The organism is Prevotella sp. P3-122, from assembly GCF_002251365.1.
Classification (GTDB): Bacteria; Bacteroidota; Bacteroidia; order Bacteroidales; family Bacteroidaceae; genus Prevotella.
Genome location: NZ_NPJH01000015.1, coordinates 1 through 57671 on the forward strand (window position 1 = coordinate 1; position 57671 = coordinate 57671).

General features: G+C 48.8%; 40 protein-coding genes and 1 pseudogene (1 of these 41 running past the window's edge). 18 read left to right on the forward strand and 23 right to left on the reverse strand.

The genetic code is table 11. The features are described from left to right. Positions 1-184 precede the first annotated feature (184 nt). Together CIL02_RS02845 and CIL02_RS16225 are read left to right on the forward strand one after the other, a co-directional pair. Complete coding sequence (locus tag CIL02_RS02845) at positions 185-3196, forward strand: BspA family leucine-rich repeat surface protein (RefSeq protein WP_094398975.1); 3012 nt, start codon at positions 185-187, stop codon at positions 3194-3196. Positions 3197-3272: 76 nt separating this feature from the next. Further along, positions 3273-3446: a hypothetical protein gene (locus CIL02_RS16225; protein ID WP_170934989.1), complete on the forward strand. Its 174-nt coding sequence runs from the start codon at positions 3273-3275 to the stop codon at positions 3444-3446. Between the two features lie 338 nt (positions 3447-3784). Here the strand turns inward: CIL02_RS16225 and CIL02_RS02850 are convergent, their stop codons facing one another. Next, positions 3785-5185, reverse strand: coding sequence for a family 43 glycosylhydrolase (locus CIL02_RS02850; RefSeq protein ID WP_094398976.1), 1401 nt, complete (start codon positions 5183-5185; stop codon positions 3785-3787). Between the two features lie 165 nt (positions 5186-5350). After that, positions 5351-5623 (reverse strand): DKNYY domain-containing protein, encoded by a 273-nt coding sequence (locus tag CIL02_RS16925; protein WP_094398977.1) that lies wholly within the window; start codon positions 5621-5623, stop codon positions 5351-5353. Positions 5624-5709: 86 nt separating this feature from the next. Here CIL02_RS16925 and CIL02_RS02860 point away from each other — a divergent pair. Continuing rightward, a pseudogene (locus tag CIL02_RS02860) lies at positions 5710-5859 on the forward strand (helix-turn-helix domain-containing protein); the annotation flags it as partial. A 462-nt stretch (positions 5860-6321) separates the two neighbouring features. Here the strand turns inward: CIL02_RS02860 and CIL02_RS02865 are convergent. From CIL02_RS02865 to ppdK, 7 genes are all read right to left on the reverse strand, one after another. After that, a complete protein-coding gene (locus CIL02_RS02865; protein WP_094398979.1) occupies positions 6322-8058 on the reverse strand; it encodes an alpha-galactosidase in 1737 nt (578 codons plus the stop codon). A gap of 25 nt (positions 8059-8083) precedes the next feature. Continuing rightward, positions 8084-8398, reverse strand: coding sequence for a hypothetical protein (locus tag CIL02_RS02870; protein WP_094398980.1), 315 nt, complete (start codon positions 8396-8398; stop codon positions 8084-8086). A 58-nt stretch (positions 8399-8456) separates the two neighbouring features. Continuing rightward, entirely contained in the window at positions 8457-9323 is an 867-nt protein-coding gene (locus CIL02_RS02875) for an AraC family transcriptional regulator (RefSeq protein ID WP_094398981.1), read from the reverse strand. Positions 9324-9376: 53 nt separating this feature from the next. Further along, a complete protein-coding gene (locus CIL02_RS02880) occupies positions 9377-9760 on the reverse strand; it encodes a nuclear transport factor 2 family protein (protein WP_094398982.1) in 384 nt (127 codons plus the stop codon). Positions 9761-10209: 449 nt separating this feature from the next. Further along, positions 10210-11595, reverse strand: coding sequence for a DKNYY domain-containing protein (locus tag CIL02_RS02885; RefSeq protein ID WP_094398983.1), 1386 nt, complete (start codon positions 11593-11595; stop codon positions 10210-10212). Positions 11596-11614: 19 nt separating this feature from the next. Next, positions 11615-12937, reverse strand: coding sequence for a Fic family protein (locus tag CIL02_RS02890; RefSeq protein ID WP_094398984.1), 1323 nt, complete (start codon positions 12935-12937; stop codon positions 11615-11617). A gap of 214 nt (positions 12938-13151) precedes the next feature. Continuing rightward, positions 13152-15872 carry a pyruvate, phosphate dikinase gene (gene ppdK / locus CIL02_RS02895; RefSeq protein ID WP_094398985.1) on the reverse strand — a complete coding sequence of 907 codons (2721 nt, stop codon included), beginning with the start codon at positions 15870-15872 and terminating at the stop codon, positions 13152-13154. A gap of 221 nt (positions 15873-16093) precedes the next feature. Between ppdK and rlmD the strand changes: the two genes are divergently transcribed. Beyond that, positions 16094-17548 carry a 23S rRNA (uracil(1939)-C(5))-methyltransferase RlmD gene (gene rlmD, locus CIL02_RS02900; RefSeq protein ID WP_094398986.1) on the forward strand — a complete coding sequence of 485 codons (1455 nt, stop codon included), beginning with the start codon at positions 16094-16096 and terminating at the stop codon, positions 17546-17548. Between the two features lie 344 nt (positions 17549-17892). Here the strand turns inward: rlmD and CIL02_RS02905 are convergent, their stop codons facing one another. Beyond that, a complete protein-coding gene (locus tag CIL02_RS02905) occupies positions 17893-19080 on the reverse strand; it encodes a transglycosylase SLT domain-containing protein (RefSeq protein WP_094398987.1) in 1188 nt (395 codons plus the stop codon). An 88-nt stretch (positions 19081-19168) separates the two neighbouring features. On the opposite strand from CIL02_RS02905, the gene hisG reads away from it, so the two are divergent. Genes hisG through hisC form a run of 3 tightly spaced genes read left to right on the forward strand, consistent with a single transcriptional unit; the run spans position 19169 to position 22424 of the window. After that, entirely contained in the window at positions 19169-20020 is an 852-nt protein-coding gene (gene hisG, locus CIL02_RS02910) for an ATP phosphoribosyltransferase (RefSeq protein WP_094398988.1), read from the forward strand. A 33-nt stretch (positions 20021-20053) separates the two neighbouring features. Then, positions 20054-21334, forward strand: a complete 1281-nt coding sequence (gene hisD / locus CIL02_RS02915) for a histidinol dehydrogenase (RefSeq protein ID WP_094398989.1) — start codon at positions 20054-20056, stop codon at positions 21332-21334. Between the two features lie 46 nt (positions 21335-21380). After that, entirely contained in the window at positions 21381-22424 is a 1044-nt protein-coding gene (hisC, locus tag CIL02_RS02920) for a histidinol-phosphate transaminase (RefSeq protein ID WP_094398990.1), read from the forward strand. A 45-nt stretch (positions 22425-22469) separates the two neighbouring features. Here the strand turns inward: hisC and CIL02_RS02925 are convergent, their stop codons facing one another. Both CIL02_RS02925 and CIL02_RS02930 read right to left on the reverse strand, forming a co-directional pair. Then, entirely contained in the window at positions 22470-23348 is an 879-nt protein-coding gene (locus CIL02_RS02925; protein ID WP_094398991.1) for a glycoside hydrolase family 25 protein, read from the reverse strand. 185 nt (positions 23349-23533) lie between these two features. Next, positions 23534-25180: a diphosphate--fructose-6-phosphate 1-phosphotransferase gene (locus CIL02_RS02930; RefSeq protein WP_094398992.1), complete on the reverse strand. Its 1647-nt coding sequence runs from the start codon at positions 25178-25180 to the stop codon at positions 23534-23536. 170 nt (positions 25181-25350) lie between these two features. Here CIL02_RS02930 and CIL02_RS02935 point away from each other — a divergent pair, with 170 nt between their 5' ends. The 5 genes from CIL02_RS02935 to CIL02_RS02955 all read left to right on the forward strand — a co-directional run bounded on the left by CIL02_RS02935 (position 25351) and on the right by CIL02_RS02955 (position 31658). Continuing rightward, positions 25351-25623 (forward strand): hypothetical protein, encoded by a 273-nt coding sequence (locus CIL02_RS02935; protein WP_094398993.1) that lies wholly within the window; start codon positions 25351-25353, stop codon positions 25621-25623. 5 nt (positions 25624-25628) lie between these two features. Continuing rightward, complete coding sequence (locus CIL02_RS02940; protein WP_094398994.1) at positions 25629-26183, forward strand: 1-acyl-sn-glycerol-3-phosphate acyltransferase; 555 nt, start codon at positions 25629-25631, stop codon at positions 26181-26183. Between the two features lie 4 nt (positions 26184-26187). Further along, entirely contained in the window at positions 26188-29070 is a 2883-nt protein-coding gene (locus CIL02_RS02945; protein WP_240513505.1) for a fibronectin type III domain-containing protein, read from the forward strand. A 77-nt stretch (positions 29071-29147) separates the two neighbouring features. Beyond that, positions 29148-29468 carry a hypothetical protein gene (locus tag CIL02_RS02950; RefSeq protein WP_094398995.1) on the forward strand — a complete coding sequence of 107 codons (321 nt, stop codon included), beginning with the start codon at positions 29148-29150 and terminating at the stop codon, positions 29466-29468. Between the two features lie 192 nt (positions 29469-29660). Then, positions 29661-31658, forward strand: a complete 1998-nt coding sequence (locus CIL02_RS02955; RefSeq protein ID WP_094398996.1) for a YgiQ family radical SAM protein — start codon at positions 29661-29663, stop codon at positions 31656-31658. A gap of 345 nt (positions 31659-32003) precedes the next feature. Here CIL02_RS02955 and CIL02_RS02960 read toward each other — a convergent pair whose 3' ends face one another. From CIL02_RS02960 to ald, 5 genes are all read right to left on the reverse strand, one after another. Next, positions 32004-32384 carry a four helix bundle protein gene (locus CIL02_RS02960; protein WP_094398997.1) on the reverse strand — a complete coding sequence of 127 codons (381 nt, stop codon included), beginning with the start codon at positions 32382-32384 and terminating at the stop codon, positions 32004-32006. A 59-nt stretch (positions 32385-32443) separates the two neighbouring features. Next, positions 32444-32743 carry a type II toxin-antitoxin system RelB/DinJ family antitoxin gene (locus CIL02_RS02965; protein WP_094398998.1) on the reverse strand — a complete coding sequence of 100 codons (300 nt, stop codon included), beginning with the start codon at positions 32741-32743 and terminating at the stop codon, positions 32444-32446. A gap of 239 nt (positions 32744-32982) precedes the next feature. Further along, positions 32983-33921, reverse strand: a complete 939-nt coding sequence (locus CIL02_RS02970) for an esterase-like activity of phytase family protein (protein WP_170934992.1) — start codon at positions 33919-33921, stop codon at positions 32983-32985. 4 nt (positions 33922-33925) lie between these two features. Continuing rightward, positions 33926-34432, reverse strand: coding sequence for a nitroreductase family protein (locus CIL02_RS02975; RefSeq protein WP_094399000.1), 507 nt, complete (start codon positions 34430-34432; stop codon positions 33926-33928). A 17-nt stretch (positions 34433-34449) separates the two neighbouring features. Further along, on the reverse strand, positions 34450-35556 hold the full coding sequence (gene ald, locus CIL02_RS02980; protein ID WP_094399001.1) for an alanine dehydrogenase: 1107 nt from the start codon (positions 35554-35556) through the stop codon (positions 34450-34452). 529 nt (positions 35557-36085) lie between these two features. Between ald and CIL02_RS02985 the strand changes: the two genes are divergently transcribed. From CIL02_RS02985 to groL, 3 genes are all read left to right on the forward strand, one after another. Further along, positions 36086-39055, forward strand: coding sequence for a DUF4450 domain-containing protein (locus CIL02_RS02985; protein WP_094399002.1), 2970 nt, complete (start codon positions 36086-36088; stop codon positions 39053-39055). A 117-nt stretch (positions 39056-39172) separates the two neighbouring features. Continuing rightward, positions 39173-39442 carry a co-chaperone GroES gene (locus CIL02_RS02990; protein WP_094399003.1) on the forward strand — a complete coding sequence of 90 codons (270 nt, stop codon included), beginning with the start codon at positions 39173-39175 and terminating at the stop codon, positions 39440-39442. A gap of 49 nt (positions 39443-39491) precedes the next feature. After that, entirely contained in the window at positions 39492-41120 is a 1629-nt protein-coding gene (gene groL, locus CIL02_RS02995; RefSeq protein ID WP_094399004.1) for a chaperonin GroEL, read from the forward strand. 403 nt (positions 41121-41523) lie between these two features. Here groL and CIL02_RS03000 read toward each other — a convergent pair whose 3' ends face one another. From CIL02_RS03000 to CIL02_RS03010, 3 genes are all read right to left on the reverse strand, one after another. After that, positions 41524-44340, reverse strand: a complete 2817-nt coding sequence (locus CIL02_RS03000; RefSeq protein ID WP_240513506.1) for a hypothetical protein — start codon at positions 44338-44340, stop codon at positions 41524-41526. 364 nt (positions 44341-44704) lie between these two features. Continuing rightward, positions 44705-47878: a hypothetical protein gene (locus CIL02_RS03005; protein WP_094399005.1), complete on the reverse strand. Its 3174-nt coding sequence runs from the start codon at positions 47876-47878 to the stop codon at positions 44705-44707. A 47-nt stretch (positions 47879-47925) separates the two neighbouring features. Continuing rightward, positions 47926-50484 carry a T9SS type A sorting domain-containing protein gene (locus CIL02_RS03010; RefSeq protein WP_141210096.1) on the reverse strand — a complete coding sequence of 853 codons (2559 nt, stop codon included), beginning with the start codon at positions 50482-50484 and terminating at the stop codon, positions 47926-47928. Between the two features lie 197 nt (positions 50485-50681). On the opposite strand from CIL02_RS03010, the gene CIL02_RS03015 reads away from it, so the two are divergent. The 3 genes from CIL02_RS03015 to CIL02_RS03025 are packed head-to-tail and all read left to right on the forward strand — an operon-like array spanning position 50682 to position 55390. Then, a complete protein-coding gene (locus tag CIL02_RS03015; protein ID WP_094399007.1) occupies positions 50682-52592 on the forward strand; it encodes an Omp28-related outer membrane protein in 1911 nt (636 codons plus the stop codon). Between the two features lie 20 nt (positions 52593-52612). After that, entirely contained in the window at positions 52613-54772 is a 2160-nt protein-coding gene (locus CIL02_RS03020) for a S8 family peptidase (RefSeq protein ID WP_094399008.1), read from the forward strand. A gap of 18 nt (positions 54773-54790) precedes the next feature. Continuing rightward, positions 54791-55390, forward strand: a complete 600-nt coding sequence (locus tag CIL02_RS03025; protein ID WP_094399009.1) for a UpxY family transcription antiterminator — start codon at positions 54791-54793, stop codon at positions 55388-55390. Between the two features lie 14 nt (positions 55391-55404). On the opposite strand, the gene CIL02_RS03030 is transcribed toward CIL02_RS03025, so the two are convergent. The 3 genes in view from CIL02_RS03030 to trpB are tightly spaced (at most 22 nt apart) and all read right to left on the reverse strand, a layout consistent with a single transcriptional unit that may run on beyond the window. Beyond that, positions 55405-55995, reverse strand: coding sequence for an aminodeoxychorismate/anthranilate synthase component II (locus CIL02_RS03030; protein WP_094399010.1), 591 nt, complete (start codon positions 55993-55995; stop codon positions 55405-55407). 22 nt (positions 55996-56017) lie between these two features. Continuing rightward, entirely contained in the window at positions 56018-57448 is a 1431-nt protein-coding gene (locus CIL02_RS03035) for an anthranilate synthase component I family protein (protein ID WP_094399011.1), read from the reverse strand. Next, positions 57435-57671: the final stretch of a tryptophan synthase subunit beta gene (gene trpB, locus CIL02_RS03040; RefSeq protein ID WP_094399030.1), read on the reverse strand. Its footprint extends 972 nt past the window's final position; 237 of the gene's 1209 nt are visible here — the last part of the coding sequence; its start codon lies beyond the right edge, outside the window; it ends in the stop codon at positions 57435-57437. The genes CIL02_RS03035 and trpB overlap by 14 nt, the downstream gene beginning before the upstream one ends.

Genomic DNA, 57671 nt, shown 5'->3' on the forward strand with positions numbered 1-57671 from the left:
TTTGCCGCCGGCTTCCTTCAGATTCCACCTCGCGATGGACACCCTTGCCCTTGGCTATGTGATTCCCGCTATTAGGGCTCACTCGGGACTCGCACCCGTTAGCTAATGCTCATGCTGAGCGTACCAAAAGAATGTTTCGAAGGTTGTCTTCGACCCATCGTTTAAAACCGTCAGGCCCACTAATATGGGGCATTGGTTCGATGGATTTGAAAACCTTACTACCATTGAGGGCATGGAGAACTTGTGTACCGACTCGGTGGAAAGTATGCTATCTACGTTCTATGGATGCTCATCCCTGACCTCGATAGACTTATCGCATTTCAATACCAAGAATGTGAATGTTATGCAAGGTATGTTTGACGGTTGCAGCGCCCTAACAACGCTTGACGTATCGAATTTTGATATGTCGAAGATGATAAATATAAATACCATGTTCCGTAATTGCACAGCCTTGACCACCATATACAGCAGTGACGACTGGAAAAACAGCCCTGTGGTAAACAGTCCCCTCATGTTCAAAAACTGTACAAAACTCAAAGGTGCTGTTGCATACAACGAGAATGAAACCGACGCTTCGATGGCTAACCCCACCACGGGCTACTTTACCGCTAAAACATACGTAGAATATAAAGACAATACGCTTACCTTCTATTGCGACAACCTAAAGGCGACTCGCTCCGGCACAGTTTACGTCCTCGATGAAAATCTGCCTGACGCTAAGGCTCCCGCCTGGTTGAAGGAACAAAAGAATGTTACGAAGGTTGTCTTCGACTCATCGTTTAAGGACAGCAGACCCACTACTATGATGAATTGGTTCTATGGATTTGAAAATCTTACTACCATTGAGGGCATGGAGAACTTGTGCACCGACTCGGTGGTAAATATGGCATATACGTTCTCTGGATGCTCATCCCTGACCTCGATAGACTTATCGCATTTCAATACCGAGAATGTGATTGTTATGGCATTTATGTTTGAATGTTGCCGCGCCCTAACAACGATTGACGTATCGAATTTCGATATGTCGAAGATGATAAATATGGAGAGTATGTTCCATGAATGCACAGCCTTGACCACCATATACGGCAATGAAGACTGGGATATTTGCAGCAGCACATGGGAAGATGGTACCGGCATGTTCTTATCCTGTACAAATCTCAAAGGTGCTGTGGAATACAACTCGTTTTATACCGGATCTTCGATGGCTAACCCCACCACGGGCTATTTTACCAAGACGGCATATGTGGTAGAGAATAATGGTACGCTGACATTCTATTGCGACACCAAACGGGCATCACGCACCGGCACCAGTTACAGCATTTATGATCGTAATGACTTTAACTATCCTGCATGGGCCGGTGATGATAGCGATGTGAATGAACGCATCACAAAGGTGGTATTCGATAGCTCATTCAAAAACTACAAGCCTACTTCTACAGAAAAATGGTTCAATTATTGCACTAAGATTAAAACTATTGAGGGCATAGAGAACCTGATTACAGACGAAGTGACTACCATGAAGGAGATGTTCTCCGGTTGCTCTGCTCTGACATCAATCAATATGTCAAACTTCAATACCGAGAATGTGACTACCATGGAGGAGATGTTCTTCGGTTGCTCTGCTCTGACATCAATCAATGTGTCAAACTTCAATACCGAGAATGTGACTACCATGAAGGGGATGTTCAATGATTGCAAAGCCTTGGCTTCACTAGACCTCAGCAGCTTCAACACAGCAAACGTGACCGATATGTGCGCTATGTTCTTGGGGTGCGCAGCCCTGACGACATTAGATGTATCGACTGTCAACACGGCGAAAGTTACCGATATGGAATATATGTTCTCGGGATGCGAAGCCTTGACCACCATATACTGCGATAACGACTGGAATAGCGGCACTGTGAAATACAGTAACGAAATGTTTATTGGCTGTACAAGCCTCACGGGTGCTGTGGCATATGGTGCGAGCAATGTAAATGTATCGATGGCTAACCCCACCACGGGCTACTTCACCAGTAAGGTATACGCAGTTCGAGACGGTAGCACGCTCACATTCTACTATGATGAGAATAGGAAGAGTCGCACCGGCACCAAGTTCTATACGATTACTGCAGATTATGACGAATATCCTGCTTGGGCGGATAATAGGGAAATCAAGACGGTTGTGTTCGACAGTTCGTTCAAGGACTACAAGCCGACTACTACTAAAGGCTGGTTCTATACATTAGAGGAACTCGAAACCATTGAGGGCATTGAGAATCTGAACACAGAACAGGTGACCAGCATGGAATATATGTTCTATTACACCCCAACGCTGGAAACAATAGACTTAACGCATTTCAATACAGCAAACGTGACTAATATGTATGGTATGTTCCAGGATTCGCGAAAGCTGCGTACATTAGACTTATCGAGTTTCAACACGGAGAAAGTGACTGATATGGCGAGTATGTTCAGCGGTTGCTATGACTTGACCACCATATACTGCAATGATGATTGGAATAGTGGTGTAGTGAAAAATTCATCAGGTATGTTCACCGCCTGTGAAAACCTCAAGGGTGCAGTGACATACGATGTGAAGAAGTTGGATGTATCGATGGCGAACCCCACCACGGGCTACTTCACGATAAGATTAAGAGGTAAGATAGGTAAGGGCGGCTATGCGACCTTCGCCGTGGGCGATGTGCAGGGTACGATGAGTGACAATGTGGAGATATTTACAGCTACGAGAAACGACGGTAAGGTTGTTCTCACATCACGTACGGACTACAATCTGCCTGTTGATGGCTGTGTGATGCTCAAGGGTACACCAGGTGAGACCTTTACCTTCACCGGGAATGCCAGCGCTGTGCCAGAGGCTATGCCCGAGGGACAAGTTCTCACTGGTGGCAGCAACCCCCACACTGTAAAAGCGAGCGATGATATCTTTGCTCTCGCCACCATCGATGGCACCTCCGCTTTCTATCGCGTGAATACAGGTGTGGTGATACCTGCTCACAAGGCTTACCTCCTCCTCAACGAGGCTGGCGCGAAGAGCCTCACCATGGTGGAGATGGGTGATGAGACCACTGCCATTGACAACGTAACCGATAGCCAAGAGCAATCCTCTGCCATCTACAACCTGGCTGGTCAGCGTGTGGAGAAGATGCAGCGCGGCATCTACATCGTCAATGGCAAGAAGGTTCTCAAGAAGTAATTAACATACTCAACATGCAGGGGCAGCCTCTGAAAGCATCTGCCCCTGCATATACAACTATTAATAAACAGAAATAATGAAAAAGATTTACAAGACGCCAGTTATCGTGGTGACAAAGATAGAATCGGAGATAATGCTTGCAGCATCACAAAAGTTTGACATTGAAGATGGACCATCGTCACCCACCATCGGTGATGGAGGCGAGATTGAATCAAAGCCAAACTCCAAATGGGGTGACTGCTGGAATTGATTGCCACCCCATGTTCCACCTCACATAAGGTTGACTGCCTGCAGTAGCCCAACAGGGTACTTAATACCCATGGGTAAGAGGATTCTACATCCTTCTGACGCAGGCTGGAAGTAATCGAAAATAAAAACCTCATATAATATTGTTTCCGTCCGATTACATTTGACGGACATGAGAAGATCTGACCCAGCTACCGATTTATTTCGGCTGCTGGGTCAGTCTTTTTACCATCCCTCCCCCTAAGAACTCCCTGTTAGGAATAAAACAACGAGAGTGTAAACAACATCAGTTTTAACAAACAAAACTGTCAACCAAAATCAGTACACATCACCTTCCATTGATCACTCAATCATCACATGGGTAATCTCTACCTTGTGACCTGTACTGCCGTACTGATTGCGACGCTTGTCAGTCCAGTTTGGTTTCATTTCTGCAATACGAAGTTCCAGCGTATATTTGCCTTTAGCCAACATGGGCGACAGGAAACGTATACCTGTGGCAGGAATAAGGCTGTAAAAATCGACAATACCGCCAAACACCTTGTGTCCTCTTTGGTCGCGGATAGTGATATCGGCATAGCCACTCATACTGTCAGTCGTCCCATAGAGCGCTATACGATGCCCCGTGTAGGGAATAGAAAGGCAGTCACCAACGACCTGCGATTGCCATTTCCTCTCATGTAGCTTTGTGCTATCTACAATTTCCTGTTGCATTGTCAACGGGTCCCAAGCTTCAAAATATTGTGGAATAGTCAGTTTGCCGTCAGCAATAGTAAGAGGTTGCCAAACATAAGTGGCAGCACTACACTGACGGGGGAAGGACCATCGGTCACCCATATACATAAAGGAGCCATTCTCCAGAGGCAGGACGAACGAGCATTGACTATTCCATGTAAGCGAGCCCTTGGGGCAGAATTCACCGCGATACTCCCAAGGTCCGGAAAGAGACTTAGAAGTCCAGTACATATTGTCGTTGCGCTCCCACGATGTGGTTTGACTCGACAGCCAGTAGTATGTTCCATCTTTCTTCAGCATGGCAGGACTTTCGCCAGCACCTTTCAGGCCGTTCATCAAACATGAGTCGAGCGAATGGAAGTCGGAGGCAAGACGGTAGATGATGCCATGATGAACCAAGAGATACGCATGCCCATCATCATCAGCAAACGAGCCAATATCCCATTTCCTGACAGGCTCTCCTTTGTAGAGCAACGGTCCCTGGAATTTATAAGGGCCAGTAATAGCTTGGCTCGTAGCATAACAGGTACAGGGGTCTTTGTACTGCAGATTATCAGTATGCATGAGCATTACATATTCACCTGTAGCAGGGCAACGGAGCACTTTCGGACGTTCGCCCACGCGATAGGGTCCCATGCGCCCATCGGATTGTTGATTAAAGGCGATACCCTCAAAATGCCAGTCTACCAGATTATCTGAAGAGTAGCAGCTGAAACCTTTAAACACATTGGCCGAGTCAGTTTTGTATTCACCAAACAAATAATACTTCCCGCCGTCGCGGATGATGTTGGCACCATGAGCCGAAACTGTCTTGCCCTGCTGGTCATACCAACTCACACCGCTCACTATGGCCTTTGAAAACTGCAATTGTTCAGGTATGGCTATAGCTGATAGTTGTTCGCGAGAGTCCTGTTTCTCTGCTTGCGCATTGGCTGTCATGGTGAATACAAGCATAGACGCAATCATAAAGCAGCATTTCTTTATAACATACATATCCATCTTTTCCATAAATTCCGATTTATCTGTCTGTATAATTAGTTTTTGTTTGGAAAGTTAGTCATTTCTGTTCATATTACATATTATGAAGCTATATTTTAGGATAGTTTATGAAAATATCTCCCTTTGTTCACAATTACCTCATGAGAAACAAGCAAAAGACGCTGGGTCTGCCCTCTAAATAATATTATCGTTGAACCATACATGGTGCATATCGGTTGTATAATCTTCGTTCAGTACTTTGAATGTACTTGGGTCGGTCCCTTCTAATATCTCGTAACCACAATATACATTATTAATGTCTATTGCGTACGTTTCGTTTAGGCGTTTGTGAGTTGAAAAATCATAACCTTCAGGTTTTCTTTCGGCGTATGCACTTGAACCGAGGGTTACAAATAGGAAGAAAACAGCCATGGGTACCAATGGGCACAAATAGAACAACCATGACATTACCACTTTTTTAGAAAGTTTAAACCACAACCTTATTAATGGGAATAGATAGATAGGGTAAAGCCAGATGGTCAGTGTATCGCCACATCATCCAGCAGGCCAAACTACAACTGAAATACAGCGACCTGCCCGTCTGGCAGATCGCTGAGTCGCTGAACTTCCCTAATCCCTCGTTCTTCTCCAAGTTCTTCAAGCGCGAGACGGGGATGACACCAGCCGAATATCGAAATGGATAAATATTTCTAAATAATTAATCGTTTCCTCAACTGATTCAGATTTTCCCTATCTGCATACGCTTGAAGAATTCCTTTACGGCATTGCGCTGATACATCCCCTTGACATAGACCAGCGAGGCATGCATGGTTTCCCTGGCTTTCTTAATTGGAATAGCTATCCAAGTATTTCCTCTTTGTGCGTTAAAAGTGCAAAAAGACGGGCGGAAGTGTTGCAAATCGTCACTTCAACCCGCTAAATATCTTTCGTTACAATTATGGTAGGTTCTATTAATTACAATTCTCTATGGAATTACCTTTGTGGTCTTTCACTCTCTCCCCGGCATCTTTCTTCGTAAGGTCTTGCACCATAGCTCGCTATGCTGCTTCACCCTTACAAGGAAATCTGCTCGGAGATAGAGTAAAATCCCATCAAAGCTAATTTATAGAACCTACCTTATAGATTATGCTTTTCCAGCCATCCCTTCATTTTACAAGCATTTTCTTTCCGTTCATAATGCGGAGTCGTGTTGCCTGTGTGGCGGGACGGCCAGCTATGTCGAACTCGTATGAATCCTGGTGCTTGTCTGCGTTGACCGCTCCGATGTCGTCGGGTGTTGCCACAGGCACAAGGTCGATGTAGTCGATGTCGGGCATCCAGTTGGTGCTGTTTGATAGGCGGATGGTGTTGCGCCCTTTCTCCAGGTGTATGGGGATGGTTTTTCTTGCCACTGTACTCCAACCGCCAGAGTTGACATTGACTGTATTGACGCGCTTCCCGTTGATGTCAATGCGGATGTTTCGGTTCTCACCTGAGATATATGCGATGGTAAGTTTGTAGTCACCTCCGTCGTTGCTATATACATCGCGCCAAACAAGGTCGTTCTTTTCGTTGTAGCCAAGCCACCCTGCCTTCAGTCCTGATGAGCAGAAGTCGGCATATTCATATATGCCTGTATGTTCTGTCTGATTGTTTTTCAGTTCCTGATAGTTGCTGATGTAGGCAGTCTCGGCTTCGTAGCGGGTGCGCTCCAGCCGCTGCTCGCCTTCAGCGATGTAGATACGGGTGCCGTGGGCAGGGATGGTTACGCTGTAACTGTCGGAAAACTCGCCCAGGTCTTTCTTCTGGAACAGGTCGCGGAGCTTCACCTTTCCGCCGAGGCACAGGTCGGCAAATCGTACGGTTGCCTGTTTGGAAGCATCGCCGGGATTGTAGATGGCGAAGGCGCGTTTGGTGACGTTCAGTTCTTCAATGTCTCGCACCAGAATGTAACAGCTGTTGGAAAGTGCTACGATGTATGCCTGCTGATAGAGCGTATCCTGATTGAGGGCTATCAGTTCTTCGTTTTTCAGCAGATTGAGTGTTGTGGTCTTGATGTTTTCGAGGTCGCAGCCTATAAGCAGTGGAGAATTCATGATACACCACATGCCGAAGTGGGTCTTGTCTTCCTCGGTAGTCATGGAGCGTCCCACCTCGAGCATGTCCATGTCGTTGAAGCGGCCGTCGTAGCTGTAGGCACTCATGTATAGGTTTTCAGCAAGAATACCCTTCACTGATGGCCAGCCGTCCCAAATGTCGTGGGTGGTGCGCCAGGAGAATGCCACGTCGTGAACCCATGTGCCGGGATAGTCCCAGCGGCATACGTTCAGTCGCACATCGTTTCGACCGGTAGCTTTGATGGCGTTGCTGATGGCGGTGTAGCGTTTTTGCGGGTCGAGAGCCAGATGCTGTGTGTTCTGTGGAGCGTCACCGCCGCAGAAGTCCACCTTGATGAAGTCGAAACCGCACTCCTTGAAGTAGAAGTCGGCATCGTGCTGGTCGTAGTTGTAGAGTCCGACATTCACGCTGAGCACATCGCCATTGTACATATTACCACATGTGTTTGCACCGGCATCGCTGTAGATTCCGGCTTTAAGACCCTTTGAATGGATGTAGTCGGCTACGGGTTTGAGTCCGTTGGGGAAACGTGTGGGATGGATGATAAGTTCGCCAGTTTCCGTATTGCGTCCACCAAAAAAGCCATCGTCGATATTGATGTGATTGTAGCCCACATCTTTCAATCCTTTTGATACCATCGCGTCTGCCTGCCGACGGATGAGCGCGTCGCTGATGTTCACACCGTAGGTATTCCACGAACTCCAGCCCATCGTGGGACCGCCCTGTGCCATCAGGCTAACTGTCGCCGTCAGGCACGTTGCTGCTATAAACAGTCTTTTTTTCATAGTTCTTTATTTTATATATAATCTGCTATCTGCTGAGAATTTTCTTGATGCTGCCGCCGGCTGTTACCACGATATTCAATCCACGCTGAACGTCGTTACGGTGAATGCCGTCAAGTCCGTAGATGACATTCTGCTGATTTCTTGAATAATGCAAATCTGTGATCGATGCCTCCACGTTACACTCAAACGAAATGCTCCGGAGTGTGAAGCGGTAGGCTGTGAGTTGTCCGGGGTATGCCTGTTGGAAGAAGTAATAGACATGGTTTGCATCGACCTCATACGTCCATGCTGACATCGCTGATATTGACAGGAGCAGAATGGTAAATATTGTCTTTCTCATATATATATTGTAATTGTCAGCACAAGGGCTGTAGTTTTCTTGTTAGGTTTACTGATAGCTATTGGCGATTGCCAAACGTGGATGGCGATGCACCATATTGCTGCTTGAAGATTCGGCTGAAATGTGTCGGATTCTCAAAACCAAGACTATATGCGACATCAGCTACGGACATCTGAGAGGACAGAAGCATCTGACGGGCTTTCGACAGTCGTTTTTCACGAATCCATTTGGCTGGGGACACACCATAGATGCTCTGGAAGTCGCGCTTGAAACTGGAGAGTGAACGACCTGAGAGATAAGCCAGTTCTTCGATGGAGATGGGTGATGTGTAGTTTTCCTCCACCACGCGACGAACGTCCACCTTGACGGGCTGACGCAACTGGAGCATCTGGCGGAAGATGTTCTTCGAGCAGTCCATCACATTGTAAAGCAGTTCCATCACCTTCAGACGTAGCAGTCCTGGGCTGACCTGCAACGAGTCGTTAAAGTATGGTGCCAACGACCAACAATAGGCCACGAGGCGATTGCTCATGGGCGACACCTGCGCTCCAAATTCTTCGGTCATTGGAGGCACGTTGACTTGCTGTGTGGTGAGGAAGTCCTTCAACAGTTCGTCGTTGATAGCAAATAGCTGACTCTCGAAGAGTCCCGTCTCCGTCGAGCCTTTCTTCTCGTAGCTGACGCTGTGCGCCTTGCGCAGCAGAATCATCTCGTTTTTGCCCACCGTCCACGACTGTCGTCCGCAGGTCAGCTTCACGCTGCCTCCCAGCACCACATAGAGAAGATGCTGTTCCAGAAAAAAAATCCCGATTTCGCCAGCAGTTACGATGCACTGGTCTATGATGCTGCCACCGTCGAGCCGTAGCGACGACGTGGTACAGTCGCCGCTAATCAGAGCTGAGGGGAATTTTGTTGTCTTATACATACAAACAATATGGTCTGCAAAATTAGTAAAAATCTTGCAGACCAAAGAAGTATTTACTTGGAAATAGTGTTAGAGTTCTGGTTGTAAGCTTTTGCCACGCACTTCCACTGTCCGTCAATCTTGAGCAGAAGCAATACGTCTGTGAAATCGATGCTGCCGCCCCAGCCTTCTTCCAGCACACGGACAACAGCCAATGTCTCTTCCAATTCCAGCACGTCGATACGGGTCTTGAACTCTTTGCCAGCACCTACGGTGTCAACATTGTGATAGAACTGCTCGATGCTGCCACGCTCGAAATTGCCGTTCAGGAATCCGAACAGGCAGGCATCTTCGGTAAACAACTCCTTTGCATACTTGCTGTTGCCTTCGGCAACGCTCTTTGTGAACTTGCTTGCAGCTTCTACTACTGCATTGTAGTCTTCAATGTTACTTCTCATTTTACTTTTGAGTTAAAATTGACGATGTTTGAATCTGGGTGCAAAGGTACGACGATTTAGTTAAATGCACTTTTCTATTTAGTCCAACATTTATGACTATTACGTCCAATTTTAGCCAGTCATTATCCTTGGCAGGTCAATACCCTTGTGCTATACACGTGCAGAAAAGAAGCGAGGCAAGTACCTGTTTTTCAAGTCCTTGCCTCGTATCTCACTAATTATCAGCATCTAAGGATTATTCCTCGACGGCTGCCTGGGCGGCGGCCAACAGATGTTGATAATCAGCTACTTACAAAGTTATTGTAAACTACTGGCGACACTTTTACGACACATTCTGCAAGTTTTTACACGCTCATGGCAACGAAAACGTGTTTTTACGGCAGAATAATCTCATTCTATGTCATATTTATGTATTTTGCTAAATTGAAATTTAGTTATTTGCTAACTTGCTATTTGCGTTGACGCAATTTTTCGATTCGTGAATTTGGGGCTCCCTGATAATAGCGGTTCTTGTCGAAAGCAAATGATTGTCCTGCTACAAAATCATAGCCACAAATGAAAGATGCAATATCAACGCCAGACATTAGCGAATCACGATAATACACGTGGCTGCCATCGTGCGAATAATCGGTATCCTTGTTATTGTCTGATACATAATCCTCATCTACATAATGGGCTGGAAATATCACAAATGTCTTCGGATTGGCTCCCGGCAACAGGCGATTTTCATAGTAAACATGCTTGCTGTCGGCATACCAGTCACGATAACATTCTACTTTATGGATGGTAGCAAAGTCTGTACCTTCAGGCATGGCCATCAACTTTGGATTATATACCATCTTGCCATCCGTATGAAAAGCATTCCATAATCCATCCTCCATATTCTTGTGCTTTAATGTGTTGAGTTCTCGTATTGCCGAACCGTAAGCCTTGTAATATACACAATGCCTGTCTTGACCATAGTGATATTGTCCTTTCAATACGGCGAAAGATGCTGGGTCTGCTCCCTCTACTATGTTGTTTCTGTAATAGACACACTTGGCATCAATTGCATAAAAACCATTTAAAGCCTTAAAAGTGCGATAATCACCTACAGGTACAGAATTTATATCTGCATCGAGATAATAGACATGAAGGCTATCTAAAGCCCAATTGTTATCTATCTGTCTGAAACTACCCATATCTGCTACATGAAGAGGTCGATTCCTCATGTAGTAATCGTGTGCGTCATGAGCAAGACGTGAAATATCTCCATTTGGTACGGCAAAAGTAGCAGGTTCTGCTCCTTCTATAATAGAGTCTTCATACCATACATGGTGCATATCGGTTGCATAATCATCGCTCAGAACTTTGAATGAACTTGGGTCAGCCATTTCCAATACCTCATACCAATAATAAACATGATTAACATCCAATGCGTACGCTTCGTTTAGGCGTTTATAAGTCGAAGAATCATAACCTTCTGGTTTCCTTTCCGCGTATGCACTTGAGGCGAGTGTTATAAATAGGTAGAAAACAGCTACGGGTATCAATGGGCACAAATAGAACAGCCATATAAATCCCATTTTTTGAGAGAGTTTAAACCACAACCTTATTAATGGGAATAAATATATTGGGTAAAGCCAAATAGTCAGAGTTACACCCCAACGACAAATCTCGTCAATCGAGGATCGGATTGGTGCATCCCAAAAGAATATGGACACAAAGAAGCCTATTGGCCACAACAACAACGTTAGAAGCATAAACCACACAAAGTTTTTTTGGAGTGTCGTAGGTTGTTCTCCCAAAATACGGGCTGCCAATCCTTTTGAGTTAGTTTTCTGTTCCATCTTCATTTCGTTTTATCATTTAGAGTCAAAATTCTGATTTTGGTGTCATGCTATTTTCCCTATTACTTGCAACGATATACGAGCAGTATTTACTGAGCAGATTGGATAATGGCAAATCGCCTTTTTGGTATCTGTCAGCATCGAGTTTCAGGACTCTTTCGCAGACAGGCTTCTTTCCCTTGAACAATGCCTTTAGATATGGAATGCCATTTTCCTCTGTGATGCTCACCTCGTTGAAGAACTGCGTCAAGTCTTCTGCATCATAGACGATGGAATAACTTGGGCGCTTTGCCCCAGGAATGTCCTCTATGAGTATATTCTTATCGACAAGATCCTGTATGTCACGTATGGCTGTGTCCTTCGAGCACTTTGCCAATGTCGCCCAAGTCTTTGACGTAATCTTTGCTTCATATCCGTCAAGAAAGAGATTGAGCATCTGAGTCTGACGCTCGGTCATTGGTACTGCCGATGCCTTCTGCCAGAAAAAGCTCTTGTTCAGTATTGTGGTGACGATGGTGTCTGCCTCGTCAAGTGCATCTACCAATTTCTGCATGTACCACACCAACCACTCCGTTATATCGCCATCGCCATGCTGCATCCGCTCCAGAATGTCATAGTAGTGATTCTTGTCCTTGTTAATCTGTGATGAGACATTGTAGAAACGGAAATCGCTCTTTTCTCCACGAGCAAGAAGCATGTCTGAAAGGATGCGAGCCAACCGCCCATTACCGTCCTCGAAGGGATGTATGCTCACAAACCAGAAATGGGAAATGGCAGAACGGATGACGCTACTTACAGGCTCCTCTCCGTCAAACCAGGCAAGAAACTTTTCCATCTCCTCTTCTACGCGGTCTGGCGAAGGAGCAATATAGTGAATCTTCTCACGTCCAAACATTCCGCTGACAATATGCTCCTCGTTTGTGCGGTACTGACCAATTTCGATCTGACTTCCTTCACTGTAGCCTGTTGGAAAGAAAGCTGCTTGCCAAGCACACAGCTTCTCTTTACTGAGGTTCATGTCATAGTGCTGAACCGCTTCAAGCATTACACCAACAACAGAATCGACATAGTGTGAAGGCGCAGTATCTTTCACGTTCTCAATACCAAGTTTTCGGGCAATGGAAGAACGAACCTGCTCAACGTTCAGTCGTATGCCTTCTATTTCCGAAGAATATACTACATCATATGTCAGGTTCTCTGCCATTGCACGGAGTTTGCTGTCAAATCCCAATGAACTTAACCTGCCATAAAGTAACCCCTGCTTACGGAATACTTTCTCCTGAAGGAGTGACACTTGGGACATGTCCCAACGAAAGTCCGTCCAATTGTCTCTTTCGTGTATATACATAACACATTCCTACTTTGTGCGACATAAAACAGTGATTAACGTCGCAAATTCTGCGACAAAGATACTAAATTAATGTCGAATAGCCAAACATATCTGCAAATTACCACATATTATGCGACGTTTTTAGTCAATAATCGTCGGAAGCTTTCTTCCGAAGACTAAAAAAGGACCTGCCCAAACGGACAAGTCCCTTTCATTATATAAGTGTGCTAATTTACTCTTCTACGGCTGCCTGCGCAGCGGCCAACCTGGCTATAGGTACTCTGAATGGAGAGCAGCTGGCGTAGTTCATGCCTATCTTGGCGCAGAACTTCACTGAGCTGGGCTCACCACCATGTTCACCGCAGATACCGCAGCGGAGAGACGGACGAACACCACGACCCTTCTCGACAGCCATCTTGATGAGCTGGCCAACACCGTTCTGGTCGAGAACCTGGAATGGGTCAACCTTCAAGATCTTCTTCTCAAGGTATGCAGGCAAGAAGCTGGCGATGTCATCACGAGAGTAACCGAAGGTCATCTGTGTGAGGTCGTTTGTACCGAATGAGAAGTACTCAGCCTCAGTAGCGATACGGTCGGCAGTGAGGGCTGCACGTGGAATCTCAATCATGGTACCGATCTCGAACTCAATCTCCACGCCATACTCAGCAAATACCTCCTTGGCAGTCTTCTGGATAATCTCCTTCTGCTGCTTCAACTCATAGAGGATACCAATCAGTGGAACCATTATCTCAGGCTTCGGATCCTTGCCTTCCTTCTTCAACTCACAAGCAGCAGAGAGGATAGCACGTGTCTGCATAGCTGTGATTTCAGGGAATGTGATACCAAGACGGCAACCACGGTGACCGAGCATCGGGTTGTTCTCGGCGAGAGAAGCCACACGGCGCTGGATTGTGGCGATATCAACACCCATCTCGTCAGCCATTACCTGCTGGCCAGCAAGATCGTGGGGAACGAACTCGTGGAGAGGAGGATCGAGCAAGCGGATGTTAACAGGACAACCGTCCATAGCCTCGAGGATACCCTTGAAGTCAGCCTTCTGATAAGGCAGCAACTTGGCAAGAGCCTTTTCGCGTCCTTCAACGGTCTCAGAAAGGATCATCTCACGCATGGCGACAATCTTCTTGTCCTCGAAGAACATGTGCTCTGTTCGTGTAAGACCGATACCCTTGGCGCCGAAGTCGCGTGCAACCTGTGCGTCGTGAGGAGTATCAGCATTGGTGCGAACCTGCAGTTTGGTATATTTGTCGCAGAGGTCCATCAACTCCTTGAAATCGCCGCTAAGCTCAGCAGCCTTAGTTGGAACCTCACCTGCATAAACCTGTCCGGTTGAACCGTTCAGAGAGATATAGTCACCTTCCTTATATACTGTGCCGTCAATCTCAACGGTCTTAGCCTTATAGTCAACATTGATGCCACCAGCACCAGAAACGCAGCACTTACCCATACCACGTGCCACAACGGCAGCGTGAGAGGTCATACCGCCACGTGCGGTGAGAATACCCTCAGCAGAAGCCATACCGGCGAGGTCCTCTGGAGAAGTCTCAATGCGGACCATGATAACCTTATGTCCGTCAGCATGCCAAGCCTGAGCATCGTCAGCATGGAACACAATCTGACCGCAGGCAGCACCTGGAGAAGCAGGCAGACCCTGAGTGATAACCTTGGCGTTCAGGAGAGCCTTCTTGTCGAATACAGGGTGGAGCAACTCGTCGAGTTTCTGAGGCTCGCAGCGCATGATGGCGGTCTTCTCGTCAATCATACCCTCGTGCAGGAGGTCGATGGCAATCTTCACCATAGCGGTACCAGTACGCTTACCGTTACGTGTCTGGAGGAACCAGAGCTTGCCTTCCTGTACGGTGAACTCCATATCCTGCATGTCGTGATAGTGCTTCTCGAGCTTGTCCTGCAGGTCATTGAGCTGTGCGTAAATCTCTGGCATAGCCTCCTCCATGGAAGGATAGTTTGCCACACGCTCTTCCTCGCTGATGCCTGCGCGCTCAGCCCAACGCTGTGAACCAATCTTTGTAATCTGCTGTGGTGTGCGAATACCAGCCACAACGTCCTCACCCTGAGCATTAACAAGGTACTCACCATTGAAGAGGTTCTCACCATTACCGGCATCACGGCTGAAGCATACACCAGTAGCAGATGTATCGCCCATGTTACCGAATACCATAGCCATCACGCTAACGGCAGTACCCCACTCGTCAGGAATACCCTCCATCTTACGGTATAGGATAGCACGCTCGTTCATCCAACTGCGGAATACGGCGCAGATGGCACCCCAAAGCTGCTCAATCGGGTCGTTGGGGAAGTCCTTGCCTGTACGTTCCTTGATGGCAGTCTTGAAAAGGCTCACGAGCTTCTTCAGTTCCTCGACAGAGAGGTCCTTGTCGAGTTTCACTCCACGCTCAGCCTTTACCTTCTCTATAATCTCCTCGAACGGGTCGATATCCTCCTTGTTTACAGGTTTCATCTCGAGAACCACGTCACCATACATCTGTACGAAGCGGCGGTATGAGTCGTAAACGAAATGTGGATTGTTGGTCTTGCGCACCATACCCTCGGCAACCTCATCGTTGAGACCGAGGTTAAGGATAGTGTCCATCATACCCGGCATGGAAGCGCGGGCACCAGAACGTACGCTGACAAGAAGAGGATTCTGTACATCACCGAACTTGGAGTTCATGAGGGTTTCAATGTGCTTTACGGCAGCACTAACCTCATCTTTGAGCAGTTCCTTGATACGGTCCTGTCCAACCTCATAATATTCGTTGCAGCAATCAGTAGTGATGGTAAAGCCTGGAGGCACAGGAACACCGATTAGGTTCATCTCCGCAAGGTTTGCGCCCTTGCCACCCAAAGCCTCTCTCATTTTTGCATTACCTTCAGCCTTACCATTGCCGAAGGTATAAACTCTCTTTTCACTCATAGTTGATTAGGTATCCAATTGATTTTTTAAAGAATTACTATCTTTTGATGCAAATTTAATATATTTCGGTCAACCTACAAAATATTTGATGGAAAATTTGGAAACTCGACATTACATTATCAAATGTTTGCGCAAACAGAAGCATAAAAACAACGGCAGAGTAGCAGGATTGAGAATTAATTTGTACCTTTGCAGGCAAATACATAACCTATTTATATAATATGTCACGAAAGAAACCTCTCCCCATACTTGAGAACGTAACCATGACGGATGTTGCAGCCGAAGGCAAATGCCTGGCAAGAATAGACGACATGGTTGTATTTGCGCCATTCTGTGTACCTGGTGATGTCGTTGACCTGCAGGTAACAAAGAAACGGAAAAGCTACTGCGAGGCAAAAGTTATAAAGACTCACAAATACAGCGACATCAGGACTGAGCCTGTCTGCAAGCATTTTGGTGTTTGCGGTGGCTGCAAATGGCAGAACCTGCCATACGAAGAGCAGCTGAAAGCCAAACAGAAGCAGGTGTATGACCAGTTGTCAAGGATAGGAAAGATAGAACTGCCCGAGTTCAGCCCCATCATGGGTTCGGTAAAGACACAGGAATACAGGAACAAGATTGAATACGGATGTTCCAACAAACGATGGTTCACACCAGACGAGTTGAAGAACATGCCAAAATCGGATGCACCGGAAGACTCCGTGTTCAGGAAAGCAGACAACAGCCTGAACGCCATTGGCTTCCATATTCCGGGTGCCTTCGACAAGATATACCCCATCACAAAATGCTGGCTCATGGATGACCTACACAATGACATACGCAACGAGATTGACCGCTACGCCAAGGCTACGGGTATGACCTACTTCGACCTAAGAGAACAGCACGGCCTGTTACGCGACATCATGATAAGGAACTCCAATACTGGCGAGTGGATGGTCCTGATACAGTTCCACTACGATGCCGATGGCGATGAGGAACGCGCCTTGGCACTCCTTGAACACGTGGCGGCAACATTCCCGCAGATAACATCGCTCATGTATGTTGACAACCAGAAATGCAACGACACATTTGCCGACCTTGAACTGAAAGTGTACAGAGGGAACGACCACATATTCGAGACAATGGAAGACCTGAGGTTCAAAGTGGGGCCGAAGAGCTTCTACCAGACCAACACCCTACAGGCATACCATCTGTACAGCGTGGCAAGGGAGTTCGCACAGCTTACAGGCGGAGAACTGGTGTACGACCTATATACAGGCACGGGAACAATTGCCAACTTCGTGGCAAGGAAAGCAAAGAAGGTTATCGGTATAGAGTATGTGCCCGAAGCCATCGAGGACGCCAAGGTGAACAGCCAGATTAACGGTATCGGCAACACCTTATTCTATGCTGGAGACATGAAGGACATTCTAACCGATGACTTCATCAAGGAGCACGGACAGCCCGACGTGATAATCACCGACCCTCCACGTGCAGGCATGCACCCCGACGTGGTAAAGACAATTCTTCGTGCAAAGCCGAAACGAATAGTATATGTCAGCTGCAACCCTGCCACTCAGGCACGCGACCTAAGTGACCTTGACGCAGAGTACAAGGTTGTTGCCGTACAGCCCGTCGACATGTTTCCGCACACTCCGCACGTAGAGAACGTAGTGCTAATGGAAAGAAGAAGCTAATCCCGCAACACTATTATTGGCAAAAAACAACAAAAGACGAAGATACCCATCCGCCTCCAAAGATGGATCAGTGAAAAAATGGGAAGGGGAGTCCTAAATGAAGGCACCTTATCCGGTTCACTGAGAAAATCCTATACCGCCAAAGCTTTGCGATAGCACATGCAAAGCTTTGCGATAGCACATGCAAAGCTTTGCGTTGGCACTTGTAAAGCTTTGCGTTGGCACTTGCAATGCTTTGCGTTGGCGGATGCAAAGCTTTGCGTCTGAGATGGGCAAAACTGTCACAGAAATCGTCAGTCCTACTCTGGACAAGAGAATAGGGAGGAAAGGAACGACAGGAGAAGTCAAACCTCGAAGCGATTTTTCCTTTCCGACTTACGGGGCGACTGCGAGCCTCCTCCAAAAGGTGTGAAACCGCTATTGCCACGCGCCACGCCACGATACTCATCGTAACGCGCATTAATTCTTTGCACGTAATCTACAGTTTCCGCCCCTCGCATATACCCGTATTTAACAACAGGGTCATTATAATATTGTGGCTTTGCGAGTCCAAGCACATACTGAGAGACATCTGCCCACCTGTGTTTGTTCTTTCCATTCTTTTCGGCAAGAGCCATGGCATCACGTATATGCAGTATGCCGCCATTATACGAGGCGAGAACAAAGTTTACACGCTCCTGCCTGTCCCTGACATCAGATAACTTGCCGTTCAGTTCTGCCAGGTAGCGACATGCAGCCTCGATGTTTTTCTCCGGATTGAAGATATCACCCATAGGCAGTCCAAGATACTCTGCCGTCTTCGGCATAATCTGCATCAACCCACAGGCACCGGCCCACGAGCGTGCCTGCGGGTCGAATGTAGACTCCTGATAGCATTGTGCTGCCACCAGGCGCCAGTCCCACCGGGCCAAGGGTGCATATTGCTGGAAATACCGGTCGTAATGGCTTATTACTCCGCCAGCCCTGTTGAGCATAGGAGAATACACCCTACGGGTAACAGCCTTCTTTGAGAAAAGCATATCTTCCTCTTTCCTGACCATGGCTACGAGTTTACGGTCGAACCACTTGTTTAGTGCAGTTGCCAACTCACCATTTTCCTCATCCACATACCAGCTGCATGACTTTGCCTCGTTGCAGACTCCTGCTGCCGTCATCCCTTTCATGCCCTTGGGAAGCAAACATGCAATAATGTCGCCATCGCCTGCTTGAAGTCTCGACACCATCTCGGCAGTATCTCTGCACAGCTCCACCCTCAACGATACTCCAAGGCTTTGGGCGAACTTCTCCGCAAGCAGATACTGTGTGCCAAGGCCACGTCCATGGTAATCGTAATAGTTATCAGGGCCCGTCATCGTCAGCACAATCAGCTCACCATTTGCCTGAATGTCATCAAGGGTAAAACTATTGCCATTAAGCATGACACTATCACTGGAGACCACAGAACCCCAGGGTGTGGTCTCCACATTACGCTGCCGGTCACACGCCATGAGTGCCAGCAGCGCCATTATAACGTATATATTTCTTATATTCATGGAAAGCGGTTACAAAAGTAGCACTTTATTTGCTAATTCGGGTATTTTTACGTAATTTTGCCACATAATTTTTAAAAAATTAGATTATATGTTACGTATAGCAGTTCAGTCTAAAGGCAGGCTCTTCGATGACACGATGAATCTGCTAGCAGAGGCAGACATCAAAGTTAGCTCCAGCAAAAGGACATTATTGGTACAAAGTTCCAATTTTCCATTGGAGGTATTGTATCTTAGAGACGATGACATTCCACAAAGTGTAGCTAACGGAGTTGCCGACATAGGCATCGTTGGCGAGAATGAGTTTATAGAAAAAGGTGAGGACGCTCAGATAATCTCTCATTTGGGGTTCAGCAAATGCAGGCTCTCCCTGGCTATACCTAAGGAAATACATTACACGGGGCTTCAGTGGTTCAACAACAAGAAAATAGCCACCAGCTACCCCAACATCCTGCGCTCGTTCATGAACAAGAATGGCATCAGGGCCGACATCCATGAAATAACGGGCAGCGTAGAGATAAGCCCGGGTATAGGTCTCGCCGATGGCATCTTCGACATTGTCAGCTCCGGCTCCACGCTAGCGAGCAACAATCTGCGCGAGGTGGAAGTGGTAATGAAAAGCGAGGCATTGCTCATAGGCAACTGGAAGATGGATGACGAGAAGCACAACATCCTCAATGACATGCTCTTCCGTTTTGAGGCCGTAAGGTCAGCACAGGACAAGAAATACGTAATGATGAATGCGCCAAAGGATAAGATTGCAGACATCACCAATGTTCTGCCTGGCATCAAGAGTCCTACCATCATACCTTTGGCCGACGAGGAATGGTGCTCCATTCATACTGTTCTCGACGAGAAGCGCTTCTGGGAAATCATCGGCAAGCTCAAGGAGCTGGGAGCTCAAGGCATCCTTGTGACCCCAATCGAAAAGATGATACTCTGAAAACAAACAATAACAGACACACAACGCGGCAAGATGAATATTATCAGATACCCCAAAAGGGAAGACTGGGCAAGTATAACAGAACGGCCACAACTTGATACGTCAACGCTAAATGCCACCGTAAGCAACATTCTCGGAGACATAAAGGCAAACGGCGATGAGGCAGTGAGGAAATACGAGGAGATGTTCGACCACGTGCGTCTCGACAGTCTTGCTGTCAGCGAGAACGAGATAGAGGAAGCCTGGAACAGCGTTCCTGCAGAATTACGACAGGCCATAGAGCTTGCCCATGCCAACATAAGCTCTTTCCACGAGGCACAGCATTTCAACGGCGTGAAGGTAGAGACTGCTCCTGGAGTGACCTGCTGGCAGAAGAGCGTACCAATAGAGAAAGTTGGGCTTTACATCCCCGGCGGGACAGCACCGCTGTTCTCTACCGTCCTCATGCTTGCCACCCCAGCCAGGATTGCCGGCTGTAGCGAAATCGTGTTGTGTACCCCACCCGACCGCAATGGGAACGTTAACCCAGCCATACTGGTAGCAGCCAGAGTTGCAGGTGTGAGCAAGATTTTCAAAACCGGTGGAGTACAGGCTATAGGAGCCATGGCGTATGGTACGGAATCCGTGCCAAAGGTATACAAGATATTCGGACCGGGCAACCAGTATGTCATGGCGGCAAAACAGCAGGTAAGCCTGCATGACGCAGCCATAGACATGCCTGCAGGGCCAAGTGAGGTGTGCGTAGTGGCAGACAACAGCTGCGATGCTGCATTCGTTGCAGCCGACTTGCTGTCACAGGCCGAACATGGTATAGACTCCCAAGTACTGCTTATCTCGACATCAGAGGAGTTCATACAGAAGGTGGAAAGGGAAATCGAAAGACAGCTTGCACTACTTCCCAGAAAGGACATGGCAGCTAAGGCACTTGAAAACAGCAAGTTTGTATTGGTGGCAGACGATGACGAGGCGATGGACCTTGCCAACACTTATGCACCAGAACATCTTATTCTGCCATCAGACAACTTTGATACCTTGGCAGCAAAAGTCATAAACGCAGGAAGCGTATTCCTTGGCAGATACGCTTGCGAGAGTGCAGGCGACTATGCCAGCGGAACAAACCACACTCTGCCCACCCATGGATATGCTCTGGCCTATAACGGGGTAAACCTGGACAGCTACAACAGAAAGATTACATTCCAGCATCTCACCCGCGAGGGAGTACAGTCCATTGGCAAAGCCGTGGTTGTGATGGCAGAGAACGAATTACTTGAAGCACATGCCAATGCCATGAGAGTAAGGATGAATGAACAATAGATTTTAACTGTAGCAAAAAACGCCTACGGCAATAGCAACAAGAAAAATGACAACGTTCGACTTAGATAATATCGTCAGGCCAAACATCAAAGCCCTGTCACCCTATAGTTCTGCACGTAACGAATATAGCGGGCATACTGCCACCGTGTTCCTTGATGCCAACGAGAACCCATACAACAAGCCCTTCAACCGTTACCCCGACCCATTGCAAGCGGAGCTGAAGGAAGAACTTGCGACAATCAAGAGAGTACCGGCTGAGAACATATTCCTTGGCAATGGCAGCGACGAGGCCATAGACCTGCCCTACCGCATCTTCTGCGAGCCGGGAAAGGACAACGTGGTGGCCATAGAGCCTACTTACGGCATGTACAGGGTATGTGCCGACATAAACAATGTGGAATACCGCCCAGTGGAGCTCGGCGAGGGCTATAGCCTAAACGCAGACAAGCTTCTCGCTGCCTGCGACAAGCATACAAAGATTGTTTGGATATGCTCGCCAAACAATCCTACAGGCAACAATCTTGACAGGAAGCAGATTGAGAAGGTGCTCAGCAACTTCAATGGCATAGTGGTAATAGACGAGGCGTACAGCGACTTCTCAAGCGAGAGGCCATTCAGGCTCGACCTTGAGGAATGGCCAAACATAATAGTCCTCAACACCATGAGCAAGGCATGGGGGTGTGCCGCCATAAGGCTCGGTATGGCCTACGCGTCAAAAGACATCATTGCATTGTTCAACAAAGTGAAATACCCATACAACATCAACCTCCTTACACAGCAGAAAGCCAAGGAAGCACTTAGGGCAAAGATTGACGTTGAGAAATGGGTTACCGTATTGCTTCAGGAACGGGGAAGGATGATGGCGGCTTTCACCGAACTGCCTATATGCGAGAAAGTTTATCCGTCAGACTCCAACTTCTTTCTGGCCAAAATGACTGATGCCCAGGGCATATACGACTACCTTGTTGAAAAAGGCATTATAGTTAGAAATCGCACACGTGTCGCTCTCTGCAACAACTGCCTGAGAATAACAATAGGCTCAAAGACGGAGAATCAGGAATTGCTTGCAGCACTAAGGCGACTGATATAGACAGAGCAGGGCATTACGGACGAGGGTGCAACGGCATCCCCTGCCCTACTCCTTGTCTGCCCCGATGGTAAGCATCTTGAGGTCGTAATAGGAGCCGTTGTATATATTGAAATCCACGTACCCCTTGATACCGGGAAGCTTGCCGGCATCGGTATGCTGCCAGAATTTCCACTTGCCCTTATACTCCACCTTGTCAACATAATAGTGGGCTATCCAATAAGGATAGTCATCGAAGACAGGAGCACTGAGATACTGCTCCTTGAATTTATAATAGGTATAGATGATAGGCTTCACGTGGTAACGGTCCTCAACTATATGCAACCAAGTGAGCACGTCTCTCTGGAAGTCCTCAACAGTCTTGTCTTTGGGCATATGCTCAATATCAAGTACAGGGGGCAGGTCGCCATCCTCAAGGTGGACTTGCCGCAAGAAGTGATACGCCTGTGCCCTTGCTGATGATTTGTTGCTCCAGAAATGGTAGGCACCACGTATGAAGCCATACTCCCTTGCCTGATAGAAATTGTCCTTGAATTTCGGGTCTACCCGTGTAGAGCCTTCCGTAGACTTGATAATGATGAAGCGCAATGGACAGCCCTCAATCATAGCATTGCCCTGAAGCATGTCCCAGTCTATCTTTCCCTGATAGTGTGAGATATCAATACCATGTATCTCGTAACCGTCAGGGTACTTGGCGTCTCCATACAACGCACGCCATCTGAATCCTGTTGGACTTACGAAAAAATAATAGAACACCCAGATATATAGCAAAGCTATGCCGATTCCACCTACCCACCATGTCCATCTAGGATAGCGGTTAAGCCATTTGAGAAAAAAAGGGGCGCGATGTGATTGGGCAACATTGCGACGGCGGCCCCTCGGTGTCGAAGTGCTTCTTCTCTTGCCTGTCGTTCGTTTGCCGGTCATTGTCTGTCGTTCTATTTTTAATTTTTAATCAAAATTGGCGTCTTCAGCAATCACTTGTGCAGAAGCCTATATAAATATATGTGTATATGTTAAGTCTTCACACTAACTGCCGAGAGAATAAGGTTTCCTCAGAGAATATTCTGAGGAGCCCCATTCTCCCGGCTTAGAGTATTGCTTAGCAATTATTACTTGTCTTCCTGCTCAAGAGCAAGAGTGCGTGTTGTGCGGTCGCAAACAGATGCAGGTCCCCAGTACTGAATTGGGCCAGGATAAACGAAGCATGTCTCGCGTGCCCATTCATCTCTCTTCTCAACGAACTTCTTGAATGGTTTGCCCTCGAGCTCAACGAGAGCCTTACGGATAACAGGCTTCATCTCACCGTTGCGGCGCTCCATGTTCATCATCATGGTTATTGGCACACCTCCTGCTTTCCAGTCGTCAGTACCAGCGGTAGTGTTCTTAACAATAGCCATGTAACCAGTCTTGCCGTTTGCGATGAGCTGTGCGGCACTAACGCCCAGTGCATAGCAGTAGTCTGCATCGAAGTTAGAAGGAGCAGCGCAGCGTCCCTCGTAGCCGAAGAAGTGATGCAGGGCAGCAAACTTGCCAACGAACTTACCTTCCTTCTTCCATTCAGCAAGCTTGGCATCCACCATGTCAGAGAGGAGTTTCTCTGTCTCGATGAGCGATACCTGAACGTTTCCATGTGGGTCACGGTCAAGAGAGAGCTGACGGGCAACACCCTCTGGCAGAGTGGCGAATGTCTCGGCATTCTCCTTGCTCAGATGGGCAAGGATATACTCGCGCTGTGCAGCCTTGTCAAGGTCCTTATAGTCTGCTCCGTGCTCTGCGAGCAGGTCATTAAGCTCATCAATGAGGCGACCGATAGAAGGAATAAACTCGATAAGTCCCTCTGGGATAAGTACTACACCGAAGTTGTCACCGCGTGTGGCACGGTCAGCCACAGCAGAGGCTATCTGCTCAACAATCTGGTTGAGGGACATATCCTTCTTCTCTACCTCCTCAGAAATAATACAGATGTTTGGCTGGCACTGCAAAGCACACTCAAGTGCGATGTGTGATGCAGAGCGGCCCATAAGCTTGATGAAGTGCCAGTACTTGCGTGCGGAATTGCAGTCGCGCTCGATATTGCCGATAAGCTCTGCATATGTCTTTGTGGCAGTATCAAAACCGAAGCTGGTCTCTATCTGGTCGTTCTTCAAGTCGCCGTCGATTGTCTTCGGGCATCCGATAACCTGCACGCCATAGTTCTTGGCTGCATAGTATTCAGCAAGCACACATGCGTTGGTATTGGAGTCGTCACCACCAATGATTACAACAGCCTGGATGTCAAGCTCACGGATAATTTCAAGACCCTTCTCAAACTGGTCAACCTTCTCAAGCTTGGTACGTCCGGAACCAATCATGTCGAAACCGCCCGTGTTGCGATACTCGTCGATTATATCTGCTGTAAGTTCCATGTAGTTATGGTCTACAAGTCCACCAGGACCAAGGATAAAGCCATACAGCTTATTTGCCGGATTAATCTTCTTTACTGCATCAAAGATACCACAGATGACATTGTGACCACCAGGTGCCTGACCACCAGAAAGGATAACGCCGACATTCATCTTTCTGTCAACATTAGCCTCTCCCGGAACAAACTCTATGAGAGGCATTCCATAGGTGTTAGGGAACATTTTCTTGATTTCTTCCTGATCGCCAACACTCTGTGTTGGTTCGCCTTCCTTAACCTTTACGGCTCCCTGAAGGCCCTTTGGCAGCTTTGGCTGGTAAGCAGCCCTTTCTCTCTGCAAAAGACTCTTTTTCATTTCTTTAAATATATAAATAGTTGAAAACGTGATTTTCTGATGCAAAAATACTGCTTTTCCACGAAATATTAAAGGAAAATCTTCGATTTCGATATTTTTTTTCTCGCAATATGCAAACTTTGCTTTTTTTTTCATATCTTTGGGGTGTTATTTAACCATTTCGTTACATTATGGCAAACAAGAGAAAACTTAAACAGGACATCAACATTGTATGCGCTGACCTCTTCGCCGAGTGTATAGCTGCATCATTGTATGGAAGTGAGAAGGACGAGGATACCGTCAACGGAATACTTACGTCAATAATAGTTGTTCACGACGACTTCATAAGAAGAATTTCGCATCCTGAGCCAGGATTGCCACAGAAGACATATTTCACCAAACTGAAAGTTGATTTCACAAAGCAGGCTACAGAAATCATCGATCAGATCAATGCTATGGGATAACTGCAATGATAGGAAGTTTTTGCCGTTTCATTCTTTACAGGATGATGGGATGGAAGAAAAACATCACTGTCGTTCATCCAGACAAATACATCATCTGCCTTGCTCCACACACCAGCAACTGGGACTTCATCCTGGGACAGCTCTATGCCCACGCTGAAGGCATAAAGACCAACTTCCTTATGAAAAAGGAATGGTTCTTCTGGCCCCTTGGTCCAATCTTCAAGGCTATGGGAGGCATACCTGTGTGGCGCTCGAAACACAGTAGCATGACCGACATCCTCGCAGAACAGGCTAAGGAACGAGACTCCTTCAAGCTCTGCATCACACCCGAGGGTACAAGGTCGCTGAACCCAGAATGGAAGAAGGGATTCTATTTTATTGCCGTCAAGGCACGCATACCCGTTCTGCTTTATGGTGTCGACTATGAAAAAAAACTAATAGAGTGTACTCACAGCTTTATTCCATCAGGAGACCTGGAAAAGGAAATGAGGGAAATAAAGCTCTATTTCAAGGACTACAAGGGTAAGCACCCTGAACTGTTTAGTATAGGAGAAGTATAAGTTGATGACAAACTGCGAGTTTCAGACACAACAAAATTATACTGGCTCATCATTCATCTATACATTGCTGCCGTCATCACTGTTGCGCTGTATGCTGATACTGCTACTTGTGATATCAGCAAAGTCCATGTTTGCCCAAACGGACAATCTTGAATTTACCGTAGACAAGACAAGTCGCACCGTGACCATGGTGGCAGACGAGAACCTTGCACAGCAGGAAATAAATGAGAAGACCGTAAGCAAGACTTACAAGAAGATGAGGAAGAGCCTGCCTAAGCAATACAGCAAATACAAGCTGACCATCATGCTCAATGGCCTGCCGCTTGAGGAGTATATTCCCAGAAAGACCAAAGATTATGCCATTGGAGGGCTTTGGGAGGACATAGACTACAATGGGAAGCCGTGGACATGGAACATCTCACGTCCCAACCGCATCACCCACGGACTGGCCAACAGGCATCTTTCTCTATGGGCAAGCCATGGACGATACTACGACCAGAAAAAAGGGTTCTGGAAATGGCAGCGACCAAACCTCTTCGGCACAACCGAAGACCTTTTCACACAGACCATAGTGGTGCCATTCCTCATACCTATGCTTGAGAATGCCGGTGCCAATGTCTTCACTCCACGCGAGCGCGACTGGCAGTCGGAAGAGATTATCGTAGACAACGACGGATGTCTGCCTAATGGCAAGTCGTTCTACTCCGAGCATAGCGATGGCAAGCCGTGGACAACAACCGGTAAACGGGGATTTGGATGGCAAGGAGGAGTAATGCGCAACGGAGAGAACGCCTTCGCTATGGGTTCCGCCCGGACTATCGCCGCAACACGCAAGGCCGACAAGGCAGCTGCCATTTGGCAACCATTTTTCAAGGAGGAAGGCCGCTACGCAGTATATGTGAGCTATCAGACCATGGAAAATAGCATTGATGATGCACAATATACTGTTCACCACAAAGGACAGCAGACTGTCTTTACCGTAAACCAGAAGATGGGCGGAGGCACATGGGTGTACCTTGGGACTTTTGAATTTGACAAAGGCTCCAGTATATACAACTGTGTGACCCTGTCCAACCAAAGCCGTAAGCGAGGAGTTGTGACCGCAGATGCCGTAAGGTTCGGTGGAGGTATGGGAAATATAGAGCGCGGTGGTACCATTAGCGGATATCCTCGTGCGCTCGAAGGTGCGAGGTACTATGCGCAATGGGCAGGTGCTCCAACATCTGTATACAACGGCAAAAATGGCACCGACGACTATACTGATGACATAAATGCCCGCTCAAAGATGTCGAACTGGATTGCGGGAGGCTCACCATACGTGCCCGCACTGGACGGTCTGAAAGTGCCCATCGAGATGTCCTTGGCCATCCATAGCGATGCGGGCTTCGAACGCGACGGCAAGGGGCTTGTAGGCTCATTGGCTATCTGTACTACCGACTTCAACGACGGCAGGCTCAACTCCGGCATCTCACGACTGTCGTCAAAGGACTTTGCAGAAGAACTGCTCTCTGGACTGATGCGTGACATCTCATTCAAGTACGGCAAGTGGAACAGACGATACCTGTGGGACCGCAACTACAGCGAGACACGCCTGCCTGAAGTGCCATCGGCCATCATCGAGACGCTATCGCATCAGAGTTTTCCCGACATGAAGCTCGGCTGTGACCCGAACTTTCAATTCACCATGGCACGCTCACTGTACAAGACCATTCTGCGCTTCGTCAACAACATGCACGGCACTCCGTATATTGTTCAGCCACTCAAGCCCCATAGCTTCTCCGTAAGAATTGAGGACGGCAGCAAAGCGCGGCTCACATGGGCGCCAGAGAACGACCCTCTTGAACCGACTGCTGTTCCTACATCATATAATATATATGTGTCGGCAGGTACAGGCGGCTTCGATAATGGAACCAATGTCAAGGGAACATCCTACACCCTGGAGCTTGAGCCTGGGGTGACCTATAACTTCCGAGTGACGGCAGTAAACAGGGGTGGCGAAAGTTTCCCGTCAGAAACCCTCTCGGCCAGAGTCGAGCCCGGGGCTGACAAGACCGTTCTTATAGTAAACGGCTTCACGCGCCTCTCTACACCTGCTGTGATAGACAACGCTTCGGCACAGGGATTCGACATTGATGCCGACCCAGGCGTAAGCTACGGACTTACAGCAGGATGGAACGGAAGACAGTTATGTTTTAACAAGTCACGAATGGGCGTCACGGGTCCTGGCGGTCTCGGCTACTGCGGTGACGAGATGGCTGGGAAGTTCGTAGCCGGCAACACATTCAACTATGTCACCACTCATGCGGAAGCAATAGCGGCAGCCAGACGCTACAACATTGCCAGCTCATCTGTGGAGGCTGTACAGACGGGGCGTGTAGACATGCGCAACTACGACTGCGTGGACATCATCATGGGACTACAGAAATATGATGTCTACAATCCCACGTTCTACAAGACATTCCCCTCGACACTTCGCAATGCCATTTCCTCATATCTGCAACATAATGGTCGGCTGTTCGTCAGCGGAGCCTACTGCGGCTCAGACATGACAGCAGAAGACGAAAGGCTGTGGATGGGAAAAACATTCAAGGCAAACATGCAGGGCGCATTGAGGACCGACTCTCTGGCAGGCGTAAACGGCATGGGGCTTTCGTTCGATTTCTTCCGAACCTTAAACGCCTCACACTATGCCTCCACACGTTGCGACGTACTCGCTCCCATGGATGGGGCTATATGCCCTGCCCAATACTCCGATGGCAGCAGCGCAGGAGTAGCATTCAAGGGAGACGGACAAGCAACGTTCTTATTGGGCTTCCCATTCGAGTGCATCACAGAGCCCGATATGCGCGCCGCCATAATGACTGCCATCCTAAGCTATCTGATGTGAGACCGTAAAGGGCCGTACACACATTGCTACCAAAGACATATACCAACAACAAATAAACAAAAAAACACTTCACAACCATGTATAAGATTCAGGCAAACCAATCAGGAACGCGGACAATTGAGGTCAGCGACCAACATCTTGAGACCATCAGGAAGTACTCCCTTCTGCAAGGGCTAATAGACAGTAACGGCATAGTAGACGAAGACGTTCTCGACAAGCTGAAATTCAACATAAGGTCCATGCTCGAATCAGAGAGCGGACAGGACAAAGCTCTACTTGACCTCTGCCTTGACGTCATCTACAATACTAATATGAAAGCATTTGGACTTCACAAGCTCATAATGCTATATATCGACTGGGACAGCAAGAACCTTAATAGGGAGTTAGAAAGGAGTTAAGAGGGAGTTAGAAGGGAGTTAGAAAGGAGTTAGAAGGGAGTTAGAAAGGAGTTAGAAAGGAGTTAGAAAGCCATATGTTCAATCCATAAAAACAGAGCGAAAAGCTATTGGCTCACTATAACTCCTCATCATAACTCCTCATCATAACTCCTCTACATAACTCCTCAACATAAATAATAAACATCATCATTTTTGGAAAAACAATACAGACTATCCGATTTTCTTCCGACAACGAAGAAAGAATGCGAGCTTAGGGGATGGGATGAGCTGGATGTCATTCTGTTCTCTGGCGATGCCTATATCGACCACCCCTCATTCGGAGCTGCCGTTATAGGCCGCACCCTTGAGGCTGCAGGCTACAAAGTGGCCATTGTTCCACAGCCAGACTGGCACGGCGACTACCGTGACTTCCGCAAGCTGGGCAAGCCGCGGCTTTTCTTTGGCATTGCACCAGGATGCATGGACTCTATGGTCAACAAATATACAGCCAACAAGAGACTGCGAAGCGAGGATGCATACAGTCCTGATGGCCGACACGACTGCAGGCCCGAATATCCGACAATAGTATACAGCCAGATACTGAAAAGCCTGTACCCCGACACACCTGTTGTGCTCGGTGGCATTGAGGCATCCATGCGCAGGCTTACGCATTACGACTACTGGCAGGACAAGCTCCGTAAGTGCATACTTTGCGACTCAGGAGCCGACCTTATTATATATGGTATGGGCGAGAAACCGGTACTGGAGCTGAGCAACCGTCTGCAAGACGGCGAGGGCATCAGGGCTGTTACCGACATTCCACAAACTGTATTCCTATGCCGCAAGGAGAACATACCCGGAGGCATTGGCGACGACGATATCGTACTGCATCCACATGAGACATGCTTACACGACCGCAGGGCACAGGCCGAGAACATCAGGCATATAGAGGAGGAGTCGAACAAGATGCACGCACAGAGGTTGCTGCAGGCTGTCGACGGCAAGTACGCCGTGGTAAATCCACCCTATCCGCCGATGACTACCGAGGAGCTGGACGCCTCCTTTGACCTGCCATACACCAGACTCCCCCACCCCAAATACAAGGGGAAGCGCATTCCGGCTTACGACATGATCAAGCACTCGGTGAATATCCACCGCGGATGTTTCGGAGGATGCGCATTCTGCACAATCTCCGCCCATCAGGGAAAGTTCATCACATGCCGCTCGAAGGAGAGCATCCTGCGTGAGGTCAGACAAGTAATTGGGATGGACGACTTCAAGGGCTATCTCTCCGACCTCGGCGGCCCGTCGGCAAACATGTATGGCATGTGCGGACGCAACAAAAAGGCTTGCGAGAAATGCAAACGTCCATCGTGCATACACCCGCAGATATGTCCCAACCTCAATACCGACCACACAAAGCTGCTGGAACTCTATCGCGCAGTAGACTCCCTGCCGGGAATAAAGAAGAGCTTCATAGGCAGCGGCGTTCGCTACGACCTGCTCCTGCATAAGAGCAAGGACGAGAACACCAACCGTGCGGCACGCGAGTATACCAGAGAACTTATCGCACGGCATGTCAGCGGACGGCTGAAGGTGGCACCCGAGCATACGAGCGACAAGGTGCTGAACCTCATGCGCAAGCCGCCATTCAGCCAGTTTGGCGACTTCAAGCGGATTTTCGACAGGATAAACAGCGAGGAAGGGCTAAACCAGCAGATTATTCCATATTTCATCAGCTCACACCCCGGTTGCGCTGAGGAAGACATGGCAGAACTTGCCGTAATAACCAAGAAACTCGACTTCCATCTTGAGCAGGTGCAGGACTTCACTCCCACGCCCATGACCATCAGCACGGAGACTTGGTATACAGGCTACGACCCATATACGCTGGAACCTGTTACGAGCGCGAAGACACCACGTGAGAAGCTGGCACAGAGGCAGTTCTTCTTCTGGTACAAGCCTGAGGAGAGAGCCTCCATAGAGAACGAGCTCAGACGCATAGGCAGAGCCGACCTCATAGAACAACTGTACGAGGGTATGCCCAAGCCTTACGTAAAAGATTACAGGAAGCAGAAGCGACAGGATGGACAATGGCGGCAGCAGCCAACCAAGAGAAAGTCCTTCAATCCCAACTTCAACAACGACAACAAGCGACCGAAAGACAAAGGAGGGAGAAACGCGGCAAATGGCCGCGGACGTAAGCCATAAGACTAACAGTTTACTGTATAGGGTGTTAAGGAGTTATTGCTCCCGTTGGTCGCTGGGAATTAAGCCATTAGTTTGGAGCATTGGATATAAGCGCAACGACATTTGGCTTGACTCCTTAACTACCAACTGTTTTCCTTTCTTGCGAAAGTTGAGCAACTGGTACCCGTGGCATACCGAATGTCATGGGTGGAGTGGAGACGCATTGCGAGGGGTTGTTTCCTCGCATTGCGGATTATCGTTCTTCGATAATGGCAATGATTTGAGACGGTGTCACAACCTTCGGCGTGACGGGGAAATGCTTAAGGTGAAAGGGTGAAAGGGTGAAAGGGTGAAAGGGTGAAAGGGTTAAGGTTTTGAGGATTCTCTTTCATATCTTTTCTTTAGGTTGGATAAAAGAGCGGCAACATGATTGAATAAGGGACGTATGTTTTCGACATCATTTTCTGAAAGATACCCAAGGTCTTGAGCATTTATAAGTTGGGAAAAAGTCTCAGTAAGGCTTCCGAATGATATTTCTATAAAATGTATCTTCTCCTTATATGATTTACGACCGCTTCCTTCTGCAATATTACTGGTTACGGATATAACAGCTCTACGTATTTGGTCACACAATGCATATCTTTCTTCAACGGGAAACCTCTTTTGTAACTCATATACTTCGCAAACCAATCTACGTGCTACTCTATAAGCATCTAAAGATTCAAAGCTGAAAGTTCGTTTATCCATAACCCTTCAATTTAACCCATTAACCTTTTAACCCCTTAAACTTTTAAACTCTTAACCCATTAACCCTTTGCTTCCCTTACGGCATTGATTTCAGCGTTAATTTCTTCAAGAGTCATTTCAGGATCCACGCTCGTTTCTGCTTCTTTTCTCAAGCTTTGGAATGCTTCGATTGCCTTGGCACGAATGTCTTCATCGCTTTCGGTTGCGGAAATGATGAAGGGGATACGGCGGAGGCGGATGACTTGGCGCACGAAGATGTTGATGGCGGTGTTGGCACTCATTCCAAACTGCTCGCAGAGGCTGTCGAACTTTGCTTTCTGCTGGCTATCGATACGGATTGTCATTGGAGTCTGTGGCATAATCGTAGATGTTTAAATGAATAATATGTTATGTATTTGGTTGCAAAGTTATGGCATATTGATGTAAATATGAAAAGAATAGATGGAAAAATTCTTTTGTTTATGAATTATTAATAGAATGTCATTGAAACTGGTGCCTTATGCAAGGATGTTAGGCATGAAGGTGGTGATTATTTTCAAAAGGTAAGGAAAAACTTTTATCTTACAACAATTTTGTAGCTTATTTATTTACATCATATTTACTGTATGACTGCCGTGCGGAACCAGTCTTTCATCACGCCTTTATATTGCCCCTGTGAGTCGGCCACCATAACGACGACTCTTCTGCCATCTGCGAGGCGCGGCCCGAAGCACATGCCCTCGTAGTTGGCAATGTTTCGCTTAAGAAGGTTCAAGCGTGACTTCCATTGCCCCAACAGTTGCTTGCCTCCACCAGAAGGCGAGAACCTGAACAACTTGCAGTTTACTGACGCTCCTATCTTGCGCTTAGGAACAAAGAACTCTCTTTCCATCACAAGTAGTGTACCATCGTCATCAGCGCATATCTCGCTTACGCCATGAGCGTAATGTGCTGCTTTGGCCTCTTCCTTCAGCGGTGCGTCAAGTGGATAATCATAAATTCCCTTGATTGAGAACAGAGTATCGTATTCCGCCATCCTTACAGGTCCCGTCTCGTTGCATGTCCACATTCTTCCGGTAACAGCATTATACGACAGAGACTCCAAACCTCCATTGGCAGGCAGCGCGGAATGGACTGCCGCCTGAGGAATATCTATGTCTACAGCGCCTCCCCCAACAGAGTATGCCCGTATGCGGTTGTCAGCCTCACCACTTATTACCACCATTTGCCGTTGCGGTACCAATGCTATACCTTCAATGTCCCGGTTGTCCCTTGCATACTCCACAAACCCAAGGTTGCGTACATTCTGTATGTCGCCATTAATGGAGTCTATGGCAATAGAGAACACGAAGAATCCCTCAGCATCTGACTTGTCGCTGACCACAGCGTAGCGGTCTTCTCCAAGCCAGGCAATGCCACTATAGTTGCCGGGCGGAACGTTATTGCGAAAAGAACGCTGCCTATGGAGCAGTACCCCATCGGCAGCGTACAACGGCAACAGGCAACCAATGGACAATGCTGTATACAGCACCATCAGCAGTCTTTTTCCTGTCACCATGGCATCATACATATTCTATTATGTCATCGGCACTCTTACGAATCTTCTCGCCATGCGGGCAGTCAGCCGCTATATGTCCCAAGGGTATTATGGCGACAGCCTCATATCCGTCACGGGCGAAAAGCGATTGCACCTTGCTGACATCATAGTTGCACACCCAGCAAGTGCCAAGCCCCTTGTCGGCGGCTGCCAAGCACAAGTGCTCAACAGCTATGGCCACATCTATGTCGCCGTGTTGCTTGCCGTCTCCTCTCACCCAATTACGCTCTTTATCCCTCATGCAGAGTATATACAGTGGAGCAGACATGAACCATTCGCGGTCATAACATTGCTGAATCTTTGCCTTTGCCTCATCGCTCTGAATGACGACAAACTTCCAAGGCTGCCTGTTGCAGGCCGATGGGGCCAGCCTGACAGCCTCAAGCACATATTGCAAATCGTCCGGAGACACGGCCTCAGCAGTAAACTTACGTGCGGAGAACCTCCGCTTGCATAATTCTATAAAATCCATAATACTATATTTGTTTGTTACAGCTCTGGCTCGACATATTCCAAGCCGAACACATCAGCCACGGCCTTATATGCAATCTTGCCTTCCACAACGTTGAGTCCGGCCCTTAGTGCCGCATCCTCACGGCAAGCCCTTTGCCATCCCTTGTCCGCCAGTTCTACGGCATATCGCAACGTAGCATTGGTAAGGGCGATAGTGGAAGTGTTAGGCACAGCTCCCGGTATGTTAGCGACAGCATAATGTACTATGCCGTCAACTTCATATACAGGCTCGCTATGTGTGGTCGGTCTTGATGTCTCGAAGCATCCACCCTGGTCTATGGCAACATCGACCAGCACCGAACCGGGCTGCATAATCTTCAGCATGTCACGCGTAATGAGATGTGGTGTCTTGTCGCCAGGAATAAGCACAGAACCTATTACGATATCCGTATCGGGCAACTCGCGGATAATGTTGTGGGCCGACGAATAGAGCGTGTCGACATTCGAAGGCATAGAGATGGACAGCTCGCGCAGACGCTTCAATGACACATCAGCTATGACAACATTTGCTCCCATGCCGGCAGCCACTCTTGCGGCAGCCTGTCCTACGGTACCGCCACCAAGCACCAGAACCTTTGCGGGTTTCACTCCAGGCACGCCACACAGCAGCTTGCCCATGCCCCCCTTGGTCTTCTGCAAATAATAGGCTCCGTTAATGGTTGCCATTCTTCCTGCCACCTCGCTCATCGGGACGAGCAAAGGCAAGGCCCCGTCGGCTGTCTGCACTGTCTCGTAGGCTATGCACACGGCTCCGCTCTTCAGCATGGCGTCGGTCAGAGGCCGGTCGCAAGCAAGATGGAAATAGGTAAACAGCGTCTGGCCATGGCGTATCAGCTCATACTCCGGCTCGATAGGCTCCTTCACCTTCACTATCATGTCGGCAAAGGCATAGACATCGGCTATGCCGGGCAAGATGGTAGCACCAACAGCCTCGTACTCACTATCAGCAAATCCGCTCCCTATGCCCGCAGTATGCTGAACGGCGACAGTATGCCCGTGACGAACTAATTCTGCTACTCCCGCTGGGGTCATTCCCACGCGGTTCTCGTTGTTCTTGATTTCTTTTGGAATACCGATTTTCATGATTTCCACTTTTTAATTAGCTATTAAGTCAATGGCCGTCTCTTGATATCGTATATCTTGGGATTCCATGATGCAAATATAATATTTTCCCGAATAACAAACAAGTTTTTATGCACTTTTTTAGGCTCATCCAAAATATGGGGTGATGTCTTATAGCTTATTATGTTTAAAGAGGGTCTTAAATGTTTGTCATGGCCTAAGAATATAGATGCACCATTGACAAGGTTAATAACCTTAAGGCTGTAAGGTTAATAACCTTAAGGCCGTAAGGTTATTAACCTTATCAGCAATGCAAACATTATATACAGACCACGCAACAATAAGCGATAAGCACCCGAAACGTATGATGCCCCCTTTTTAATATATTCAAGCTTCGTTTGTGCTCTGTTGCTATGCCACTCTCCTTAGGAGAGAACTCCCCCTCATAACGCAGATATCTGCTATGAGGATTGCAATCGAGAGGTTTTTATCAATTTTCCTTTGTCTTTCAAAAACCATTCATTAACTTTGCAAAAACAAACTACATGAGATGAGACAAACAGTTTTTTTTATCCTCACACTATTGCTTACAGCATCGAGTTGGGCACAGGAAAAGGCGTATAGAACCATGAACTACCATCCCGACAACGGGGAGATAGTATGCGTCAATGGCAACAACAGATATACACGTGCCCTATATGGCACGCACACCCTTTACCGCCTTGAGACAAGCGACCGCCCGGTGTTTGCCACTTACGACAAACGCCACAACCGCAACATATCATTCATGGTTACGGTGAATGGCACAACGACAAGGTTAGACAGCACTTCATGGTGCGAGGCACGTTACAAGGGCGGCATTAGGAGATATAAGATGACCGACCAGAGTTGGAATGGCGGAGAGATAACCATTACGGCCATTGCAGCCCAAGACCGCGAGGCTGGTCTCTTCAGCTTGGCATGCAGCGGCTTCAGCAGCCATCTATCTGTCACCATCCAGACTGTACCAACAAAGCGTATGGGCATGAAGCGAGAGGGAGACCTCGGCATGGAACCACGAGAGAGCTACGACCCGAAGGATAATGCGTCTGCACAAGATTTTGAAAAACAAAGCATAACCCTGAACGGGACTTCCGGACAAGCCACTTTCGTCATAGAGAATGCGGGAAAAATCAAGGCTGAGTGCGGAGAGGGTTCATGCAAGGAGTATTTCGACAGTCAGATGGAGGCAACACTGAGACTGACCTCCACACTGGCTTTCCATACTCCCGATGAGTTCATCAACACCCTCGCCTCTAATCTCGTGGCAGCAGCCGACGGGTTGTGGGATGGCGAGACATGGCTACACGGATGCATAGGCTGGCGCATGCCGCTGGCTGGGTGGCGGGCAGCATACGTTGCTGACGTGCTGGGATGGAACGACAGGGCAGAAAGCCACTTCGACGCATACGCCAAGAGCCAGGTGACAGATGTTCTTCCCATCTACCCCCACCCCACACAGGACACTGCAATGAACATGGCAAGAGCACAGAAGAAATGGGGCACACAAATGTACTCCAACGGATATATTTGCCGCAACCCCAATGACAACAGAAAGATGCACCACTACGACATGAACCTCAACTACATGGACGAGCTGATGACGCACTTTTGCCATAATGCGGACACTGTTTTTATGAGACGCATGTGGAGTGTCGTAAAAAGTCACCTTGCATGGGAAAAGAGGAATTTCGACCCCGACGGCGACCATCTCTACGACGCGTACTGCTGTATATGGGCAAGCGACGCACTATGGTATAACGGCGGTGCCGTGACCCACAGCTCGGCCTACAACTACCGCTGCAATCTGATGGCAGCACGCATGGCAGAGATACTTGGCGAAGACCCAACGCCATTCAGGACTGAGGCCGAGGCCATAAGGGAAGCTATGAATAGCAGATTGTGGATAGACAAGGAAGGGCACTGGGCAGAGTTTGAGGACCTTATGGGGACAGGCAGGCTGCACAGAAGTGCCGCACTGTGGTCAATCTATACTCCGATAGACTGCGGCGTGACTACCGACAGGCAGGCATGGCTGTCTACACAGTATGTCATCGACAAGTTGCCGCATATTCCCGTTAGGGCCGACGGCGGGGCTATAGTCGGACATACCATAGCGACAACCAACTGGATGCCTTACGACTGGAGCACCAACAATGTTGCCCACGAGGAGGTTATGAACATGGCACTGGCCTTCTTCCAGGCAGGCCGCAATGACGAAGGCTTCGCACTGCTGAAAAGCGACATCCTCGACGGTATGTTCCTTGGAGCAAGCCCCGGCAACTTCGGACAGATAAGCTACTACGACAAGGCGAGGTCTGAAGCCTACCGTGACTTCGGTGACAACGTGGGCATATCATCACGTGCCATCGTAAACGGACTGTTTGGCATACGTCCCGACGCCATGAACGGAAGGTGCATCCTTCAGCCGGGATTTCCCAGCCATTGGGACAGCGCCTCCATCTCCACTCCTTATATTACTTATACCTACACCAGGCGGAATGGCAAGCGCATACTTAGCGTAACACAGAAGTTTGCGCAACCTTTGACCATTGTATGGAGAATAAGCCTCGGCGACGGACAGTTTGCCGAGATTAGGGGCAACGGCAAACAGCATCAGGTACTGACAGCAGACGATGACTGGCTGGCAAGCCAATGGAAACCGGTCGAGACGGCACTCAGGACGGCAACTGACACACTGTGCAACGCATACGGCTGGGGCATAGACAACATGGAGCCAACAGCAGGTAAACGGGAGAGACATCTGCCAATAGCATTCAACTCCAACGTTGACGATATATTCAAGAATCAATACTTGTCACCCCGTCCGCCTTACACCACACTGCAGATACCCGTACAGGGCATCGGCGAATGGTGTCTTCCTCAGAAAACGGCTGAGATAAGCGACTCCGCATACAGGGCCACAATAACAGACGGTATCTTCGATACACGCCAGGGTGTCACTTTCGCATCACCAACAACGGGACACAACATCGCATACACCTCACTATGGGACAACTACCCCGACAGCATAGACATCAAGGCCAAGGGTAAGGCATCAAAGGCATGGCTGCTCATGGCTGGCAGCACAAACAACATGCAGAGCCGCATAGACAACGGCATCGTCATGGCCATATACTCCGACGGCACTTGCGACACGCTAAGGCTGCGCAATCCCGACAACTGGTGTCCGATAGAACAGGACTACTACATTGACGGCCTCGCCTTCACGGCAATCTCTCCCCGCCCCTACCGTGTACACCTCGGCAGCGGCACCATAAGCCGCGACTTGTACACCGAACTGCAACGGCAGGGCATAATAGCCACTAAGCTGCGCACGGCAGAGCAGAACACAATCCCCTCGGGGGCGGCCCAGATACTCTGCATGAACCTTAACCCAGAGAAACGCGTGAAAGCCTTCAGGCTGAAAACGCTGTCCTGCGACGTTGTCATAGGCATTATGGCCATCACGCTGCAGTAAGCTCATGTTATTATATGCCATTTTGAACGGGTTGTGACAATATGTCAGTCACAACCCGTTTGGCACAGTTTTGGCAAAAGGGAATGGCAGACAACAAATTCTAAAACTTTAAGAACAATGAACATTAAACCATTAGCAGATAGAGTACTGGTACTCCCTGCACAAGCAGAAGAGAAAGTTGGTGGAATTATTATTCCTGACACAGCTAAAGAGAAGCCACAGCGCGGCAAGATTGTTGCCACAGGAAACGGCACTAAGGACGAGGAGATGATTCTCAAGGAGGGCGATATCGTGCTCTATGGAAAATATTCCGGAACAGAGATCGAGCTTGACGGCGAGAAATATCTCATGATGCGCCAAAGCGATGTGCTCGCTGTAGTAGAGTAATGATTTGTTAATACACATATTTATATAATAATAAAAAGGAATAAGCATTATGGCAAAAGATATAAAGTTTGACGTTGACGCACGCGAATTGCTGAAGAATGGTGTTGACCAGCTTGCCAACGCCGTAAAGGTTACACTCGGTCCTAAAGGACGCAACGTTGTTATAGAGAAGAAGTTTGGCGCACCCCAGATTACCAAGGATGGTGTTACCGTTGCCAAGGAGGTTGAGCTGGAGGACAAGTTCGAGAACACTGGCGCTCAGCTCGTAAAGAGCGTAGCCAGCAAGACTGGCGACGATGCCGGCGATGGCACAACTACTGCCACCATCCTTACACAGGCTATCGTCAACGAGGGTCTTAAGAATGTTACGGCAGGTGCTAACCCAATGGATCTGAAGCGCGGTATCGACAAGGCCGTTGCCAAGGTCGTTGACTATATCAAGGAGCACGCTGAGGTTGTCGGTGACAACTATGACAAGATTGAACAGGTAGCTACGGTATCTGCCAACAACGACCCGGAGATTGGTAAGCTGCTTGCTGATGCCATGCGCAAGGTATCTAAGGACGGTGTCATCACCATTGAGGAGAGCAAGACCCGCGATACAAACATCGGCGTCGTAGAGGGTATGCAGTTCGACCGTGGCTATCTCTCTGGCTATTTCGTTACCGATGCAGAGAAGATGGAGTGCGTAATGGACAATCCATATATCCTCATCTACGATAAGAAGATCAGCAATCTGAAGGACTTCCTGCCTATCCTCCAGCCAGCAGCTGAGAGCGGACGCCCTCTGCTCGTTATCGCTGAGGACGTAGACTCAGAGGCTCTCACCACATTGGTTGTAAACCGTCTGCGTGGTGGCCTGAAGATATGTGCTGTTAAGGCACCAGGCTTTGGCGACCGCCGCAAGGCTATGCTTGAGGATATCGCCGTGCTTACTGGTGGTGTTGTAATCAGCGAGGACAAGGGTCTGAAGCTCGAGCAGGCAACCATCGAGATGCTTGGTACTGCAAAGAAGGTTACCGTTTCCAAGGACAACACCACTATCGTTGATGGTGCGGGTCTGAAGGAGAATATTGCTGACCGTGTAGCCCAGATAAAGAACGAGATTGCCAACACCAAGAGCTCTTACGACAAGGAGAAGCTGCAGGAGCGTCTTGCAAAACTGGCTGGTGGTGTAGCAGTACTCTACGTAGGTGCCAATAGCGAGGTAGAGATGAAAGAGAAGAAAGACCGTGTAGACGATGCTCTCTGCGCTACCCGTGCAGCTATGGAAGAAGGTGTTGTTGCCGGAGGTGGTGTCACATACATCCGTGCCCTTGACGCACTGAAAGACCTGAAGGGCGACAATGCCGACGAGCAGACAGGTATCAACATAGTAGAGCGCGCCATAGAGGCTCCTCTGCGTCAGATTGTTGCAAACGCAGGCGGTGAAGGCTCTGTAGTAGTAAACAAGGTCCGCGAGGGCGAGGGCGACTTCGGCTACAATGCCCGCAAAGATGTTTACGAGGACCTGCGCAAGGCTGGTATCATCGATCCGGCTAAGGTTGCACGTGTAGCTCTTGAGAACGCTGCATCTATAGCAGGACTGTTCCTTACCACAGAGTGCCTTATCTGCGACAAGCCAGAGGACAAGCCAGCTGTTCCAATGGCCCAGCCCGGCATGGGTGGCATGATGTAAGCTGTTTGATTGCAAAGTCAACATAACAAAAAACAGGATGACGATTACCGTCATCCTGTTTTTTGTTGTATTTTTACAACTATTCACGAAATAACATATAAAATGTTTGGTCAGTTAAATAAAACACGCTAACTTTGCACCCACAAAGAAAGAGAAACGCAGAACAACATACGCGATAAGATATTTTTTGATTTGTTTTAGTAGATTAGTTTTTAAGTAGTTTGTTTTTTGAAAATCGGTTGTCGTGAGACATCCGATTTTTTTGTGTGTAAGGGACTCGTCATTCAGGAAGTTGGTCTCAGTTGAAAATTATTGCTGTCCGATAAAACTTTTTTGAGCCGGGCAAAAAGAGTTTTATCGGACAGCAATACAAAAAAAGCTTTTATCTGCCCCAAGTTACCATTCAGAAAGTTGGTAGCATGACCTTTCCGTCGCTTGTTATTCCTTCCGCGTTTACCCTTACCCTGGTTTCCCTGCCGTTGTTGTAGACGGTGACATTGAAATTGCCTTCGTCGTCGGGCATGACATTGGGGTTCCAGTAGAGCGTGCGGCGATAGTCTTCGCCCTGCTGCGGACGGGAGTTGGAGTAGTTGGGTGAATAGAAAGCCGCAGGGCGGGCAAATCCATCGAACAGATAGCGGCGGTCACGATATGTATATCTTGTACCATCGTCAGGCAGCAGCTCATAGACGAGCGTGACATCCTCAAGGTTCAGCGACTCTGTATGCCATGCGTCAGCATTTCGTGGCTCAAAGTCGGTATAGAACCTGAAGTTCTGGATACGGCGAAGATGGAGGTCACGGAAGACAGCCGCATTACTCCTGTTCTTGATATATGCCAGATGTGAGCTGAAGTTCTGGAAGAACACATACGAGCTGTCCAACAGCGCGCGTACGTTGTAGTCACGGTGACGGTTCATGTTGGCATACACCGTGAAGCATGCCACAGGAGGGAAAGTTCCCATGTTCGGCAGTCCCCATGACAGTCCTCTGTCTGTGGCTAAATTATAAAGATCGTATGCGTCTATCACCAAGGCCGGCTTACGGAAGTCTACCGCCCTGCGGCTACGTCGCTTGGCGTCAACCTTGACTGTTGACAGCGTGTGGTCGCCATCGAGCTTGGAGCCATCAGCCATATCGATGCCATTATCAATCATCATGTTTCGCCATTCTGGCTGGTGAGTCTGATACCACGAATAAGGGTGCGGGAAAACAGGGAAGAACAAGTCTTGCTTGACATAGAAATCGGGATAAGCCTCCTCGTTGAGTCTGCCCTTGTCTTTGCCAGCCTCCATCGACTTCTTCAGCGAGTCCTTCTCGTTGTATGCCTTGACAAAAAGTGCGGCCTTGCCGTAGAATGGTGGCAGCTCGAAGACGAAGTGTCCGCCGTCAGTGGTCTTCTGCACAGCCCCGCAGGTGACTCCGTCCTTTACAAGCTCTGCCTCAACAAGCACTTCCTTTTTCAGGTTCCCATGGTTGACACCGAGATAAGTCTGCTCTATCTGCAATGCGGCATCATCGTCCGCAATCGTAGTCTCAGCCTTGGCAGCATCGTCAACAGCCTTGGCATTGGTCTCGTCAACAGAGTTGTCGGTGCTTTGCCCCATCATATCTACTCCTCCCTCGGTCACGGCATCCTCGGCACGGCGTATGGCCTCGTCGGCAACACTCTCGTGGCTGTCGAGACTCTCAATGTCATTGATGTCAAGAATGTCCACTCCCAGCATCTTGTTTACCGTACCCTCGTAAGTAAGTGTATGCTCAGGCTTGTAGCGCAGCATGGGCACACGCTCATAGCGTCTCCATCCCTGCACCATAAGCAGCAGGTCGAGGTCGTGCTTGCGCGAAGGCTCGGATGACGAGAAATAGTATGCCGGAGATGGGATGAAGCCTCTCAGGTCGGAGCAGAGCAACAGCTCGGTAAACATGTTGCCGTCATCATACGAAGTGTCATCCGTGCGCCTGTCACGTACAGACAATGCCAGAGGCATGTGCGGCTGGGCACCTGTAACGCTGATATTGATAGGCTCGAACGGCATGTAGTCGAGTTTGTCAGAACTAACGCTGATATGCCGCACGGCATCGCCTTTATCGACAAAGAACAGTCTCGAAGCCAATATCCTGGCTTCAGAGTCGAGGAGTAGCAGCTCGTTGACACCCGACGAAAGGCTGTCGGCAGGAAGGGAGGCCCCGTTCTGCGATGTCCGTTCGAAATAGCTCAAGCGTCCACGGCATGTCACGGCTACGGCAGCAACCTGCACACCTGCGCTCTCCCATTTCACTTTCCCATCATCATACTGCATTGCCACGCCCACTGGTTGCACCTTGGGCAGTTCAAACTTCCATGTCTTGCCTTTCCACTCGAAGGATGCGCTCTGTCCGGTTGGAACAAAAGTCACGGTGCCACGTCCAAGATAGCCAGCCGTGAGCGGTGTGCCATCAGAGAGCTGTCCTTTAAGTGAGAGAGCCTGTCCGTCACGGTCAGAAATCTCGAATGCCATACGGCATGCCTTTCCCTCCACCAGATTGCCACCCTCGGGATAGAAGCTCACTTGCAGGCTTGGTTTCTCCACGTAATCCATCTCCTGCTTTGGTCTTCCGTACATATACTTGCCGTCGTAGTCGCCCGCTGTTGTGGGCTTGCTGAACACGGGCAGCACCCGGGAATAGAGTCCTTCCCAATCACGGAAATAGTCCTTTGCCATCTGGTTGCTGTAGAACTTGTGCTTGTCATCGCGGGTGTAACTCTTCTGCGACACATTGAAATTAAGCATCCAGCGGGTATATGCCCTAATCTCGTAATAGCCGCTATACAGGCTGTCGGTCAGCACGAACTGCCCGCAAGTCATTCCCTTGGGACTGACTATCACACGCTGGCGCTCTACGAGAACTCCGTCTGGTGACAGCAGTTCCACATAGAGCATCTTGCTCATGTCGGTAGGCCTGTGGTCGTCTGCCCTAAGCACAAACGCCTTGTACCACAGAGTGTCGCCGACAAAGTAGCATGTGTTGTCGGTCTGCACATACACCTTCTCCTGTATCTGCGCATTGTTTCTCATAGCTCTTTCCAAGTTGTCGAGGGCGTCAGCACCTGCCGCGGACACATGCAGTACAAGCACAACCAAGGCAAGTATGGTCTTTCTCCATACACTATGTTTTGAGCTTGAGGGTAATCCTATGGATGAAATGATAGGGTTATCGGGTAAAACATTGTTACTCATATCGATTTGTTATATTGTCGAGGTTTATGAAAATGTTGGTTGTCAAATAATTATGTGCAAATATAGTCATTATGGCTGACTTACCAAAAAGATTTCATCCAAAATTCCTCAACACTAATATATTTTTAACTTATTAAATAGGGTGTACAGTTTGATGTACAAAATGTACCTTTCACTGTTGTCATCTATGCTTTTGTGCCTTCAGTGCGTCAATTACGTACATGCACAAAGCCCAGGGTGTCGCTACGCTCTACCCTGGGCTATGTACTTTTGCGCTTACGGCGCAACAATTACGGACTTGAATTTCAGAATTAGGGTGCCCAATTCTTGCATATCAATTTGGGCACCCTAATAAATAGATTCCTTACTTCACAATCTGAATTTTGCGTGCAACAGTCTTTCCGTCCACAACAGCCTTTACGACATAGATGCCTGCCGAGAGACCATTTATGGCGACTGTATTGCCTGTTGCAGATGCTACCGTAGCACCATTTGCGGCAACAATGTCTACAGATGTCACGTTGTCGCCGGCTACTGTAACCTCATTGTCACCCTGGCGAACCTCCAGACGCGCTATGGTGTTGTCGTCAATGCCAGCAGCACCAATGAAGAAGCGGTTGGTGGTACCCGACACGCTGGTTGGACTTACGTTGTAGTAAACATCCACGTTGATGGTGTGCTGTACGGCATCCTCTGCACCGAAGTCATAGCTGAACTCGGTAGCTGTAATCATGTCGCTGTTCTTCTTGGCACCATCAATTCTGACATCGTAGCCAGCCACGTCAAGCGCCACACCTTCAGCATCCTCTATGTCGAGTCCCATCATCCAGTTGCCATAAACGGCTGCAGTGGAAATAGACTCCCATGACTCTCCGTCGATAGAATACAGGTCAGAGTAGTATGTTACAGGAGAGTTAATGTCTACGGCGATGGCATTGGCATTAGGTGTCACATCGTAACAGTCGATGACAAGACGGTAGTTGGACTTGTCGCTAATGGTGATTTCCTGGTCGAGAGGAACAACATTCCACTTTGCAATGGTGTAGTCGTCTACCGGAATCTCACAGAGCAGTTCGTTGTCCTTGTAGATATAGACAGTGAACATTGCATCACCCATGGGGTAGAACCTTACGGCCTTCACGCGGTAGCCATCGTAGCCCTTAAGCATGGAGGGAGTATAGATTGCGCCTGCCATGAGACCGTAGTTGTTTGACTCTGGTCCTACGACGCCTTTAGATGACGGAATCTTTCCAGCGTATGTTACGGTGTTGGCATCCTTGTCAGTAGGCTGCTGCCAAGTGGCCTTGATAGCCGATGAGCCTTCTACAGCTACGCCCACATTCTCCACGGCAGGCAGAACGCTGCTGTTTGCCGCGATATCGAGAGTAGTCTGACGCTGTGGCGACTCCTTGCCATTGGCATAGACAGCACTGACGGCAAGAGTGTGCGAGCCATCAGCAACAGACTTAATGAGGCATGATGTCTCCGTAGCGGTAGCTGCCTGCTTGCCGTCAACAAAGACGTTGTAGTGGTCGACATTGTCGATGGAGGCATCGGCACCCTCTGCTGCAAGGTTTATATCAATGTTCCATGATGCCGAGTAGAGATAGCCTCCTGCAAGAGACATGCTGTTCAGGGAATAGAAGTCCGGCTCATAGGTGAGGCGCAGCAAGTCAGAGTATTCGTCTACCGACTTGCCGTAGCACATACCCGTGATGTTCTGCGAGGCGCTGCTTACCGATACCTCTACGGCAACAACCAGTTCGCCGTCAGGCACATTCTGCGGAGTGTCGAGCACTACAGTATTCTTCTGTCCGTAGTTGAGTTCCTGGGTGACGTTCTGCGAGTAGAACTTCACCAGTGCCCCATCCTCGCTGTATGTATAGAGGTTGATCTTCCATGAAGCCTGCTTCGACATTGGGCAGAAGCCCACACTTCTAATCTTGAGGTTCTTGTATGCCGACATCTCAGCCTTGCTGAATCTGATGGCATTTTCGTATTCAAATCCCTCTACGTTCACTCCGAAGCCCTGAAGATTGTCAGTATTGGCATCGTAGTAGGTCTTTGTGGGGAAGTTGCTGTCGGGGCGCATCCACTGAGCCACTGCCGAGTTGTAGCCACGCTGCCTTGCGTAGAGTGCCACAGGCGATGATATGGCCTGCGGAGCAACAGTTACCGACACCTGCTCGCTCTTGTCAGACTCCACGTCACCATACAGTGCCGTAACGGTATAGGTATACTGTCCGCTTTCAAGGTTGGTGTCAGCATACGACGGTTCGGTCAATGGCGCATCGTTGACTTTCACGCCATTGCGATAGAGATTATATCCCGTTACTCCATCGGCAGCGACATTTTTCTTCCAAGTCACCAAAGCCGACATGATGCCCGAGAGTTGCTGAGCCTTTACAGCAACAGGAGAAAGGTTGGTGGCGTTCTCGTTGAACTTGATGATCATAGACCTCATAGAGACAGCATAGTTGCCTTCCTCATCCTTGGAGTCGTCATAATAGATAATTCCCAGTATGTCATCGTCCGGTGATATACACTGTACCCTGAAGAGCTGGTAGCGCGCATCATCGGCCACCTCCTCTTCGCCTGTTCCAAGGAGGACTCCGAGCGTGGAAAGGTCAATACCCTTGGCTGCAAGATACTCGTCAACATACTGTGCCTTGCCATCCTGGTAGATATATCCCATCTGGTCCTCAAAGCCAACCACTGTACCCTTGTTGCTGATGTCGAGGACATCCAGTCCCGCCTCTGGTCTTATCGTTGGCAGTTTAGAGCTGGTTTTGGTAGCGATGTCGTAGACGGCATATAGCTGCGGTACCTCACCGTCATCCCATCCGCCCCAGTAGAGTATCTTGGTGCCATCGGGCGAGAACGAGCGTCCCGAGCTCCAAGGCGACTGATAGTCGGAGAGCAGGTTGGTGTTGCCCTCGGCATCCCAGTAGCATGCTGTACGGTTGTACTGCTGTACCCATCCCGTTGCCGACTGTCCGTCGGGAGATATACCATAGGGAATAGCGTGGCGCGTATTGTCAAGTGTCCTGTAGAGCTTGCCGTCCTTCCAGATATAGCCTGCGAAGATGCCGTTTGTCACTACCACACCGGCAATGTACTGTCCATCGGGTGTTACAGCGTATGCCATACCGCTCTCAAGAGTGCCGGCAGGCAACTCAAGGGCATACCATGAGCCATCCTTATAGTAGCCTGGCATCTGGAAGTCAGCCCCATTGGCATTATAGGTGTTGTCGGTGTACATACCGACAACGACACCATCGTTTGTGATAGCGAAAGCCTCGGATGTGGCAGTAGTGCTGAGCATCTCTACCTCATCGCTCTCAAGGTTCCAGCGGAAGCCATAGTTGACATACGAATAGTCATTGAAGCAACCGCATGCCCACTTGCCGTTGGGCGAGATGTCCAGGATTTGGAAATCCGCCGGTGACTTCAATATCACTGGCTTGGCAGCAGAGCTCTGCGCCCACGCTGCCACGCTTGTAAAAAGCATGGCAGCAAAAAACAGAATAGATTTCATTACAGAATAGTTTTACTTATTTCACATTAGTGCAATATAGCTCTTGTTTATTTCAGGCTGTACTTGTATGCGGCAATCTTGCCGTTACTCTCCACGCTTATGACGTAGGTACCGGCAGGCAGGGCATCAAGCTCCAGGGCATCGGTGTTGTCCTTTCTTGCGACAAGCTGTCCGTTGGCTGAGAATACAGACACGTTGGCAGCAGAACTGAGTGTGATTGAGCGGCCATTGACCGTAAGAGCCACGTCGCCATCAATTGTAAGATTGTCAACGCCTGCCGCTATGGCTGCATCGACATTAGTCATCGTCACAGTGATGGTATCAGAGATAGCCTTGCCATATTTGTAGCGTGTTACTACGAAGAAGTCTGTTGATTGCTTCCACACGTTGGAAGGGAGCTCACTTACCTGCGGATCAGACGTTATGCTGTCTGCCATCTGGTATGAGTCGAGATAAAGACCATTGCTGATGAAGCCGAGTTCCTCTGGATATGAGGGGTTGGTCCAGCCGACAACAGCATATTTGTCTACGGTAGAGGTGAAGCCACTGCCTACGACAACCTTATATCCGCTGGCCAAGCGCAGGTCGCTGACGGCCGGAAGCTCAGTGTTCATGTCAAGGGTGACGATGTCGGAGATATAGTAGCCATTCCATACCATGGCCTCTTCATCGAAGTCGCTGCCACTGCCGAATATAGGCTGCACGAAATACTCGTGTGTGCCATTGACAACATTCTTGTCCTGATAATGGCATTCATAAGTGTCGAAGTCAAGAATATCCTGAACGTCACAAGTGTCGATAGCGATACCGTCACGATAGATTACAAACTTACAGGCCATAGAGTATGCAAGCTCAGGAATAGAGAACGAGAGGTTGGCCGTGTTGATTTCTACGGGGTCCAGTTCTGCCCTGATATCCATGCGGGTCATATTGTCCATGCCGTTGAAGTCGGAGTATGTACACAGAGTAGGACGACCGCTGAGCGACCATTTTCCTTCATAATAAGTAGAGTCAGTGCTCATCACCTGGTTCTCGTCACCATTGAGGAGCCAGTAGGAAGTCTTGAGATATGGTTCTGGCTCGTTATTGGAATTATACATTGTTTTCAAGTATTCTACAAGCCTTGTGCCTTCGTAAGTCCATTCCTCTACCTGCTTGTATTTAGGAACATTGCCTGATACAAAGTGAGCCTCAGAAACTTTGTTGCCATTGTCGTCGTACTCAATAGTAGCATTGAACGTGTCGGATTCCCATACTCCTTTCGAAACATAGGAGAGAGGCTTGCCCGGGGCAAGATACTCACCGTATGTAACTGTAACACCCAGCTTGTCAGAAGAGCTGTAGTACTTTTCCGTTTTGGCAATTGTGCCATCCTCGTTGTAGAAATACTTTGTATAATAGGTTGAGGTGCTGTCCTGGATAAGCTGCCCGGCCTCGTTGTACTTATAGTCAACCTCATTAAAGGTCTTCTTCCATGCCATATCGCCAAGGTCATAGACACCCCACTGGTATTCAGTAGTATGGGCAATGTTGCCATTCTGGTCGAAACGGTTCTTGGTGTAATACATTATCTCATAGTCCATAGCGGCATTGGTAGTACCGTATGTTCTACCATAGTTAGCGGTGCGGCTTACGTTGCCGTCGTAGTTGTAGAAGTAATAGGTCTTCTTCATGTCCACATCGTTCGATACATAGCCCATGGCGTCACCATACTGTGTCTTGCAGACAAGGAAGCGGGTGTTTTTCTCCTCCTTCTCCGGAGCCTCGGTAGCCTCGCCGTCGGCAGAAGACTTGGTTGCGGTGAGGCCGGCAACAACCTTGGCGAGAGAACCCTTGTTGACAATGGTCTTGGTGTCGAGGTCTATTTCCATAACGACACTGCCTACAACATAATAGATCTTGTTGCCCTCGGCGGAGAACACTACGCTGCACTGTGAGCCGAAGCCGCATGACACCTCCTCGTTGGAAAGCGTCTGGCTTAGGCCAAACATGCTGTCGAACTCATAAACATTAGGACAAGACTTGGTGCCGTGAACCTCGTTCTCGAAAAGATAGATTTTTCCATTGGCATCACAGGCAATGGCACAGAACTTGTGGCTGTAGCGGGTCACCTCAGTAAGAGTTCCGTTTGTCTGGTCAATGCTGTAGAGAACAGTCTCGTAGCCACCTTCGTCGAGCAGTACGTTCTCAATACCATAGAGTACACCGGTAGCAGCATTGTAGGCCATACCGCAAAGCGAGTAGCCCGGATTGCCGTAGGCATAGGAGTAGTTGTTTACGTATACAACATTGCCTGTGGTGAAATTGACAGTTGCAAATGCCACTACATCATCATAAGTCTCCTCATCATAATATGTAACAAACGCAAAATACTTGTCACCAACAGATGCCGCACATTTAACACCATCGACACCTGTAAGGTCGAGATCGGTAGTTATTGCCAGCTTTTCGTCAGCATTTACAGCATCAATATCGAAAGAGGTTGTCTTACCGCCAAAAGACGATGACGGTACAATACCGTAGACAACGTTCTCCGCAAATGCTGACACGGATGAAGCGATGGCCATTACAAGGGGCAACATCGCTTTAAGTAGAAAATGTCTCATTCCAAAATATGTTTAAAATATGAATAAAAATAATAGTTGAATAGTAAAAATCGTGTGCAAAGTTACTAATTATTACTGAAATGCAACTATAAATTTGCATAAATTTCTGATTAAACTTGCCGTATTGGACAAAAATAAGTACTTTTGCAAACTATTTGTTTTCAATCACATAACTAACATCTAATTATAAATAAGGAATGAAGCATATAATTCTGGGCCTGTCACTCATGGCTCTTTCAACATTCGGAATGAAAGCTAGCACCATAGGCTACACCAACGGCACCATCAGTAGGACAAGTGTTTTCAGAATGGGCTCTACAACCAAGCAGGGACAAGCCATAAGGTTTAGCAGGGAAAAGCTCCAAACGCTAAAGGGAAAGAGCATAAGTGCTGTGAACATTGCCGTAGGCTCAAGGAACACCACGGGGAACAACGCGCACATATTTGTAGCAACGTCACTCGAAGGCACACCTATAGCAGAAGGTGACCTCAGCCTCAGCAAGGCTCTGCAGTGGCTTACCTACACTCTCGACACTCCCTACGTCATCACAGGTGAGGAGACTGAGCTGTACGTTGGCTACACAGCCGAGATTGCCACATCATACAACATGCTGTCGGCAGACTTCGACGCAGACATCCCCAACTGCAATTTCGCTTATAAGGACGGTGAATGGACAGACACCTATGGCATCGGCGCAGGATGTGCCAACATAACAGCAGAGATTGCAGACGCACCCAGCTTCTGCGACATCATCATGGCACACAACAACCTTGACGGTTACTACACAGCAGGAAAAGACTATACGCTAAGCGCAAATGTAAAGAACTTCGGTACTAAAGCGGTAACAAGCTTCAATACAGACATCAACATAGACGGGAAGACTGTAGCACTGAAGGTTGAGAATGTCAACATACAGCCAGGAGCAAGCTACTCAATAACCCTGCCAGAGCTGTCGACGACAACATCGGGCAACACACCTATTTCTATATCGGTAAACAATGTCAATAATGCCGATGACGACGACGACATGAGCGACAACACCTACACCGAGAACATATTCTTCTATCCCGCAGACATGGAGAGGAACATGCTAATCGAGGGATTTACAGGACAGACATGCAGCAACTGCCCATCAGGACACTCCATCATGAACAATGCCATCAGCAAGTATGCCGAGATACCGGCCGTAGTAGTTGAGCACCACTCCGGCTACTATGCCGACATGTTCAGCATGGCCGAGGACATGGACTATCTGTTCTTCTACGACGGCTACGGCACCTCTACTTATGCTCCTGCCATCATGGTGAACCGCACCACAAACCCTCTTATTGGCGCAGCAGCTCCAGTACTCGAATGCACATCTGTCGCTAATGCACAGAACCTCATTACTTATGCCAACAGCAACAAGCCATACGTTTCGATGAAGATGGAAAGCTCATTCGACGAGGCCACACGCGAGGTGACTCTTACCCTGGCCATCAAGCCACATACCAACTTGCCCGGAGCACAGAACGTATTCAACGTTTTCCTGACACAGGACAGCATCTTTGCATTCCAGAACAACGGCGGCGCCAACTACTGCCACCGCCATGTATTCCGCGGAACTGTAACAGGCAATGCATGGGGAATAGCCACCGACTTCACTCCCGGCAAGGAAGTGGTATGGACAAAGACATTCGTACTGCCCGAGGCTATAAGGTCAAGCTACTGGAGCGATGCCTCATTGGAGGACAACGGCACAGACCCCAGCCAGGTGACTTGGGCCACAGAGCTTGACAAGATGCACCTTGTAGCTTTTGTCGCAGGATTCGACCCGGCAAACAACAGCGCAAACAATGTCTACAACTGCATTGAGACAAAGATTGGCGAAAGCTATACACAAAATGGATTCACCACTGGCATCAGCAACAGCGTAAGCAGGGATGATGTTCCTGCAATATATGTCGAGGACGGAATGATACGCGTTAACGGTCAATGTGACAGGGTTAGCGCATACGACCTCTCGGGACGCATGGTTGACGGAACATCAAGGCTCAAGAAAGGAATGTACATCATCTCTGCCGTAGCCAACGGAAAGAAATACACCAAGAAGGTGTTGGTAAGATAAAGCACAACACTAATCACACCATGAAGAGACTATATATATATATAATAGGTGTAGCCATGGCTGCCATGCCCACAGGCCTGACCGCCCAAAACAGCATGTCGCCCAAGACGGCCATTATGGTACACGGGCTTGAGAACACGGGCACCAGGGCAGGCGCACAGGAAGACAAGACGGTTACGGCATACGTGACCATTACTCCCGGAAAGACCAGCTGGCAACAGCTGGGACTGACACCTATAAGCAACTTTGGCAACACGGCAACAGTGAGAGTAGCAATGTCGAAGATTGAAAGCATTGCCGGGGCTGAAGGTGTGGAATACGTGCAGGTAACGGCATCACCACAGACCATGCTCGACGTGGCAAGGGCAGAGACAGGAGTGGACATGGTACACAACGCCACATCGCTTGACCAGCCATATACAGGCAAGGGAGTGATAGTAGGCATTGTCGACGCGGGATTTGACTATACGCACGCCGCATTCAGAAACCCCACTGACGGAAGCCTGAGGATAAGGAAGATATGGGAGCAGAAGAACTCCACTTTCGAGGGTGCCAAGGCTCCTGAGAAGTATGGCTACGGCATTGAGCTTGACACTCCAGAGCTGATAGCCAGGGCCATGGGCGACAACTCCGAGAACTCGCATGGCACGCATGTGGCCGGCATAGCGACTGGCTCTGACCCGTACAAGTCGGGAGCATACAGAGGCAATGCCCCAGGGGCAGACATAGTGCTCGTGGCCGTAGACCTGGAGTCGTGCACAAGTGCCGACATCAGCAATGCCATAGCCTACATCTACGACTATGCCGACGCTATGGATATGCCATGCGTGGTGAACCTTAGCCTTGGCAACCATCAGGGACCGCACGACGGTACATCGACATTCGACACCATGGCTGATGCCATGCAGGGACCGGGAAGGCTCATCGTGGGTGCAGCCGGCAACCACAGGGCAGACAAGTTCCATATTTCCCACAGTTTCTCGTCGGCTGACGACACACCGCTTAAGACTTTCGTGACATACAAGACCGCACCATCGACTGTCAACGTTGGTGGCGACATAGAGATATGGGGCGAGCAGGGAACCGACTTCACGGTGGACATATCCGCATATAGCCTGTTCAACAAGAAGGACGTTGTCTCTGCAACGGCATACCCCAATGACGGGGTCACAGACATAGAGCTGGCACGATACACTACCGGCAAATGGACTGTTGCCTCGGAGACAAGCCCACTCAACGGCAAGCCTCATGTCACGCTCTCATCGGCTCTCACGAGCATTAGGACCAATCATGCCATTGCCATCACGGTGACTCCCAAGACAGCAGGAAGGATTGACATCTGGGCAGACAACACAAGGCTGGGACTGGACTCTAAAGACGAAGAGGGATTTACTGCCCCAGGAGAGTCGTCTACAATAGCTGAGATTGCAGGTACGGCAAAGCGTATTCTTACGGTTGGTGCCTATACCACACGCAACGATTATACTGCAAACGGAACCCACGGCACGCTCAACGAGACTATAGGCGACATAAGCTCGTTCTCGAGCTATGGGCCTACCGCTGACGGGAGAATGAAACCGGAGATTAGCGCACCTGGATGCTTCATCATATCTGCCGTATCGTCTAACGACGCTTCGGGAACCATCATACAGGCCGACAGCAACGACAGCTGGGAACGCAACAACATGTATGGCTACATGCAGGGCACTTCCATGTCGGCACCATTTGTGGCAGGTATCGTAGCCACATGGCTACAGGCATACCCACAGCTCACACCCGAGCAATTGAGAGAGGTGATGAAGAGTACGGCAAGAAAGGACACCTTTACAGGAACTCTCGAAGAGGGAGACAACAACTGGGGCTACGGCAAGGTCGATGCCCTCAACGGTCTGAAACAATGTATCAATATTGCTACCGCTGGCTGCGAGAGCCTGGAAACGCCATTTGACGGAACCATCACTATCGAAGGCGACATCATGCGCATTGCGTTCAATCGTGCCACCCACGCCAGCATGACCGTCTCTACCCTATCCGGGCACAAGGTACTTGGCAAGACGCTTGGACTATGTAACGCAGGAGCAACAGAGAACATTTCGCTTGCCGGAATACCCCGTGGCATATACATCGTGAGCGTGACAACTGACGGAGGCAACAAGGCTATGAAATTCGCCAGACAATAATAAACAAAGGTGGATTCCATGATTGACAATCTATCCTTCTATAATACACAACTAAGCCCATCCGAGCGGACGGCCGACGGTAAGCCATGGCTTGCCGTCAGGCTGTTTGTCCCAAGGATTGAAGATATAGCGCATCTACTTGCTGACAACGGTATCGAGATGTTCATTCCCATTGAAAACACCACTGTTGAGGACTCAGAGCATCATCGGAGACACATACAAAGACCTGTGCTTAGAAACTACCTTTTCGTCAAAAAGGACAGATCTCTCATGGAGATACAAAAAACGATGTCGGACATTCCGTTCCCGACGGCACTTATGAAGCGCACAAACATTCCCGGTGATAAATTTGCAGAGATTGAAGCAAACGAAATGAAGGAATTCATGATAATGTGCAATCCTGACATCACCATGAAATACTTCCTTACCCAGGAGCAGGCGCAACTGAAGAAAGGTACGGAAGTGTTAGTAAAATACGGCCCGCTCAAGGGACTCTCTGGCAAGTTGGTTAGGCAGAGCAAAAGATACTTCTTGCTGAAGGAGGTACCTGGCATTGCCGTAATGCTGAAAGTGGGGCGCTGGTGCTGCAAGCCATTGATGGAGACCAAAGCACCATAGCCCAGACTCTCATCCTACATTTCCAGCCAATTAGCTATTATTTGCCGCCCCTCGGGGGTGAGCACGCTTTCTGGATGGAACTGTATTCCCCATATAGCATAGTTTCGATGGCGCAAGGCCATGATGTTACCATCTTCGGAGAGGGCTGTTATCTGCAGAGCCTCCGGGAAGTCTTCTTTTGATACGACCCAGCTGTGGTAACGGCCTATTGTGAAGCGTGTGCCAAGACCTGCAAAGAGCGCATCGTGGCCCACCAGCTCACATGGAGTAGCCACACCATGGTACACCTCGGGAAGATTGGACAGCCTTGCTCCGAAGACCTCACCTATGGCCTGATGGCCAAGACACACCCCAAGCATAGGCTTGCGGCCTGCATACGTCCTGATAACATCCGTTAGCAGGCCTGCCTCTGTGGGTATGCCAGGCCCGGGACTTAGGAGTATCTTGTCGAAAGGCTCCAGCTGGTTAAGACTGAACTGGTCGTTGCGATATACGGTAACACTTGCACCAAGCTCTTTGACGAGGTGCGCAAGATTATATGTGAAGGAGTCATAGTTGTCTATGATGACTACCTTGCATGGTTTGCTTATGATTGTTTGTGACATATCCTAAAATGAAGAGCGAAAACTATTCTTCTGCCATTTTGATGGCCTTGACAAGTGCTCCGAGCTTATTGTTGCATTCCTCCAGCTCGTACTGGTCGTTGCTCATTGCCACCACCCCACTGCCTGCCTGGAACCACAGTTCCCCATTTCGGCTGACGAATGTCCTGATGACAATGGCCTGATTGAGATCTCCGTTAAGTCCTATGAAGCCTATGCACCCTCCGTATACACCACGGTTGTGTGGCTCAAGCTGACTGATTATCTGCATGGCACGTACCTTTGGCGCGCCACTGAGTGTTCCGGCAGGGAAGGTATCGATAAACGCTCCTATCTTGTCAGCACCCTCATCAAGGGTTCCGCTCACACGGCTGACAAGGTGTATGACATGGCTGTAGAACTGCATATCCTTGAAGAAGTCCACATGCACGTCGTGGCAGTTGCGGCTGAGGTCGTTGCGCGCAAGGTCAACAAGCATCACATGCTCGGCATTCTCTTTGGCATCGTTGCGCAAGAACTCGGCATTCCTCCTGTCCTGCTCCATATTGCCCGTGCGGCGTGTCGTTCCTGCAATGGGGTCGATGAACGCCTTGTTGCCAACAATACGATTATGGGTCTCGGGACTGGAACCGAAGATGCGGAAACCTCCAAAGTCGAAATAGAACAGATATGGACTGGGGTTGATACTTCGCAATGACCGGTACAGACGGAAATCATCACCCTCATATCTCTGCACAAAACGACGGCTGATGACAATCTGGAACACGTCGCCCCTGAGGCAATGCTGCACGCACTTGCGGACATTGGCCTTGTGCTCCTCGTCAGTAAGTGTGGAGGTTGAATTGCCAATAGCACGGAAGCCATAAGGCTTGACATTCTGTCTGCTGATGGCTTTGGCTATGGTGTCCAACTCCCGGCTGGCATCACCGGCATCGTCAGACACGGCAACCATGGTCAGGGTATTGTTGAAATGGTCAAAGACTATAATGTCCTTGTATAGGACATACATTATGTCAGGAGCATCGTTACGCTCAAGGGTCTCGTCCATAACATCTATATCCTCAAAATATCTTACGGCATTGAAGGATGTATAGCCATAGAGACCACAATAGGCAGAACCTTCTCCCTCGACCCTGAAAGCCGACAGGAAACTGTTTATGGCCTTCGTCACCGACACCTTTGCAGCTCCCTTGTGCGACATGTCCACTTGCGACTTGCTGTGGGAGCCGTCGGGGAACGCCATATCTATCAGACCATGTCCGATGCGTATGCTCGCTATGGGATTGATGCCGATGAACGAACGGCTGTTGTCATTGCCGTGATAGTCGGAGCTCTCCATGAGCGCGCTCTGCGGATGAAGGTCACGCAGCCTCATGTATACTCCAACGGGAGTATAGAGGTCGGCAAGGATAGTCCGACAGCATGTAGTATACTGAAACAATTTAGAATTCTCCATATTCCTTAGCCATTTTTCTGTTATCGAGGTATGTCTGTACATCCTTGTCACCACGTCCGCTGACGGTAAGCACCACCACATCGTCGGGCTTGAAGCTCATCTTCCTAAGTGCTGCCACTGCATGCGCGCTCTCTATGGCAGGTATGATACCCTCCAGGCGTGTAAGCTCGTAACCGGCATAGATTGCCTCATCATCGTTGATGGCGAGTATGTGCGTGCGGCC

Bases quoted from the DNA above. Each gene is read 5' to 3' on its own strand.
- CIL02_RS02845 (WP_094398975.1), top strand. From the start codon at position 185: ATGGGGCATTGGTTCGATGGATTTGAAAACCTTACTACCATTGAGGGC.
- CIL02_RS16225 (WP_170934989.1), top strand. From the start codon at position 3,273: ATGAAAAAGATTTACAAGACGCCAGTTATCGTGGTGACAAAGATAGAA.
- CIL02_RS02850 (WP_094398976.1), bottom strand. From the start codon at position 5,185: ATGGAAAAGATGGATATGTATGTTATAAAGAAATGCTGCTTTATGATT.
- CIL02_RS16925 (WP_094398977.1), bottom strand. From the start codon at position 5,623: ATGTCATGGTTGTTCTATTTGTGCCCATTGGTACCCATGGCTGTTTTC.
- CIL02_RS02865 (WP_094398979.1), bottom strand. From the start codon at position 8,058: ATGAAAAAAAGACTGTTTATAGCAGCAACGTGCCTGACGGCGACAGTT.
- CIL02_RS02870 (WP_094398980.1), bottom strand. From the start codon at position 8,398: ATGAGAAAGACAATATTTACCATTCTGCTCCTGTCAATATCAGCGATG.
- CIL02_RS02875 (WP_094398981.1), bottom strand. From the start codon at position 9,323: ATGTATAAGACAACAAAATTCCCCTCAGCTCTGATTAGCGGCGACTGT.
- CIL02_RS02880 (WP_094398982.1), bottom strand. From the start codon at position 9,760: ATGAGAAGTAACATTGAAGACTACAATGCAGTAGTAGAAGCTGCAAGC.
- CIL02_RS02885 (WP_094398983.1), bottom strand. From the start codon at position 11,595: ATGAAGATGGAACAGAAAACTAACTCAAAAGGATTGGCAGCCCGTATT.
- CIL02_RS02890 (WP_094398984.1), bottom strand. From the start codon at position 12,937: ATGTATATACACGAAAGAGACAATTGGACGGACTTTCGTTGGGACATG.
- ppdK (WP_094398985.1), bottom strand. From the start codon at position 15,872: ATGAGTGAAAAGAGAGTTTATACCTTCGGCAATGGTAAGGCTGAAGGT.
- rlmD (WP_094398986.1), top strand. From the start codon at position 16,094: ATGTCACGAAAGAAACCTCTCCCCATACTTGAGAACGTAACCATGACG.
- CIL02_RS02905 (WP_094398987.1), bottom strand. From the start codon at position 19,080: ATGAATATAAGAAATATATACGTTATAATGGCGCTGCTGGCACTCATG.
- hisG (WP_094398988.1), top strand. From the start codon at position 19,169: ATGTTACGTATAGCAGTTCAGTCTAAAGGCAGGCTCTTCGATGACACG.
- hisD (WP_094398989.1), top strand. From the start codon at position 20,054: ATGAATATTATCAGATACCCCAAAAGGGAAGACTGGGCAAGTATAACA.
- hisC (WP_094398990.1), top strand. From the start codon at position 21,381: ATGACAACGTTCGACTTAGATAATATCGTCAGGCCAAACATCAAAGCC.
- CIL02_RS02925 (WP_094398991.1), bottom strand. From the start codon at position 23,348: ATGACCGGCAAACGAACGACAGGCAAGAGAAGAAGCACTTCGACACCG.
- CIL02_RS02930 (WP_094398992.1), bottom strand. From the start codon at position 25,180: ATGAAAAAGAGTCTTTTGCAGAGAGAAAGGGCTGCTTACCAGCCAAAG.
- CIL02_RS02935 (WP_094398993.1), top strand. From the start codon at position 25,351: ATGGCAAACAAGAGAAAACTTAAACAGGACATCAACATTGTATGCGCT.
- CIL02_RS02940 (WP_094398994.1), top strand. From the start codon at position 25,629: ATGATAGGAAGTTTTTGCCGTTTCATTCTTTACAGGATGATGGGATGG.
- CIL02_RS02945 (WP_240513505.1), top strand. From the start codon at position 26,188: ATGACAAACTGCGAGTTTCAGACACAACAAAATTATACTGGCTCATCA.
- CIL02_RS02950 (WP_094398995.1), top strand. From the start codon at position 29,148: ATGTATAAGATTCAGGCAAACCAATCAGGAACGCGGACAATTGAGGTC.
- CIL02_RS02960 (WP_094398997.1), bottom strand. From the start codon at position 32,384: ATGGATAAACGAACTTTCAGCTTTGAATCTTTAGATGCTTATAGAGTA.
- CIL02_RS02965 (WP_094398998.1), bottom strand. From the start codon at position 32,743: ATGCCACAGACTCCAATGACAATCCGTATCGATAGCCAGCAGAAAGCA.
- CIL02_RS02970 (WP_170934992.1), bottom strand. From the start codon at position 33,921: ATGGTGACAGGAAAAAGACTGCTGATGGTGCTGTATACAGCATTGTCC.
- CIL02_RS02975 (WP_094399000.1), bottom strand. From the start codon at position 34,432: ATGGATTTTATAGAATTATGCAAGCGGAGGTTCTCCGCACGTAAGTTT.
- ald (WP_094399001.1), bottom strand. From the start codon at position 35,556: ATGAAAATCGGTATTCCAAAAGAAATCAAGAACAACGAGAACCGCGTG.
- CIL02_RS02985 (WP_094399002.1), top strand. From the start codon at position 36,086: ATGAGACAAACAGTTTTTTTTATCCTCACACTATTGCTTACAGCATCG.
- CIL02_RS02990 (WP_094399003.1), top strand. From the start codon at position 39,173: ATGAACATTAAACCATTAGCAGATAGAGTACTGGTACTCCCTGCACAA.
- groL (WP_094399004.1), top strand. From the start codon at position 39,492: ATGGCAAAAGATATAAAGTTTGACGTTGACGCACGCGAATTGCTGAAG.
- CIL02_RS03000 (WP_240513506.1), bottom strand. From the start codon at position 44,340: ATGAGTAACAATGTTTTACCCGATAACCCTATCATTTCATCCATAGGA.
- CIL02_RS03005 (WP_094399005.1), bottom strand. From the start codon at position 47,878: ATGAAATCTATTCTGTTTTTTGCTGCCATGCTTTTTACAAGCGTGGCA.
- CIL02_RS03010 (WP_141210096.1), bottom strand. From the start codon at position 50,484: ATGAGACATTTTCTACTTAAAGCGATGTTGCCCCTTGTAATGGCCATC.
- CIL02_RS03015 (WP_094399007.1), top strand. From the start codon at position 50,682: ATGAAGCATATAATTCTGGGCCTGTCACTCATGGCTCTTTCAACATTC.
- CIL02_RS03020 (WP_094399008.1), top strand. From the start codon at position 52,613: ATGAAGAGACTATATATATATATAATAGGTGTAGCCATGGCTGCCATG.
- CIL02_RS03025 (WP_094399009.1), top strand. From the start codon at position 54,791: ATGATTGACAATCTATCCTTCTATAATACACAACTAAGCCCATCCGAG.
- CIL02_RS03030 (WP_094399010.1), bottom strand. From the start codon at position 55,995: ATGTCACAAACAATCATAAGCAAACCATGCAAGGTAGTCATCATAGAC.
- CIL02_RS03035 (WP_094399011.1), bottom strand. From the start codon at position 57,448: ATGGAGAATTCTAAATTGTTTCAGTATACTACATGCTGTCGGACTATC.